Source organism: Pontivivens nitratireducens, assembly GCF_014235845.1.
GTDB classification, from domain to species: domain Bacteria; phylum Pseudomonadota; class Alphaproteobacteria; order Rhodobacterales; family Rhodobacteraceae; genus Pontivivens; species Pontivivens nitratireducens.
In genome coordinates this window covers 112061-168049 of record NZ_JACJUQ010000007.1, presented here as the reverse complement: position 1 = coordinate 168049, position 55989 = coordinate 112061, and the positions used below count along the sequence as shown (strand labels likewise).

Genomic DNA, 55989 nt, shown 5'->3' with positions numbered 1-55989 from the left:
CATTGCGCAGTTCCGCCACCATGGACTGGTAATCGGCCATGCGGTCGCGGTCCATCACGGTGACGATGACCGGGCCTGCAACCTCATCAGCGCGGGTCAGTCGGTTGTCGAGTGCGGCCAGCAGCCGGTCCACCCCGATGGAGACGCCGGTGGCCGGAACCTCTTGCCCGGTGAACCGCTTGACCAGATCGTCATAGCGCCCCCCCCCGGCGACGGAGCCGAACTGACGCGGGCGGCCCTTTTCGTCGAGCACCTCGAAGGTCAGCTCCGCCTCGTAAACCGGGCCGGTATAGTAGCCCAGACCGCGCACGACGGAGGGGTCGATGATGATGCGATTGGATCTGTAGCCTGCATTTTCCATTTGGTCGGCGATTTCCGTAAGCTCATTTACACCATCGCGCCCGACTGCCGTTGTGCCTACGAGATTATACAACGCCTTAACCGCATAGGAGCTTGGGCTGGGTCCACTTACAAGTGGTTTAGTTTTTGGCAGTCCTGTTAACGGAGAGAACTCCGCTCCGTCGATTTTTGTGAGTTGCTGTCCAATCTGCACATGTTCACCAATTTTAATGAACTCCATGATGACATCAATCTGGCTAGCCCCCAGACTGGCGCCCTTGGTATAATCGCCGGACGCGTCCTTGCGCCCCTCGCCCAGCAGGGCGCGCACGCCGTCCTGACCCAGGCGGTCCAGCTTATCTATGGCGCGCAGGACGATGCCGCGCTCAACCGCCTTGTCCTCCCCCGACAGGCCGGCAACCTCCATCACGCCGTTGAGAACCTTGCGGTTGTTCACCCGGACGATGTAGTCGCCGCGCTGGATTCCGACCCCTTCGAGGACATCGGCCAGCATGGCGCAAATCTCCGCGTCGGCGGCGACGGTCGGGGTGCCGACGGTATCGGCGTCACATTGATAGAACTGGCGGAACCGGCCCGGTCCCGGCTTCTCGTTGCGCCAGACCGGCCCGACGGCGTAGCGCCGGTACGGCGTTGGCAGATCGTTGCGATGCTGGGCATAGACGCGCGCAAGCGGCGCGGTCAGGTCATAGCGCAGGGCCATCCAGCTTTCGTCATCGTCCTGCCAGGCAAAGACCCCCTCGTTCGGACGGTCCACATCGGGTAGGAACTTTCCCAGAGCCTCCACCGTTTCCACCGCCGAGGATTCCAGCGGGTCGAAGCCGTATTGGTGATAGATGCCGGTGATGGTGCGCAGCATCTCCTGCCGGTGAATGACCTCGGGGCCGAAATAATCGCGAAATCCGCGCGGCGGGGCGGCCTTGGGGCGCTGGGGTTTCTTCTGCTTGGTCTTGGCCATCAATCAGTCCTCGAACCCGAAATGGGGATTGCGGCGGGTTTAGCGGATGGTCCCGAGGGGGGCAAGCAAGGTGCTCCCCCAAAGGGGCTCACATAACAATCAAGCCAGCCGGGGATACAGGCCCGCGTGAAACACCAGGGGATGCGGTGTCGGATCGTGTTCCAGGCTGTCGACATGGCCCACGACGATGGCATGATCGCCGCCCGGATGCACCGCGTGTCGGGTGCAGCGGAACAACGCGGCGCAGCCCGCAAACTCTGGCACCCCCTCGGGGCCATCCGACCATTCATGCGCCGCGAAAGGCCTGTCGCCCGATCCGGCAAATGCTGCGGCGAGGTCGATCTGCTCCGCGTTCAGGATGTGAATGGTGAACCGCTCGGCCTGAACGAACGCCTCGAACCGGGCGGAGCGTAGGGCAGGGGCCCACATCACCAGCGGAGGATCCAGCGACAGGGATGAGAAGCTGTTGGCGGTGATGCCCAACGGCCCCTCGGCGCTCGACGTTGTTACCACGGTCACGCCGGTCGCGAACGCGCCGCAGGCGTCGCGCAATTCTCGGGCTGTGAAATGGCTCATCTGGAACTCCTCGCTTGAACGGGACTTATCCTGTTTCCCGCGCGATGCAATGCACGCTATCCATGCAGCATGGCTGAAACCGATCTATACGCACCGATCAAGGCCTTGCTGCACGCGCAGGGCTATACCGTAAAGGGGGAGATCGGACCCTGTGATATCGTGGCCGTGCGCGGCGACGAACCGCCCGTCATCGTCGAGATGAAGGCGGGCCTGACCATGGCATTGTTGCTGCAAGGGGTCGATCGCATGGCGATGAGCGAAGTGGTTTATCTGGCGGTTCCGCGCCTGCCGGGGCGCGGGCGCAAGGAGGGCATGCGGATCCGGGGGCTGCTGCGCCGGTTGGGTCTGGGCCTGATCGTGGTGAAGGACGGCGTGGCGGAGGTGCGGCTGGACCCCGGCCCCTACAGCCCGCGTCCGAATGCCCGGCGACAGGGGCGATTGCTGCGCGAGTTCCAGTTGCGACAGGGCGATCCGGAGGTCGGCGGCCGCCCCGGTGGCGGCGTGATGACCGCCTATCGTCAGGGCTGCCTGCGCCTTGCCCTCTATCTGTCGGAGCATGGAACCAGCAAGGCCGCCGTCGCGGGCAGGGCGGTCGATGTGGGCAAGGCCGCGACGATGATGCGCGCAAACCACTATGGCTGGTTCGAAAGGGTCGGGCGGGGCCTGTATGACGTAACCGATGCCGGACGTGCGGCCGCGGCCTCCGGCGGGGATATTTCTGGAAAGTGAATTCGCACCGGCATGGACGCCCGCAGCCCGGCGCGGTAAACGGCTGTAAAGGAGCCTGCGCACATGTCCCTCAACTCTTTCGGTCATATGTTTCGTGTCACCACCTGGGGTGAAAGCCACGGCCCCGCGCTGGGTGCCACGGTGGACGGCTGCCCCCCAGGTGTTCCGGTCGATGCGGGGATGCTCCAGCACTGGCTGGACAAGCGCAAACCCGGCAAGACCAAGTTCGAAACCCAACGGCGTGAGGCTGACGAGGTTCGCATCCTGTCCGGCGTGTTCGAGGGGCAGACGACAGGCACGCCGATCCAGTTGATGATCGAGAATACGGACCAACGCTCCAAGGATTACGGAACCATCGCCGAGACGTTTCGCCCAGGTCATGCAGACATTACCTATTGGCAGAAATACGGTATCCGCGATTATCGCGGCGGCGGGCGCAGTTCCGCGCGCGAAACCGCCGCACGGGTCGCGGCGGGCGGCATCGCGCGGGAGGTTCTGAAAACCCTCGCCCCCGGTCTGCGCATCATCGGTGGGCTGGTGCAAATGGGACCGCACGTGGCCCATGCGCGCGATTGGGATGAGGTTGAGAACAACCCGTTCTGGACCCCCGACGCCGCCGCCGCCGCGCATTACGCCGAATATCTGGATGGGATACGCAAGGCGCATTCCTCCGTCGGGGCGGTGATCGAGGTCGTGGCGCAGGACGTGCCCGCAGGCATCGGTGCGCCTGTCTATGGCAAGCTGGACACCGATCTGGCCGCCGCGATGATGAGCATCAATGCCGTGAAGGGCGTCGAGATCGGTGAGGGCATGGCCGCCGCCGCCCTGACCGGAGAGGCAAATGCGGACGAGATCGACATGGGGCCGGACGGGCCTGTCTATTCCTCGAACCATGCGGGGGGCATCCTGGGCGGTATCTCGACCGGGCAGGATGTCGTGGTACGCTTCGCGGTCAAGCCGACGAGCTCGATCCTGACGCCGCGCCGTTCGATCACCAAGTCAGGTGAGAGCGTCGAGGTCGTGACCAAGGGGCGTCACGATCCCTGTGTCGGCATTCGTGCCGTCCCGGTGGGGGAGGCGATGATGGCCTGCGTCTTGCTGGATCATATCCTGTTGCATCGTGGGCAGGTCGGCGCCAATCGGGGCGCCATCGGAGGTGTCGTGTGAAGAAATATCTGTTGATTGCCCTGCTGGCCGGTTGCGTGGCGGAACCTGAGGTTGTCGCCGTGGCCCCTGTCGAGCCGGAGCCGGTGGTCGAGCCGCGCCGCCAGTTCACCGACGACAACATTCCCTACGACCTGACGGCCGGTGCCGACCTGACCGCGATTCCCGATGACTGGGTCGAGATATTCTGTACCCTGCCGTGGGAGAGCCGCGCCGAACCGTTCACCGGTGTCGAGCAGTGGAACCCGTGTCTGCGTCCCGACATGTTCGGGGACGGTGCTCGTACGCAGGTTGCTGCCGAAAATACCGAAACGCAAAAACCGCCCGAGGCGCTGGACCTCGCCGATCCGATGGCGAACGCGTTGACGCGCCCGGCACCGTCCGCTCAGCCCGCGCCGGATCAGGTTATGCCGGATCAGGTTATCGCGGAGCCGATGCCGAGCGCGTTTGACATTGCCCCGGATCCGACCTTGTTCCTCAATCCCGACGGATCATTCTCACGCCGGTCTCAATAACCCAGCTTGCGATCCACGACGTGCTGCAAGGGCTGACCGCGCTGGGCACGGGCAATGTTTTGTGCTGCGGTTCGCGCGGCGCTGTCGGGGCGGGTTTCGGATGCGATATGCGGGGTGACCGTCACCTTCGGGTGGGTCCAGAATGGATGATCGCGCGGCAGCGGCTCGGTCCTAAATACGTCCAGCGTCGCGTGGGCGATCTGACCTGAATCGAGCGCGGCGATCAGGGCCTCGTCGTCGATCAGGGGGCCGCGACCCGGATTGATCAGCATCGCACCGCGTGGCAGTCGGGAGAGGCGATCCGCATTCAGCAGGTTTTCCGTGGCCGGCGTCGATGGCAGCAGCGTCACGACGATCTGGGCCGTGGAAAGAATGTCGTCCAATCCGTCATCACCGTGATGGCAGGTCAGGCCGTCGATCTGCCTGGCGGATCGGCTCCAACCATGCATATCGAAGTTCAGAGCGGACAGAGCCTGCGCACATGCGGTTCCCAGCGCCCCGAGGCCCAGCATCGCGACCGGCCGCTGTTGGGCCAGCGGCGGCAGATGTTTGACCCATTCGCCGTCGGTTCGCTGGATATCCGCGTCCATGCCCAGATGATAACGCAGGACATGACCGACCACCCACTCGACCATTCCTTGCGTCAAACCGGGATCGACCATACGGGCGAGCGGCACCGTCAGGGTTGGATTTCCCACGATCTGTTCAACCCCGGCCCACAGGCTTTGCACCCCTTTCAGCCGCGTGAAGGGCGTGAAATCGTGCAGCCCGCCATTGGGCGCATAAATGATCCAGTCAACCGTTTCCGGCGCCAGATCCGTGCCGAGCGCGACCTCGATGCCCTCCTGCGCGAAGGTTGTCCTCAGCGGTTCCGCATAGGCGGTCCAGGCTTCCGGTGTGGCGGAAAACAGCACGTTGATCATGCATCGGCTCCTCGCGGTCGGTGGATATGCGCACTTTGTATCAAGCCAAACGCACCCAGCAACACCAGCATCGCCGAACCGCCATAGCTGACCAGCGGCAGCGGCACCCCGACCACCGGCAACAGCCCCATGACCATCGCCATGTTCACCGCGAAGAAGAAGAAGAACGTCGCCGTCAGCCCCCCTGTCATCAGCGCCCCGAACCTGTCGCGGTTCGAGAAGGCGGACAGCAGGCAGAACATGATGATCGCGGTGTACAGACCCAGCAGGGTCAACCCGCCGAGGAAGCCGAACTGTTCAGCCAGCGAGGTGAAGATGAAATCGGTGTGCTTTTCAGGCAGGAAATCCAGGCGGCTCTGCGTGCCTTGCATGAAACCCCGCCCCGACAGGCCGCCCGCGCCCAGCGCGATCTTGGCCTGCGTGATGTGATATCCGGCCCCCAGCGGGTCCATCGATGGGTCGAGGAAGATGTCGATGCGGCGGTACTGATAATCGTTGAGCAATTGCCACGACTGCCCGCGCGATTCGAACACGGCCCAGACCGTGCCGCTGACCACCGCGATGGCGGTTCCGAAATACCACCAGCTGACGCCCGCCAGGAACATCACCACGCCCGCCCCCGCGATCATCAGAATGGCGGTGCCCAGATCCGGTTGCCTGAGCACCAGAAACACCGGGATCGCTGTCATGAGAAGGGGAAGCGCCACCCAGAAGGGGTTCGAAACCTTGTCGCGCGGCAACCATGCGTAGTACTGCGCGATCACCATGACCAGCGCGACCTTCATCACTTCGGAGGGTTGCAGGCGCAGGGGGCCGATGTCGATCCACCTTTGCGCACCCATGCCGACCTCGCCCATGAATTCCACCGCGACCAGCAAGGCGAGCCCGCCGATATAGGTCAGCACCGATATACGCCGCCAGAAGTCGATGTGGATCATCGCCACGATCAGCATCACGACGACACCCAGCCCGAACCGCATCATCTGCGGGCGCGCCCAGGTATCCATGTTCCCGCCGGCGACGGAATAGAGCATCAGGAATCCGGCCCCGCAGACGCAGAAGATCAGGATCACCAGCGGCCAGTGAACGTGCAGCAGCTTCGCCGGGCCGGTCGGCGTCGGGCGTGCGTTCATCTGCTCCCAATAGATCATGCCCTGCTCCGCTGGACGCTGGCGCTGTCCTGACCCAGACGGCGACGTTCGCGTATGGTTTGGTGTAGGGCTGAGGGCCAGGCCTCGATCGGTGGTTCGGGACCGTAGAGCGCGCGGATCAGCACATCCTGCGCGATGGGCGCGGCCGCGGTTGAGCCGCCGCCGCCATGCTCGACAATCGTGGCGATGGCGTAGCGCGGTGCGTCGAACGGCGCGAAGGCCACGAACAGCGCATGGTCGCGCCGGTTCCACGGCAGATCCTCATTGCGGAAAACACCGGTGCGCCGTTCCGCCTCCGTTATGCGGCGAACCTGTGAGGTGCCTGTCTTGCCCGCCATGGCCATTCCGGGTGCTGCGATGCGGGCACGGTAGGCCGTGCCGCGACGGTCGTTCGACACCGCGAACATGCCGCCGCGCACCGCGTCCAGCGCGTTCGGGTTCAGCCCGATCGGTTCGCCCGGATCCATCGCACTGGGCAGACCATCGACCGAGCGTATCAGCTTGGGCGTCACGGCATTTCCCGATGCGATCCGGGCGGTCATCACGCACAGCTCCAACGGGGAGGCCAGCATGAAACCCTGTCCGATACCCGAATTGACCGTGTCGCCGATCAGCCAGCTTTCACCATGTACGCGCATTTTCCAGTCGCGATCGGGCATGTTTCCCGCGCGCACGGCGGGCAGCGGCAGATCATGGCGGACGCCGATGCCCAGACGGTTCGCCATTGCGCTGATCTTGTCGATGCCGACACGCTGCGCGACGTCGTAATAATACACGTCGCACGAATTCTTGAGGCTGTCGCGCATGTCCATCCAGCCATGGCCCCCCCGGCGCCAGCAATAGGCCCGGCGGTTGCCGATCTCGATGGAGCCGCCGCAAAACACGGTGTCCCCCGGCCCGATGACGCCATCCTCCAGCGCGGCGAGGGCGACGACCATCTTGAAGGTGGAGCCGGGCGGGTACAATCCGGACACCGCCTTATTGTAAAGCGGTCGGTATTCGTTCTGGTTCAGCGCGTTCCATTCGCCGGTCGAGATGCCGAACACGAAACTGTTGGGATCGAAGGACGGCGCGGAGGCCATCGACACGATTTCCCCTGTACTGATGTCCATCACGACGGTGGCGGCGCTCTCCCCCTCCATCCGTCGCAGGGTGTAGTCCTGTAGCCCGCTGTCGATGGTCAGTTGCAGATCCTGGCCGGAGCGTCCTTCGACCCGGTCCAGTTCGCGGATGACGCGTCCGCTGGCGTTCACCTCGATGCGGGAATTTCCCGCCGCGCCGCGCAGTTCTGCCTCGGCCCGTTTTTCCACCCCGTTCTTGCCGATCTGGAAGTCGGGGATCTGCAACAGCGGGTCGGGGTCTTCGATCCGGCTGAGGTCGTAGTCTGAAACCGGCCCGACATAGCCGACGATATGGGCGAAGATGTCATCTGCGGGATAGTGCCGCGACAGCCCCACCTCCGTCAGGACGCCGGGCAGGGCGGGGGCGTTCGCGGCGACACGGGCGAAACTTTCCCAGTCCAGATGTTCCGCGACGGTGACGGGCACGAAGGCGGGACGGGCGTGGATATCGCGCAGGACACGCTCGCGCCGGTCGGGGCTGATCTCGATCAGGCGGGACAGACGGCGCAGCACCTCCTCGGGGTCGCGCGCGCCCTCACGCACGATGACGATGCGATAGTTCTGCCGGTTCACCGCGATCGGATTGCCCGCACGGTCATAGATCAGCCCGCGTGCCGGGGGCAGAAGCCGGATGTTGATACGGTTTTCCTCGGCCAGCAGACGGTAACGTTCCGCCTCCTCCACCTGCAGATGGCGCATCCGCCAGCCCAGCGTTCCGACCAGCGCAAGCTGAACGCCCATCAACACGAGACCACGACGCGTGATCGTGGGGCCTCCCTTGTCGCCGCGTGCCATGTCAGCCCTCCCCCAGATAGGTCGAATACGTCAATTTGCCGTTGCCGCGATGGCGCAGCCCCAGCAGCCCCCCGCAGATCAGGGCGACGAGAGGATAGCTGAGCATCGTACCGGCCGCGTATCGGCCAAGTTGCCCGACGGTCGGCGGTGAGCCGAGGCTGATCCAGATCAGCACGGCCTGCATCGCCACGCCCATGCTAATCAAAGCCGCCACCATCGCCCATTCCACAACGAACGGTACTTCGCGCAGATGCCTGGATTGGCCCCGCAACACTTCCGTCGCCAGGACGAGGGTCAGTGCCCCGATCCCGACGGGGCGCATCAGCAGCATGTCCGCCGCCAGTCCCAACGCGAAAACCACGATCAAGGGCGCGCTGCCCGGTCTGCGCAGAACCCAATAGCAGCACAATGCGAACAGCAGGTCAGGCATCGGCCATTGCGGCGCGCCCGGTTGCAAGGGGATTGCGGACAGCAGGATGCACCCGAAACCGGCAAGGATCAGCATGGCGATGCGGACCGCCCAACGGATCATTCCGGCTCCTCCGCAAAGAAGAATGGCTCATCCGCGATCAGGCCACCGGGGCGGTGGATCGTGGGTTGTGGCCGGTGGTTGAGGATGCGCACGAAGCGCAGACGATCGTAATCCGCCGCCAGACGCAGTCGCAACTGGCCGTTTGCCGCAACGATGACCTGACCTGCCAGAACGTCCGCCGGCAGCACGCCCCCGTCGCCCGAAGTGACGACCCGGTCGCCTGGGCGAACGCGGGCGGTATCCTCGACGAAATCGATCAGGGGGGCGTCGGTGTTGTCGCCCGTCAGGATCGCCCGCTGGCCCGATCCCTGAATGACCACCGGCACGCGGCTGTTGATATCGGTCAGGAAGATCACTCTGCTGGTTTCCTCACCCACGCCGGAAATGCGCCCGACCAACCCCAATCCGTCCAGTGCGGCGGACCCGTCGGTCACGCCGTTGCCCGCCCCGACATTGAGCAGCCCGGACCGACTGAAAGGTCCGGCGCTGTCGGCCATGATCTCCCCCGTGATGAACGTGGCGCGGGGTGAGAGCTGGACGTTGTTCAAGGCGCGAAGCCGTGCGTTGCGTTGTTCGAGTTGCAGGGCCGCCTCCCTCCAGCCGCTCATCGTCTGCAACTCACGCCGCAGTTCCTCGTTCTGCTCATAGACGCGGACATAGGACTGGAAATCCTGAAGCATGTTGGTGAACCGCGCAGCGGGTCGCGTCGTCCATTCCATGCTGGGCAATGCCGCGTCAGCCAGGGTCATGCGCAACCGTTCGACCCGCGGGCTGTCGATCCGCCACAGCACGAACAGGGTAAGACAGACGAGGACGATCACGCCCAGCAAAATCTGCCGGGTCGTGCGCCAAAGGCTCGTTTGTTTCTGTCCGCTCACATAGGCCAATCGCGGCCTCCCCCTGACGGGCACTCGAAAACGCTGTGGCGTGGTGTTCGCCAATCGCGTGGACTCTTACTCTCGTCGACCAGTTCTGGCTCTGGTCGATCAGTTATGGTTTCCGTAGTCGATAACGTGTTGCAGGCGACGCTCGAATTCCAAGCTCTTGCCGGTGCCCAGCGCCACGCAGTTCAGTGCATCGTCGGCCACGGTGATTGCGAGGCCCGTCTGCTCACGCAAGGCCAGGTCGAGATCGCCCAGCAGCGCGCCGCCGCCGGTCAGCATGACGCCGCGATCCACGATATCGGCGGCCAGATCGGGTGGCGTGGCCTCCAGCGCGGTCATCACGGCCTCGCATATCTGCTGCACGGGTTCGGCCAGCGCCTCGGCCACCTGGGCCTGAGTAACTTCGGTTTCCTTGGGCACACCGGTCAGCAGGTCACGGCCACGAATTTCCATGGCCTGTCCCCGGCCATCCTCTGGCATACGGGCCGATCCGATCGAGGTCTTGATCCGCTCGGCGGTCGCCTCACCCACCAGCAGGTTATGCTGGCGGCGCAGGTAGGAGATGATCGCCTCATCCATCCGATCTCCGCCGACGCGCACCGAACGTGCATAGACGATATCGCCCAGCGACAGCACCGCAACCTCGGTCGTGCCACCGCCGATATCCACGACCATCGACCCGGTCGGTTCGGTGATCGGCAATCCGGCACCGATGGCGGCGGCGATAGGTTCCGCGATCAGTCCGGCCTTGCGTGCGCCGGCGGCCAGAACGCTTTCGCGGATGGCCTTCTTTTCCACGGGAGTGGCGCCGTGGGGCACGCAGACGATGATCTTCGGCTTGCCGCGCTTGTTCACCTTGCGGATGAAATGCTTGATCATCGCCTCGGCGACGTCGAAATCGGCGATGACCCCGTCGCGCATGGGGCGGATCGCCTCGATCGAACCCGGGGTTCGGCCCAGCATCAGCTTGGCGTCCTCACCCACTTCGAGAACCTGCTTTCGTCCGTCGCGTACATGATATGCCACAACCGAAGGCTCGTTCAGAACGATGCCCTTGCCCTTCACGTAGATCAACGTGTTGGCGGTTCCCAGATCGATCGCCATGTCCGAAGAAAACATGCCGGAAATAATATTGAACATCGACGCACTGCCCCTGACCCGATGCGCGCGCTATTTTCATGCAGCGTCTGTGCGCATCCATATGTGTGTCTTATACGTTCCACAGCCGCTCAGCGTAAAGGGCGTGTAGGGCGCGAATGAGTTCCAATGCAGGCGCAGATCCCCTGCTGTCCGCGCGCTCGGCAAAGAACCGCCGGTTTGCGTGGGCAATATTGTGCAGCGACCGCCTGCTGCCGGACGCCGCGAATCACCCCACGCGATAAATTGTGTCTACGACAATTGCGCTGTCGCGGGGCAGAAGGTTCCACGGCACTCTGATCCGCAGGGAGGCAAACATGAACCAATCGGAAAAACGCGCGCATTTCGCCAGACTTCACCAGCCGGGCGACCCGCTGGTGCTGTTCAATATCTGGGATCCCGGCAGTGCCCGCGCGGTTGCCAAGGGCGGAGCCGAAGCACTTGCCACTGGCTCCGCTTCCGTTGCGGGGGCCTTGGGATATGAGGACGGGCAGGATTTGCCCCTGGACCTGGCGCTGGAAAATGCGCGTCGGATAGCGGCATCGGTCGATGTGCCGCTTACGCTGGATTTCGAGGGCGGCTACGCGGTGGAGCCTTCGGACCTAGCGGCCAATGCGGCAAGGGTGGTGGATACCGGTGCTGTCGGCGTGAACTTCGAGGATAAGGTCATCGGTGGCGACGATCTGTACGATACGGCCCAGCAATGCCGCAGGATTGCAGCGGTTCGATCCGGTGCGGCGGGTGCGTTGTGGATCAACGCGCGCACGGACATTTTTCTGAAGTCGAAACCGGACACGCACAACCCCGCGATGGTGGAGGGTGCATTGGCGCGCGCAGACGCCTATGCACGGGCCGGAGGCGACAGCCTGTTCGTTCCGGGTGTACGAGACCTCGATCTGATCCGCAGCATTTGTGACCGCGCGCCGATGCCGGTGAATATCCTGCTCTATCCCAACAGCATGACGCGCGCCGATCTGGCGCAATGCGGCGTCGCCCGCATCAGCCATGGCCCGTTCCCATGGGTCGCGGCAATGGCCGCCCTGACCGTGAGTTCGAGAGAGGCGCTGGCCTAGCGGGCAACGCCCCCCCGCACAAAAAAGCCGCCCGTAAGACCGGGCAGCTTTCATTGAATTGCGATATTATCGCGCCGGTGCGTTAGCTTGCCAGTTCCTCGGGTGCTGATTTCTCACGCCGGACCATCAGTTTGTTGAGCGCATTGATATACGCCTTGGCCGAGGCGACGACCGTGTCGGTGTCGCTGGATTGGCCTGCGACGATCTTGCCGTCTTCCTCCAGCCGGACGCTGACGGTCGCCTGCGCGTCGGTCCCTTCCGTCACGGCATGCACCTGATAGAGGGCCAGGCGCGCGGTATGCGGCACCATTTCCTTGAGCGCATTGAACGTCGCATCGACAGGGCCGTCGCCGGTGGTCTCGGCGCGCTGGGCCTCCCCCTCGATCAGCAGGACCATGGTGCAGGTCTGAGGTCCGGTGGTGCCGCAGCGCACCTCCATCTCCGCCAGACGGATCGCGTCATGGCCCGCGCTGGTGGTCTGGTCGGACATCAGCGCGACCAGATCCTCGTCATAGACTTCCTTCTTGCGATCGGCCAGATCCTTGAACCGGACGAACACGTCCTTGAGCTGGTTGTCGCCCAGCTCATAGCCGAGGTTTTCCAGCTTCGAGCGCAGCGCGGCACGGCCCGAATGCTTGCCCATCACCAGCGACGTTTCAGCGAGGCCGACATCCTCGGGGCGCATGATCTCGAACGTCTCTGCGTTTTTCAGCATTCCGTCCTGATGGATGCCGGATTCGTGGGCGAAGGCGTTCTTGCCCACGATGGCCTTGTTGTACTGCACCGCAAAGCCCGAGACGGAGGCGACCATGCGGCTGGCATGCATGATGCGCGACGTGTCGATCCGCGTCTGGTATGGCATGATGTCGTTGCGCACCTTGAGGGCCATCACGACTTCCTCCAGTGCGGTGTTGCCCGCCCGCTCTCCCAGGCCGTTGATGGTGCATTCGATCTGGCGCGCGCCTGCCTCGACCGCGGCCAGCGAATTCGCCGTCGCCATGCCCAGATCGTTGTGGCAGTGCGTGGCGAAGATCACCTCATCCGCGCCGGGAACCTCGGCGATCAGCATGCGGATCAGTTCGGCGCTTTCGCGCGGGGCGGTATAGCCGACCGTATCGGGCACGTTGATCGTGGTCGCCCCGGCCTTGATCGCGATTTCCACCGTCCGCTTGAGGAAGTCGTGCTCCGTCCGTGTTGCATCCATCGAGGACCATTGAACGTTATCGGTCAGATTGCGCGCATGGGTGACCATGTTGTGAATGTGATCGGCCATGTCGTCCATGCTCATCCCGGTAATGCCGCGATGGCTGGGGGACGTGCCTATGAACGTATGGATGCGGGGGCGCTGCGAATGCTTGATTGCCTCCCATGCGCGGTCGATATCGCTGATCGCGGCACGGGCGAGGCCACAGATTTGCGCCTGTTTCGCTGCTTTCGCGATGTCCGAAACGGCGGCGAAATCTCCGGGGGAGGCGATGGGAAAGCCTGCCTCGATGATGTCCACGCCCATCTCATCGAGCAGGGTCGCGATCTCCACCTTCTCGTCATGGGTCATGGAGGCACCGGGCGATTGCTCGCCATCGCGCAATGTCGTGTCGAAAATCAGGACCTGGTCCTGTTTCTGGTCGGTCATGTCGGGTATCCTTATGAGCTTGATATGGTCGATCCGGCGCTCTCGTCACGATCCCCTGAGCGCGCGCGCCAGGGTCCCGGCACGCTCAGAGGCTGCTAAGGACTAGGAGGTCGCGAATGATCGTAGGTGTGCTCATGTGGGCGATTATACCGCAAACGCGGCAGGGGTGAAGCCCAATTTTCAGACAGCGTGCAGGAATATATTTGTCACAGATGTGGTTTTTGAGTTGCGCCGCATTGAAAGCGATCGTGTGCCGCGCAGTTCCCGGATGTCCGGAATGGTCCGGCCATGTGTGAGGTAACTTTCGTGAATTCAAGTATCAAAGCCACCCTGCTCGGCTGTGTTGTCGCAGTGCTTGCGGGATGTTCGTCATCGCCCGACGAAACCACGTTCGGCGGCCGGTTGGAGGCACAGGGCGGTGCCGTCGCGGAAATCGGGGAGAAGTGGTCCGAAGGCGCGGAGCTGATCGCCGATGGGGCGGCGTTGGTCGAGGAAGGCGAGGATGACCTGTCCCGCGGCCGCCGTCTGGTTCGCTCCGGCGAAGGTGATATCGACAAGGGGCGCGACATGATGCGTCGGGGGGAGCGGTTGCAGGCCGAAGCTGAGGCCGCCTACCGCGAAGCGCAGGCGGCGGGTACTGTTCCCGGCCCCGTGTCCAATTAACATGTCCAACTGACATACGCGTCCAACTTTACCTGCCGCCGCGTCCGCTGATCCAAGGGCGCGGCGGTTGGGGCAGGAGGGCCATGGTGGGCTAAGACGCGGTGATCCGGGGCGCGGGTTTCCAGACACGTTCGCACAGCGCGATCCAGTTCCCGGCACACAGCTTTTCCATCAGCGCGTCATCATAGCCATGGGTGACCATCGCCTCACGCAGTGCATCCAGACCAGCGACCGATCCGATTTCCTCCGGCACCACGGCACCGTCGAAATCGGAGCCGAAGCCCACATGATCCTCACCCGCCAGTTCGATCATGTGATCCAGATGCCGCACCATCCATTCCAGTGCGCCCTGCGGCAGCATCTGTCCGTCCGGGCGCAGAAAGGCACTGGCGAAGTTCAGCCCGACCATGCCGTTCGTCCGACCGATCATGCGCAACTGATCGTCGGTCAGATTTCGGGCGTGCGGGCAGATCGCATGGGCGTTTGAATGCGTCGCGACCAAGGGCACCCCCGTCGTCGCGACATCATGAAAGCCTGCAACGTTCAGGTGGCTGAGATCCACGATGATCCCCATTTGCGCGCACCGCTCGACCAGACGGAATCCGGCGTCGGTCAGACCCGGCCCGGTATCCCCGTCGGACGGATAGCGGAACGGAACGCCGTGACCGAAGATCGTCGGCCTGCTCCAGACCGGTCCCAGTGAACGCAGGCCCAGATCATACAGGGTATCGAGGTACTGCAATTCGGGGTCGATCGCCTCCGCCCCCTCCAGATGCATGATCGCGGCTTGCTGCCCTTGGTCGATGGTATCGCGCAGGGTCGTCGCGTCGGTGCAGATGGTCAGGTCGCCGCGGTCGTGCAGCTCCTTCAGGATCGCGGCCTGCTCCACCACGACGGCGCGCGCGGCCTCCTGCGCGACCCTCGGCGGCAAGGGCAGATCGTATTGCGCGTTACGCATGACGCTCCAATCCATCGGGCCCTCGTCCGGAACGAACATGGCGTAGAACCCACCGGCGAAACCGCCCGACTTCGCCTTTGGCAGGTCCACGTGCCCCGGCATCCCACCCCGATATCGGGCAGCCGCACCGGGCCCGCCGCGATGCAATTTGAGAAGGCAGTCATTGTGCCCGTCGAAAATCGGCTGCGTCATACCCGTCCCTCCACATGATGTCAGACTGCGGCAGTGTGACCCGGGAAAACCGGAACGAAAAGCCCGGATGACGTGTTCGCGGGGCTTGCGCGACCGGGATGAAAGATGAGAACATTACGTGAACAAACCGAGTCGAGTAGGGGGGTAACATGCGTCGAACTGCACATAGTCGAGCCGCGCATAAGCGCAGCGATCGGGCGGAGCTGGCACGAATCTATGCCGATGCCATTCTGCATGATCCGTTGGGGGATCCACGGGTTGTCGAGCTTTCGCCGCACCCGGCGCGGCACCTGCATGACGGTTGTCCCGACAGGCCGTCTATCAAGCCGCCCGTCAGTCTGCCCATCAGATTGCGGTGGATTGTACTGGTGACACTTATTCTTGTTGGCGCGGTGATCGTTTGGGCGTAACGCGGTGCCATGCGAAGCATGAGTTTGGAACAGGCAAGGGCTTTGCCCTTGTGGCGCAGGCCCACGGCGCTGTTGATCGTGATGGCGGCGGCGATGCCGCTCGCCTTTTCGACGTGGAGCGCGCTTCTCAACAACTTCGTGATCGAGGCGGCGCAGTTCGACGGCTCCGATATCGGCTGGTTGCAGACCGTGCGGGAAATTCCGGGCTTTCTGGCCGTCGGTGTGATCGCCATCATCATCTTCGTGCGCGAACAGGTGTTGGGGCTGGTCAGTCTGATGATGCTGGGTGTCGCGGTGGCGGTGACCGCCTATTTCCCGACATTCGAGGGGCTGTTGGCCACGACCCTGATCAGCTCGATGGGGTTCCATTATTTCGAGACGGTGAACCAGTCGTTGCAATTGCAATGGATCGACAAGAAGCGCGCCCCGCAAATGCTTGGCTGGATTGTGGCGGTCGGGTCGGGCGCATCGCTGCTGGCTTACGGCCTGCTGGTGCTGGGCTGGAAGAATTTCGGCTGGACCTACGAGGCGGTTTATCTGGCCGGGGGTGGCGCGACGGTCCTGTTGGCGGTGCTGTGTTTCGTGCTGTACCCCCAGTTTGACAGCCCCAACCCGCAGACCAAGCGCATGGTCCTGCGGCGGCGGTACTGGCTGTATTACGCGCTGCAATTCATGGCGGGTGCGCGGCGGCAGATCTTCGTGGTGTTCGCGGCCTTCATGATGGTTGAGCGTTTCGGCTTCGAGGTGCATCAGGTCACCGGGCTGTTTCTGGCCAACTATCTGGCGAACATGGTCTTTGCGCCGATGATGGGCGGTTTCGTCCAGCGGTATGGCGAACGTCGGGCGCTGACATTCGAATATATCGGGCTGATCGGCATCTTCCTCGCCTATGGCGCGTTGTATTTCGCAAACTGGGGCGATCTGGTATGGGGCGTGACGATTGCGGCCGGGCTCTACATTCTGGATCACCTGTTCTTCGCACTGGCCTTCGCGCTCAAGACCTACTTTCAGAAGATCGCCGACCCTCAGGACATCGCGCCCACGGCGGCGGTGGCGTTCACGATCAATCACATTGCCGCGGTGGGGTTGCCTGCCGCGCTGGGCTATCTGTGGCTGACATCTCCTGCGGGGGTTTTCGTTCTGGCGGCGGGATTCGCCTGCGTTTCCTTGGTCTTGGCACTATTGATCCCGCGCCATCCCGCCAAGGGGCATGAGACGATCTTTGCCCCCCGGCTGGCCGTCGCACCGGCGGAGTAGACAGGGCCGCGTAGCGGAGCGTTCCCCTTGCGAAGCACCCGAAACCTCCTATCTCTGCCCTTGAAGCCAAGGAGGGTTCCATGCTGTTCAGCCGCAAGAAATCAACGATGATCGACGCCGCCGATGCGTTGCCGGGGCGCGAGACCGCTTTGCCGACGGCGGAGCAGCACTTCGTCAACACGCGCCCGCTGAAGGGACCGTTCCCCGAGGGGCTGGAGACCGCGATGTTCGGCATGGGCTGTTTCTGGGGTGTGGAACGGATGTTCTGGAAGCTGGATGGCGTCTGGATGACGGCGGTGGGCTATGCCGCCGGCCATACGCCCAATCCCACCTATCAGGAGGTCTGCTCGGGCCGGACCGGTCATAACGAGGTGGTTCTGGTTCACTACGATCCGGCGGTGATCTCATATGAAGACCTGCTCAAGGTCTTTTGGGAGGGGCACGATCCAACCCAGGGGATGCAGCAGGGCAACGATGTGGGCACGCAGTACCGCTCCGGCATCTACACCTATAGCGAGGCGCAGCGCGATGCGGCTCAGCGGACCAAGGCGGATTTTGCCCGGCGACTCAAGAAGGCAGGCTATGGCGCTGTCACGTCCGAAATCATCGACGCGCCGGAGTTCTATTACGCCGAGGATTATCACCAGCAATATCTGGCGAAGAATCCGGCAGGCTATTGCGGTATCGGCGGAACGGGCGTGACCTGCCCCATCGGAACGGCCGCCTGACAGGGATTGCGGGCACCTTGGGCTTGATTCAGGTCTGCGCGCGCCTCATACCGCGCTGAACCTGAGCGAGGATGCTGACATGACGACCTGGACCGCTTTGACGACGCTGGCTGGCGAAAAGCCCGGATTGGCCCTGGCCGAGGCGCTCGAACATCTCGACCCCTCACCAACCGGCGTAGGCGTGTTCGAGGTCGAAGACGGATCCGGCCTGTGGGAGGTTGGCGGCTATTTCACCGAAAAACCGGATGAGATCGCGCTGGCTCTGCTGGCGGCGGTTCACGGATCGGCGGAATTCGCGGTGTCAAAACTGGACGACAGGGACTGGGTGGCGCAGGTCCGGCGCGAGTTGTCCCCCGTTCCGGCGGGTCGGTTCCTCGTGCATGGCTCGCATGATCGCGGTGCTGCGGGCATCCATCAGATCCCGCTTGAAATCGACGCGGCAATGGCATTCGGCACCGGGCATCACGATACGACGCTGGGATGCCTGCTGTCGTTCGATGCCTTGATCAGGCTGGGCCTGCGGGCCGAGAACGTCGCTGATATCGGGGCTGGCACGGGCGTGTTGGCGATGGCCGCGGCGAAGGCGTTCCCCTGCCGTGCCATCGCATCGGACATTGATCCGGTCGCGACCCAAACCGCCGTGGCCAACATGCGCTGGAACGGACTGGGCGATCGGGTGGCGTGCGTGACCGCCCCCGGCTTTCGTCAGGCTCGCCTGCATGAGCGTGCGCCCTACGATCTGGTCTTTGCCAACATTCTGGCGGGTCCGCTGCGCAAACTCGCGCCGCAGATGGCCGCGCATACGCAGGCCGGGTCGATTATCATCCTGTCAGGGATCCTGAACCGTCAGGCAACCGGGGTCGAGCGGACCTATCAGGGCTGGGGCTTCACCCGACTGGATCGCCGGTCCATCGGGGAGTGGACGACGCTGACCCTGCGCCGCAGCTGACAAAAAAAGGCCGCCCCGAAGCATCGGGACGGCCATTGCGGAAAAATTCGGCTCTCTTAAAGAGCGCGATGGCACAGATTGCGCGCGATGTACTGGATGTCCGCGCGGACCAGTCCAAGGTCGGCCAGTTCACGATTGCTCAGACTGTTCAGCACCCTTTGCGTGGCGCGCGCCCGCGGCAGAGCGCGCAGGTCAAGCAGGATATGCTCGATCTTGGTCACGAAACGATAGACGAGGTCCGAGCCGAGCGGCGCGGGGGTAGAATATGCTGTCAGTGCCATCGTGGTATTTCCTTGGATGGGGTGGTGTTGCTCCTGCTTCCGAGCCCGCATTTGGCAACACAAATCCGCTGCGACAATAGAAAAAATGCGCGGCAGATATGTTATTTTTACATGACTTCAGGCGGGGCGTTGCATAGCGGCCCGGCCATGTCGTTTTGCGAATTCCGAATGTCGCGAAACGACCCCGCGCGGTTTTTCCGCTGGCCGATGTTCCCGGTTCGTGCTATCGCGATGGAGAAGCCAGGCAAGGGGAATTTTGCGGATGCGTGTTCTAGGGATAGATCCCGGCCTTCGGCGCATGGGGTGGGGAATCATCGATGTGTCGGGTTCGCGCATTTCGCATGTCGCAAACGGCACATGTACCGGCGACGGCACCGATCTGGCGAATCGGCTCTGCGCCCTGTTCGCGCAATTGCAGATCGTTCTAAGGGAGCATGCACCGGCTTGTGCGGCGGTCGAACATACCTTCGTGAACAAGGATGCGGCAGGTACGCTGAAGCTGGGACAGGCGCGGGCGGTGGCGCTGCTGGTTCCGGCTCAGGCAGGGTTGCCCGTGGCGGAATACGCACCCAATCAGGTCAAGAAAGTCGTTGTCGGGGTCGGTCACGCGGCGAAGGCGCAGGTCGATCACATGGTCCGGTTGCAGATGCCTGGGATTCAAATCGCTGGGCCGGATGCCGCGGACGCGCTGGCCATTGCCCTGTGCCATGCGCATCATGCCCGCTTTGCAGGGCGACTGGACGCGGCCATCGCCCGCGCGGGAGGGTGAGATGATCGGAAAGATATCCGGGCGGCTTGATTACCGCATGGGCGACCACGTGCTGATCGAGGCGGCCGGCGTGGGCTATATCGTGCATTGCTCGGAACGCACGCTTGCCACTCTCCCGGCGGAGGGGGGGCATGTCGCGCTCTATACCGAGATGGTGGTGCGCGAGGATCTGATGCAGCTCTACGGCTTCCTGACATTGGCGGAGAAGGAATGGCACAGGTTGCTGACCTCGGTTCAGGGGGTCGGCGCGAAGGCGGCACTGGCCATTCTGGGCACTCTGGGGCCGGAGGGGACGAGCCGCGCGATCGCGCTGGGCGATGTAGCTGCGGTCAAGACCGCGCAGGGCATCGGCCCCAAGATTGCGGCACGTGTCGTCAACGAATTGCAGGACAAGGCACCCGCGATCATGGCCCTGGGGGCCAGCGGTGCGCGTCGTGCGATGGCTCATGCCCCCGCGGCAAGCGCCGTTCCGACCGAACCACAAATCATCGACGACCGGCCGCCGGAACCTGCTGGTGATGGCATGGCACAGGCGGATGCGCTGTCGGCACTGGTCAATCTGGGATATGGTCACGGAGAGGCGGCAAGCGCGGTGGCGCAGGCCGCAGGTGAGGGTGGCGATGCCGGCACCCTGATCAAGGCGGCGCTGAAACTGCTGGCACCCAAGGGATAGACCCGCCCTTGTCCCTGTCGCCGCCTGCTGCGACAACGGGGCGACCGCAGGAACAGGCAGACATGACCGATCCGATTTCAATGGAACCCGCCGCGCAGCCAGAGGACGCCGACCGCGCCCTGCGTCCGCAAACGCTCGACGATTTCACCGGGCAGGCGGAGGCACGGGCGAATCTGCGTGTCTTTATCGAAAGCGCGCGTCGCCGGGGTGAGGCGATGGACCACACGCTGTTCTATGGCCCCCCCGGTCTGGGCAAGACGACGCTGGCGCAGATCGTCAGCCGCGAACTTGGCGTGAACTTCCGCATGACGTCGGGGCCGGTTCTGGCCAAGGCCGGTGATCTGGCGGCGATCCTGACCAATCTCGACGCGAATGACGTTCTGTTCATCGACGAAATCCATCGGCTGAATCCGGTGGTGGAGGAAATCCTCTATCCCGCGATGGAGGATTTCGAACTGGACCTCGTGATCGGTGAGGGGCCGGCGGCGCGCACGGTCCGGATCGACCTGCAACCCTTCACGCTGGTCGGGGCGACGACGCGGCTGGGTCTGCTGACGACCCCTCTGCGCGATCGCTTCGGCATTCCCACGCGGCTGGAATTCTATACCGTGGACGAACTGGTCCGGATTGTTGAGCGGGGGGCGCGGCTGTCGGGTGCGCCCGCCACACCCGACGGCGCGCGGGAGATTGCCAGCCGGGCGCGCGGCACCCCCCGCATCGCGGGCCGCCTGCTGCGCCGGGTCGTCGATTTCGCCATCGTCGAGGGGGACGGCACCGTTACGCAGGAGCTGGCGGACCGGGCGCTGACCCGGCTGGGTGTCGATGATCTGGGTCTGGACAGCGCGGACCGACGTTATCTGCACCTGTTGGCCGACAATTACGGCGGCGGACCTGTCGGCGTGGAAACCATCGCCGCCGCGCTGAGCGAGGCCCGCGACGCCATCGAGGAAGTGATCGAGCCGTTCCTGTTGCAGCAGGGCCTGATCGCCCGGACCCCCCGTGGCCGGATGCTGGCGCACAAGGCGTGGACGCATCTGGGTCTGGCGCCCCCGCGTCGGGCCGACCAGTCGGACCTGTTCGATCCGAAATCCGAGCCGGAGTGAGTCCATGTCCGATCCGTTCGATCTGAGCAAACTGTTCACCCGTTCCGACGGCACCTATGTGTTCGCGCGCTGGAACCGCCCGGTCGCCCCGGTGGTTTTCGGCGTCGAGGATGAAACCATCGCGGTGGTAAAGAGCGCCTTGCAAGCCGTCACCTCGTTGACGGGAACGCCCCTGGCGGAAACCGACCCTGAGCTTGGCTCGAACATGATGTGGTTCTTTCTGCGCGACTGGGCGGAGCTGAGCGATACGCCCGACCTGCACCGGCTGATTCCAGAACTGCCGACGCTCGTGTCCCGTTTGCAGGGCGCGGATGCGAACCAGTACCGGATCTTTCGCTTCGATGCCGAGGGCGGCATTCGTGCCTGCTTCGTGTTCGTCAGGATGGATGAGCACATGCGCGACATTCCGGCGGAAACGCTGGCGCTGGGGCAGGCGGTGCAGTCCATATTGCTGTGGTCCGATCTTGCCTTCACCGATGTGTCGCCGCTGGCGATCGTGCGTGAGGGCGGTCCTGCCGTGATCCGGCCCGAGATCGCGGATGTCGTTCGCGTCGCCTATTCCGCCGCGCTGCCCGCCGCTGCGAGCGATGCCAGCCATGCCTTGCGGATGCAGGCCCGACTGACCGCACGCTGAGCGGTCGTTGTGGCCTCGTCACAGGAATGATAGGCCATCCGGGCAGCATGCCGGAGGCGGGATCATGGTCCACAATACGCAAATTCGCGTCTATTATGAGGACACCGACATGGGCGGTGTAGTGTATTATGCGAACTATCTGAAATTTCTCGAACGCGGACGCTCGGATGCCGTGCGGGAGGCTGGCATCAGCCAACTGGAGATGCGCGACGCTGGTCTGGTTTTCGTGGTGCGCCGGGTGGAGGCGGATTACTTGCGGCCCGCCCGCTTCGAGGATCTGCTGCGGGTTCAGACGACGCTGGAGGATATGCGCGGCGCACGTTTCACCATGCCGCAGAGTGTCTGGCGCGGGGATGAAAAACTGCTCGATGCGCGGATCGACTGCGCGGTGATGGACATGTCAGGACGCGCGGCGCGGCTTCCGGCGGAAATCCGCCGCAAACTCGCCGTGTTCATGGGCTAGCCTGTGCGCAGGGGTGAATTTTACGTGTTCAGCACTGGCGAGACTTGCATATCAGCCAGGTAAACTGGAATAGATTGACAAAACACGACCCGGAGGCCGGGCGTAACGAACGGGCGGCAGGCATATGGAAACGGACGTATTGGGCGCGGCAAGCGAAATCGATTTCTCGTTGCTGGCCTTGTTTTTGAGAGCGACCCTCACGGTCAAGCTGGTGATGTTGCTGCTTGTCTGCGCCTCGATCTGGTCATGGGCGATCATCTTCGACCGGCTGACATCCTTTCGCAAGGTGCGCAGCGCGGATGCCGAGTTCGAGCGGGTATTCTGGTCAGGCCGCATGCTCGACGAGATTCACGCCGATATAGGCCCGGAACCCGACGCACCCTGCGCGACGATCTTTGCCGCCGGGATGGAGGAATGGGGCAAGGCGCAACCCAATCACGGCTTCATTGCCGGGGCGCAGCAACGTATCGACCGGGCCATGAACGTGGTCATCGCGCGGGAGAGCGAGAGGCTGAACCGCGGTCTGGGCTATCTGGCGACCATCGGCGCCGTTTCGCCCTTTATCGGCCTGTTCGGCACCGTCTGGGGCATCAAACATGCGTTCGAGGAGATCGCCGTTCAGCAATCCACTGATCTGGCCGTCGTGGCCCCCGGCATTGCCGAGGCCTTGCTGGCGACCGCGCTGGGTCTGCTCGCGGCGATCCCTGCGGTTATCTTCTACAACAAGTTGAGCGGTGACAGTGACCGCATCGGCGGCACGCATGAGAATTTCGCCGATGAATTCGCGATGATCCTGTCGCGTCAGCTCGAACGTCGGGCGGACTGAGGGATGGGGGCAGGCACCATACAACGCTCTGGCGGCGGGGGACGGCGACGCAGGCGCGGCCGCTCGGCCGCGATGAGCGAGATCAACGTGACGCCGTTCGTGGACGTGATGCTGGTGCTGCTGATCATCTTCATGGTCGCGGCGCCGCTGCTGTCCTCGGGCGTGCCGGTCGAGCTTCCCGATACGGCCGCCGGTGCGCTGCCGCAGGAGGATGAGCGCCCTCTGACGCTGAGCCTGACCGCCGCCGGGGAAATCGTCCTGCAAGACACCCCCATCGCGCGGGAGGAACTGATCCCGCGCATGCGCGCCATCGCGGTTGAGCGGACCTCGAACGCGGTTTTCCTGCGCGCCGACGGGGCAATTCCCTATGCGCAGGTGGCGCAGGTCATGGGCGCGTTGAACAATGCGGGTTTCAACCAGATCAACCTCGTGACCAGCAATGGTGGCCCTGAATTCGACGGTGCGGCGCCGACCGCTCCGTCCGAGTGAGGATGCCATGCGCAACGCCCTGAAGATATCCGCCGGGCTTCACGCCCTGCTGATCGTGGCGTCGCTGGTAAGCATCCCGTGGTTTGACCGGGACGAGGAGGAAACCATCCGTGTGGCGCAGGTTTCGATCCTAACGGAATCGCAGTTTGACGCCGCTGTTTCACAGGCGCCGCAAACCGTGCCGATGACAACACTTGATGCACTGGCCGCCCCGGGGGAGGAGAACCTGGATGCGGCGCGACCGGATGCGGAGATGGACGTCACGATAAACGAGCTGGACGGACCCGACGCCCCGACTGAGGCGGACGCGCAGGCCGATCTGTCGGCGGTCCTGACCACAAACCGGGTCACGGTCGATGATGAGGTCACGACCCTGGCGCCAGAGCTGCCCGGCGCGTTCGATACGGCGCTGAACAGCCCCGTGGCCCGGCCTGAGCCGCGTCCGGAATCCCTCGACCGTCCTGCGGGCATGTCTCCACCGCGCCCGCAGGCCCCGAGTCTGCGCATTGACACGGCGCCCGCCGCCGCCCCGCCTGAGGATGTCAGGACCGCCGATGAGACGCAGGAGGAAATCCGGCTGAGCACCGAGGGAACGACAGACCTCCCCCCGCAGGAGGCCACAGCGCCTGAGGAGGCCGCGACGGAGATCATCCCCGAGATTGCCGAGGATTTGCCGGAGCCGGAGCCGACCCCCCTCGACACGGATCCGCTCGATGCCGACCCGCTCGACGCGTTGGCGGCGGAGCCTGCGCCGCAGGACGATGGCGCACCGCTCGCCTCGGTCCGGCCGCAGGCACGCCCTGAAATCCGCGAACCGGTCACGCAACCCGTGCGAACGGTCGAGACGACGGAGCAGCCCGCCGAACCCGTTGAACCCGCCGCGAGCACTCCGGATCAGCCGCCCGCGGTCGACGCACCCGAACGGCAGGCCACGTCCATCCCGCAGGGGCCGCCCCTGACATCGGGTGAAATCGGCAACCTGACCAGCGCGATCTCCAGCAAGTGGAATGTCGGTCGGGTCGCCGGACTGGAGGGTGGCGATCAGTTGGTCGTCACTGTTGGAATCACGCTGGATCGCAGTGGACGTGTGGTGGGCGATGTCCGCCCGATCAGACCATCTTCGCCCGATGGCGCTTATGCCCTTGCATTCAGCGTGGCGCGCAGTGCCATCATGCAGGCGAGCAATGCCGGGGCGATCATCCTTCCGGTGGACAAGTACGGGCAATGGCAGGAAATCGAGATCACCTTCGATCCCAGCAAGACAGTCGTTGGATTCGGATCGTGAGCACGGTTCTTTCTTAAAGCAGTATGAAAAGGTAGACTTGGCGTATGTTGACAAGATTTTTTCTCATTCTGGCGATGGTGTTCGGCGCGACGCAGGCCGTGGCGCAGCAATCCTCGGGCCCGCTGCGGGTTACGATCGATCAGGGCGTAATCGAACCGATGCCCATAGCGGTGCCGAATTTCGTGGCGCGTGACGCGGCCTCAGCCGAACTGGCATCTCAGATTACCAGCGTGATTCTGGCCGATCTCGGTAATACGGGGCTGTTCCGGCAGATCCCCGCCACGGCCTTCATCACGCCTGCGGTGGGGGTCGATGCCCAGCCGGTCTTTGCGGATTGGCAGATCATCAACGCGCAGGCCTTGATTGCCGGCAACGTGTCCACCGGCTCGGACGGGCGTGTGACGGTCGATATGCGGTTGTGGGACGTTTTCGGATCGTCCGAGATCGGGCAGGGCGTCAGCCTGTCGACAACATCGCAGAACTGGCGACAGGTCGCGCATCGCGTGGCCGACGTGATCTATTCCCGGCTGACGGGTGAGGCGCCATATTTCGACAGCGAAGTCGTTTTCGTGTCCGAATCGGGCCCCAAGAGCAGCCGCGTCAAGCGCATCGCGGTGATGGATCAGGACGGCGCGAACGTACGTTATATCACGGGGGGGCAGGATCTGGTCTTCGCGCCCCGGTTTGCGCCGGACGGGCGTTCGGTGCTGTATACGAGCTACGCTTCAGGCTCACCTCAGGTCTATCTGCATGATCTGGCCACGGATCAGCGGCGTACATTGGGTGTCTCGCAGGGCATGACCTTCGCGCCGAGATTCTCGCCCGATGGCAGACGTGTGATCTATAGCCAGACCGATGGCGCAAACACGGATATCTATACGCTGGACCTGTCCACGCAGACCCGCACCCGCCTGACGCGCAGCCCGGCGATCGACACCGCGCCCAGCTATTCCCCGGATGGTCAGCGTATCGTGTTTGAGAGCGATCAGGGCGGATCGCAGCAGCTCTACGTCATGTCCGCGTCCGGCGGTCCGGCGCAGCGCATTAGCTTCGGAACGGGCCTTTACGGCACCCCGGTGTGGAGCCCGCGCGGCGACAAGATCGCCTTTACCAAGCAGGTTAGCGGCCGGTTCCATGTCGGCGTGATGAACGTCGATGGCACGGGCGAGCAATTGTTGACGGCATCCTTCCTCGACGAGGGGCCTACATGGTCGCCCAACGGTCGTGTATTGATGTTCTTCAGAGAAACGCCGGGGCCGTTGGGGGCGGCATCCCTCGTATCGGTCGACGTGACCGGTCGCAATCTGCGTTACGTACAAACCCCGGGCGGAGCGTCGGACCCGAACTGGTCCAGGCTGCGCTCAAATTGAGCAGAGACCCATCACCCGGGTCGTCGTTACAGACAAGAGTAGAGGACAGTTAGAAATGAAAACCATGAAACTAGTTGCAGCAGCGGCCCTGGCCCTGTCGCTGGCGGCGTGCACCACGGCAGATGACGACGCCGCCGGATCGGGAATGCTCGGCGGTATGGGCGCGGGTGGCGGTGCCCCCAGCAATGCGGTCGATCAAAGCTCGCTGGCATATTTCACCACGGCGGTGGGGGACCGTGTGTTCTTCGACACCGCATCCAGCTCACTGAGCACTGCGGCGCAAAGCACGCTGAACCTGCAGGCGGATTGGCTCAAGCGGTTTCCGGATCGCAACCTGACACTGCAAGGCCACGCGGATGAGCGCGGCACGCGGGAGTACAACCTGGCCCTGGGCGCGCGCCGTGCACAGGCGGCATACGACTACCTCGTCGCTCAGGGAATTTCCCCCTCGCGGATGAGCACGGTCAGCTACGGCAAGGAACGCCCGGTCGAGCTGTGCTCGGATGAGCGGTGCTGGGCACAGAACCGGCGCACCGTAACGGTTATCGCCGGCGCGGTCGGCAGCTGATATCGACGTGAGGGCGCGGCCGATGCGGTCGCGCCTTTCAGGCAGTGTAAGGGGCGAATTATGTGGTTGCGTGGAATTCTGATCGTCGGACTTGCGATGTCACCGTTGGCGGTGGGCGCACAGACTGGAGCCGATCCGCTGCAGGAAGTGCTGGACGGAACGCAATCGCCGGAAATGAGTCTGGAGGATGTGCGGCTCAGCCTTCAGCAACTCGATCAGGATTTGCAGCAACTCAGAACGCAACTCGTCAGCACCGGGCAGGTTTCTTCCGGTGTGCCGCTAGATGCGGAAACCCTGGCGCGGCTCGACGCGATCGAAGCGCGAATCCGCACGCTGACGGGTAGGGTGGAGGAAATCCAGTTCGAGGTTCGCAGCGTGGCCGAGGATGGCGGACGGCGCATCGCGGACATGGATTTCCGGCTGACCGAACTGGAGGGCGGCGACACCGCATTCGTCGCACCCGCATCCGATCTGGGCGGTGCCACATCCCCTACCCCGGACGGGGCATCATCCGCTGCCCCGCAGGTCGCGCTGACCGAACAATCGGCGTTCGACGCCGCGAAGAGGATGTACGATGCCGGTGATTATTCCGCAGCGGTGGCGGAGTTTGAACGCTTCATCGAGACGTTCCCCGGCGGCCCGTTGACCACCAGGGCCCGGTATTTCGCCGCCCTCAGCTATGATGGGCTGAACCAGCCTCGCGCGGCGGCGATCAACTATCTCAACGCATTTTCCGCCGCACCTGAGGGGGACGATGCGCCCGAGGCCCTGCGCCGCCTGGCGGGGGCATTGGGCCAGATCGGGCAACAGACCGAAGCCTGTCTGACCTATGACGAGGCGCTCGACCGCTTCACCGATCAGGGCGACGAGTATGTGTCGAGCATAATCGAGGCGAAGCAAGGGCTCGGCTGCTTATAGACGATGCTGGACCACGATGTCCTCTCGCAACGGTTGCACGGTCCGCTGGGCGTCGCCGTATCGGGCGGCGGCGATTCAGTGGCGCTTCTGATCGCGCTGCGCGATTGGGCAAACTCCCGCGAGGTCGCGCTGAAGGTCGCGACCGTGGATCACGCCCTGCGAAGCGAAAGCGCCGAGGAGGCGCGCTGGGTCGGGCGGCTGTGTCGCGACCTCGATCTGCCGCATGTCGTTCTGAACTGGCACCGCGCGCCTGACGCCACGGGCAATCTGGCGGAACAAGCACGACACGCGCGGCGTACACTTCTGGCCGACTGGATCGTGGCCGAGGGCGGTCGCACCGTCGTTCTAGGGCACACACGCGATGATCTGGCAGAGACATTCCTGATGCGGCTGGCCCGCGGGTCCGGCCTTGCAGGGTTGAGCGCGATGCAGGCCGTTTCGGATGGCAACGGCGTGAGGTGGTTGCGGCCCATGCTGAACACCGGACGCAGCGATTTGCGTGGCTTTCTGACCGAGAGGAACCAGACCTGGCACGACGATCCTTCGAACGAGGATGACCTGTACCAGCGGGCCCGAACGCGAAAGGCCCTTGCCGTTCTGCGGGGCATCGACATCGACGCGGGCCGCATTGCGCAAACAGCGCACCGCTTGCGCGACAGCAGAATCGTGGTGGACCGGCACGTTGCGGATTTGGCCCGAAACTGCCTGAGCCAGACGCGTTTCGGAGAGATCATCCTGTCGAAAATCGTATTCGATCAGGCTCCCGCGATCCTGCAGCAGCAGTTGCTGCGCGACATTCTGCGCTATTTCTCAGGTTCGATTCATGCGCCGCGTTTCGAGGCGATCGTGCGATTGCACGGCCGAATTCTGGCGGGTGAGGCGTCCACGCTCAGCGGAGTGCAGATCAGCGGCGCGGACCGCATCTGCCGGTTTTCACGCGAACCCGCCTTCGTGCCGCCAATGGTCGCGATGAATGAACGCCGCGTCATCTGGGACCATCGCTGGACCGTTTCCGTTCTGAAACCGGGATACCAGCTCGGCCCGCTGGGCGTGGAGGGGGTGCGCCAGTGCGGAGCCCGCCCAAGGGGTGTGCGCGCGACGACGGCCCATGCCTTGCCCGCCATATGGGACGGGGATGAGGTGGTCGCGACGCCCGTGCTCAAACCGCGCAGCGACATCTCATTCCGGGTGAGACATTTTGCGGGGCCTGACCCGCATTGAATGCCTGCCGTCGGAGGTCTATGTTGTGAGCCATAACACAATAGCGCGGCATGAGGGTCGCGCAGGTGTGCGGGAGTATTCTGTTGGGCAACGGTAAAAATCTTGCGTTCTGGGCGGTTCTTTTCGTCCTCGTGATCGCACTGTTCAATCTGTTCGAAGGGTCGTCCACGTCGACGCGGGCTGGGCTTCAGCCCTATTCGACCTTCCTGGAGTCGGTGGAGGCCGGTCGCGTGAACAGCGTCACCATCGACGGTGAGCGTGTGACCTACACCATGGGTGAGAGCGGCGCGGAATTCCGCACCATTCGCCCCGTGGACGACAGCGAGTTGTTCACCGAGTTGCGCGAAAACGACGTCACCGTCGAGGCGGAGGCGCAGCAGCAAACCGGACTCCTGGCCATGATCGGACCGTTTCTGCCGATCCTGCTGCTGATCGGTGTCTGGATATTCTTCATGAACCGGATGCAGGGCGGCGGTCGCGGCGGTGCGATGGGCTTTGGCAAGTCCAAGGCGAAGCTGCTGACCGAAAAATCGGGCCGCGTGACCTTCGACGATGTCGCGGGCATTGATGAGGCGAAGGATGAGCTGGAGGAGATCGTGGAATTTCTGCGCGACCCGCAGAAGTTCTCTCGTTTGGGCGGTAAAATCCCCAAGGGCGCATTGCTCGTCGGCCCGCCGGGAACAGGTAAGACCCTGCTGGCCCGCGCCATCGCGGGTGAGGCCGGGGTGCCGTTTTTCACGATTTCCGGCTCCGATTTCGTGGAAATGTTCGTCGGCGTCGGCGCCAGCCGTGTCCGCGACATGTTCGAGCAGGCCAAGAAAAACGCCCCCTGCATCGTGTTCATCGATGAGATCGACGCCGTAGGCCGGTCGCGTGGCGCGGGCTATGGTGGCGGCAACGATGAGCGGGAGCAGACGCTCAACCAGCTGCTGGTCGAGATGGACGGGTTCGAGGCAAACGAAGGCGTGATCCTGATCGCGGCGACCAACCGCCCCGACGTGCTCGACCCCGCCCTGTTGCGCCCCGGTCGTTTCGACCGTCAGGTTCAGGTTCCCAACCCCGATATCAAGGGGCGTCAACGCATCCTCGAAGTGCATTCGCGCAAGGTTCCGCTGGGTCCCGATGTCGATCTGCGGGTCATCGCGCGGGGAACGCCCGGATTTTCCGGTGCGGACCTTGCGAACCTCGTCAACGAAAGCGCGCTGACAGCCGCGCGCACCGGCAAGCGGTTCGTGACGATGGACGATTTCGAGAATGCGAAAGACAAGGTCATGATGGGGGCGGAGCGTCGCTCGATGGTCATGTCCGACGATGAGAAGAAGTTGACGGCCTATCATGAGGCCGGCCACGCAATCGTCGGCCTGAACTCGCCGCAGCACGATCCCATTCACAAGGCGACGATCATTCCGCGGGGCCGCGCACTGGGTCTGGTGCTCAGCTTGCCCGAGCGGGACCAGCTTTCCGTCAGCTTCACCAAATACACGTCGATGATCGCCATGGCGATGGGCGGACGCGTGGCGGAGGAGTTGATCTTCGGCAAGGAAAACATCACCTCCGGTGCGTCCTCCGACATCAAACAGGCGACCCGCATCGCCCGTGCGATGGTGACGCAGTTCGGTTTCGCCGAGGAGCTGGGCTATGTCGATTATGCCAATGAACAGCAATCCTATCTGGGAAATTACGGTGGCGGCGCCAGCCATTCGGGCGATACGCAAAAGCTGATCGATGACAAGGTCAAGGAAATCGTCGATCAGGGCTATGAGACGGCACGCCGTATCCTGACCGAGCGTGCGACCGATCTGGAGCGGCTTGCCCAGGGTCTGCTGGAATACGAAACCCTGACCGGAAACGAGATCACCAAGGTCATCAACGGCGAACCGCTCAACCGTGGCGGTGACGACGATGAGGCAGATCAGGGCGGAACGCCCTCCGTGACCGCAATTCCGAAGGTTCACAAGCCGCGCTCCGACGGGGCCGGCGATGCGGAGCCGCAGCCCTCCTGAACGGGCTGGGCCAGGATGATATAAACGCCGGGAGCCTTGAGAGCTTCCGGCGTTTTCGTTTCCGGCCTGAACCCGAGTGCGTCGCCACGTCGTCCTCAGTTGCGAAGGGGTCGCAAACCTGCGCCCCACTGCGGCGTCGGTCGGTTTGAGTGATGCGATACCGTTTCGTGTATTCTGGCCGATAGGACCCCCGACATGGCGCACAAGACCGATATCGAGATCGCCCGTGAGGCCAGCAAATTGCCGATACAGCAGATCGGGCAGAAGCTGGGCATCGCGTGGGAGCACCTTTTGCCCTTCGCTCACGACAAGGCAAAGATATCCGAAGCGTTCATTGCATCGCTGGCCGACCGTCCCGATGGCAAGCTGATCCTCGTGACCGCCATCAATCCGACCCCGGCGGGCGAGGGCAAGACGACGACGACCGTCGGGCTGGGTGACGGACTGAACGCCATCGGCAAGAAGGCCGCGATCTGCATCCGCGAGGCTTCGCTCGGCCCGTGTTTCGGCATGAAGGGCGGGGCGGCTGGCGGCGGCTACGCGCAGGTGATCCCGATGGAGGAGATGAACCTGCATTTCACAGGTGATTTCCATGCCGTCACCTCGGCGCACAATCTGCTGAGCGCGATGATCGACAACCATATCTACTGGGGCAACGCGCTGGAAATTGACCAGCGCCGTGTCGTCTGGCGCAGGGTAATGGACATGAACGACCGCGCCCTGCGCGACGTGGTGACATCGCTGGGCGGCGTGACGAACGGTTTCCCCAGCCAGTCCGGGTTCGACATCACTGTCGCCTCCGAGGTGATGGCCATTTTGTGCCTGTCCACCGACCTGGCCGACCTCAAGGCGCGCCTGGGCGATATCATCGTGGCCTACAGGCGCGACAAGACTCCGGTTTATTGCCGCGACATCAAGGCGGACGGCGCAATGACCGTACTGCTGCAACAGGCGATGCAGCCCAATCTGGTGCAAACGTTGGAGAACAATCCCGCCTTCGTCCATGGCGGCCCCTTCGCCAATATCGCGCATGGTTGCAATTCCATTGTGGCCACGAAAACGGCACTGAAGCTGGCCGATTATGTGGTGACAGAGGCAGGCTTCGGCGCCGATCTGGGGGCCGAGAAGTTCATGAACATCAAGTGTCGCAAGGCGAACCTCGCCCCGGCGGTGGTCGTCGCGACCATTCGCGCGATGAAGATGAACGGCGGCGTGGCCAAGGCCGATCTGGGGCAGGAGGATGTTGCCGCCGTCCAAGCGGGCTGTGCGAATCTGGGGCGGCATATCGAAAACGTCAAAAGCTTCGGCGTACCTGTCATCGTCGCGATCAACCATTTCGCGACCGACACCCAAGCGGAGGCGAACGCGGTGAAGGACTACGTCACCACTCAGGGGACCGAGGCGATCATGTGCAGGCATTGGGCGCAAGGCTCCGCCGGGATAACCGACCTCGCCACCCGGGTCGCCGCGATTGCCGATGCGGACATGGCGAACTTCGCGCCGCTCTATCCCGACGACATGCCATTGTTCGAGAAGATACAGACCATCGCCCGGCGCATTTACCGCGCGGATGACGTGCAGGCCGACAAGAAAATCCGCGACCAGCTGCGCGCGTGGGAGGATGCCGGCTACGGCCATCTGCCGGTGTGCATGGCCAAGACTCCCTACAGTTTCTCGACCGATCCGAACCTGCGCGGTGCACCAACGGGCCATTCCGTGCCAGTGCGCGAGGTTCGCCTGAGCGCGGGCGCGGGCTTCATCGTCGCCATCTGTGGTGAGATCATGACCATGCCGGGTTTGCCTCGCATGCCGAGCGCCGAGACGATCACGCTCAACGAGGCAGGGCAGATCGACGGGCTGTTCTGATCTGGTGTTGACGCGCCGCGGACGGGGGGGCAGGACGTTCCCGTAAAGGAGAACGGTCGATGACCCTGCCCGCAGATTGTAATTCCATGGCCGAGCTTCGCGCCGAAATAGACAGGCTCGACGCCCAGCTGGTCCAGATGCTGGTCCGGCGCGCGGCGTTCATCGACCGCGCGGCGGAGCTGAAACCGGCGGAAAACCTGCCCGCCCGGATCGACACGCGCGTGGCTGAGGTGATCGACAATGTACGCGGTATGGCCGCCGATCACGGGCTGGACCCTGCCTTGGCCGAGGATGTGTGGCGCACGCTCATCGAATGGTCCATCGCCCGCGAAGAGCGCCTACTTTCCCGCTGAACTGGAGAAGCCCATGACTGCCGACATCATTGATGGAAAAGCGTTCGCCGCCACTGTCCGCGCCCGGGTGGCGGAGCATGTCAGCCGCCTGGCCAAGCAAAGCATCACCCCCGGTCTGGCGGTCGTTCTGGTGGGGGAGGACCCGGCAAGTCAGGTCTATGTTCGCAACAAGGGCAAGCAGACCGTCGAGGTCGGCATGGCCTCGTTCGAGCACAAGCTGGATGTGAATACCTCCGAGGCCGATTTGCTGGCGCTGATCGCGCGGTTGAACGCGGATCCCGCAGTGCACGGCATCCTGTGCCAACTGCCCGTGCCCGACCATATCGACGCGGACAAGGTTCTGGCCGCCATTGATCCGGCCAAGGACGTTGACGGCTTTCACATTTCCAATGTCGGCCTGCTGGCGACCGGGCAAAAGGCGATGGTGCCCTGCACGCCGCTGGGCTGCCTGATGATGCTGCGGGAACGGCACGGATCATTGTCCGGGATGAACGCGGTCGTGGTTGGCCGTTCGAACATCGTGGGCAAACCGATGGCGCAGTTGTTGCTGCGCGACAGCGCCACGGTCACGATCGCCCATAGCCGCACGAGGGATATCGAGGCGCTGTGCCGAACGGCGGATATCCTGATCGCCGCTGTCGGCCGACCGCAGATGATCACCGGCGACTGGATCAAACCGGGCGCGACCGTCATCGACGTGGGCATAAACCGCGTTCCCAATGGTGAGAAGACCCGCCTGGTCGGGGATGTGGACTTTGCCAGCGCGGTGGAGGTCGCAGGTGCGATTACCCCGGTTCCCGGCGGTGTCGGCCCCATGACCATCGCGTGCCTGCTGGCAAATACGGTCACGGCCTGTTGTCGGGCAAATGGCCTGCCGGAACCCGAGGGGCTGACGATCTAGGCGCAGAGCGAGGCCGGAATCGAATGCTGCGGCGCGCGTGTCAGACGAACCGTCGCACCGGCCGGGAACAGGCGCCGCAGTTCCGGGGAGCTGACGTGCAGCCCGCCGGTATAGGTGCCGAAGGCCGGCATGATCAGCCGCGTCCGATCCATCACGAAACAGGCCGAGCTTAGCCGCCGCCCCCGCAGGGTCAGGCTGGCCTTGGGATGATAGTGGCCGGAAACCTCGAACTCCTGCCGGGACGTGTCCGCGATATGTCGGAAGTGTACGGTGCCGATCCGAACATCCGTCAGATGCTCCCCGGCCAGATCGGTCATGCCCGGATCGTGATTGCCCTCGATCCAGATCCACCGCCTGCCGGCCATCATCGTGGCAAGGTCCGCGCGATGCGCCGCGTCCAGCGCCTGCGCGGCGGCAAGGTCATCGAAGCTGTCGCCCAGACAGATCACCGTCGCAGGGGACAAGCTGTCGATCTCCTGACGCAAACGGTCCAGCGTGGCCTGCGTTTCATAGGGTGGCAGCAACACACCGCCACGCCGCGCGATCCGCTCCGACTTGCCCAGATGCAGATCCGATACGCACAGCATTGATTCGGATGCGCACCACAGCGCACCGCTGGGGCGCGGGCTCAAAGTCAGGTCGCCCAGGGTGAATGCGCAATCGGTCATGGCGCATACAAACCATGAACACCGACGAAAGGTAAAGCGCCCAAACGCAGTCTACAGCCGCCGCAGACCGATCAGCGCACCGTCGCCTTGCGCCGCGATCCGGTCACAGGCCAGATCGAAGGGTTCGCGCACCGTGGCCATGGCGAAGGCATTGGCGTGCAGCAATGTATCGGGGTCGACCAGAACGCCGACATGCCCCTTCCAGAAGGCCAGATCGCCGCGCCGACGATCCCCGGCGACGTCTTGCCCCAGCGCGGATTGCATATCGCTGTCACGCGGACATTCCAGACCGGCCATATACATTGCGATTTGCATCAGCCCGGAACAGTCGATGCCGGATGCAGTCCTGCCGCCCCACAGATAGGGGACGCCGGCAAACCGTTCCGCGATGGCGACCCAATCGCCGCCGGGCAGGGCATCGGACAGGTGCCTGCCCGGCACCCAGCCGCCGGTGTCAAGCTCCAGCCATTTGCCCTCCTGACCCACGACCGTCACCGCCGACGCCATGGGAAGCATGTCGAAGGGCCGGGTCTTTACCTCCGGCTCGGGGTAGCAATGCGTCATCAAGGCTGTGACATGGTGGGTTGTTGCCTCCACCGGTTCCAGCATGAAGTTCGGCACCCATCCGACATAGCCGTCCCGGTGGGCCTGTCCCCACGCCAGCCCGGTATCGTCGTCGATATCGTAGACGGTGAAGACTTCACCCCGCAGCAATTGCGAGCTCAGCCCGGCCTCAGGTTCTGCCCGCGCGGTCATCGGGGCGGAGGACGTGGCGACCATGCGGTCCTGCCCCGCGACATATCTCGACGCCTCGATCGTTCCCTTCAGATGCTCGGCGGCCAGATCGCTGCGGGCGGGTGTGGTGCGGGGATCGAATGTCATGAATATCGCCTTTCGATTACGCTCAAGAGGGCGCGAATAGCTTGGTGTGCGCCCCCCTTGGGCCTCGCAGGTTTGGCGGAAGGCGTCCAGCCGTACAGGTCGAAATGCGCGAAGCTGCCGGTGTTTTCGACGAACCGGCGCAGGAACAGCGCTGCGGTGATGGCGCCCGCCATGCCGCCTGCCGGGGCGTTGTCCAGATCGGCGATGCCCGGCTCGATCATGCTCTCATACGGCTCCCAGAAGGGCATTCGCCACAATGGATCGTGAACCGCATCGGCGGCCGCGCCGATCATGCTCGCCAGTCCATTATCATCGGTGAAGTAGGGCGGCAGGTCCGGGCCGAGCGCGACGCGCGCCGCACCGGTCAGGGTGGCCATGCAGAGCATCAGGTCGGGGCTTTCCTCATCGCCCAACGCCAGCGCATCGGCCAGAACCAGGCGGCCCTCCGCGTCAGTATTGTTGATCTCGACCGACAGCCCCTTGCGGCTGCGCAGGATGTCCCCGGGGCGAAAGGCGTTGCCGGAAACGGAATTCTCGACCGCCGGAATCAGAAGCCGCAAGCGCACCGGCAGGTCGAGCGCCATGATCATGTGAGCCAGACCGATGGCATTGGCGCTGCCGCCCATATCCTTTTTCATGATGCCCATCGAGGCACCGGGCTTCAGGTTCAGACCGCCCGTATCGAAACAGACGCCCTTGCCGACCAGAGTGACCTTGGGTGCGTCGGGGTCGCCCCAGCTCAGGTCGAGCAGACGGGGGGGCGAGGTCGAGGCCCGCCCGACCGCATGGATCATCGGCAGGTTCGCCCCCAGCAAATCGTCGCCCAGTGTCACGTCCAGCGTGGCGTCATGCATCTGCGCCAGCGCGCGAACCTCCCCCTCCAGCTCGGCGGGGCCCATATCGCTGGTGGGTGTGTCGATCAGGCGCTGGGTCAGCGCCGCGCCCGTGGCGATGATCTGCAACCGATCCGCGTCGCAGCCTTCGGGACAGATCAGTTTCGCTGCTTCGGGTTTGGCGACAATGTAGCGATCGAAGGAATATTCCGACAGCAGCCAGCCCAGGGCCTGCTCATCCATGTCGAATCCCTCGGGCGCGCTGGCGATGCGATAGGTGCCGGCCGGCAGCAGCGGCGCATAGCGGGCCAGATGCATCCGCCCGCGCGCCCGCAGCCGCCCCGTGCCCCATCCGATCAGAACCGCCGAAAGCTGGCCGTCCTCTGCCGGAAGCAGGCAGAAATTGCCGAGCGCACCTGAAAACCCTGCCGATTCCGCCCATTTGCGGTGCGTGGCGGATACGGGCCAGTCATCGCCCGGTGACACCACATGCAGGTCGATCGCTGCGTCGGTTTCAGTCGAAAATGTCAGGTTCATGTCCATGTCCGCTCCGCAAATCAGGTTCGCGAAGACTAGGCATCACGCGCCGGAGTGTCACGCCCCGGCGCAGGATCAGGATGGACCCCGTAATTGCGATGGGTTCAGACCCCGTCGCCGCCCAGACGCACCAGCGTGAACAGCGAATCCTCACCCAGTCGGATAAGGCGGGCGCAGATCGCGCTGATCGCTATCGTGTCGCCCAACCTCAGCACATCGGCCAGATCGGTTGCCACGACGCTCATCCGGGGCAATCCGATCCTGTTTGTAAGCTCCACCAGAACGTGCGCGATCTGGGATGCGGTTTCGTAATCCTGGTCACGTTCGGCGCGCTCAAGTTTTGACAGGCGTTCGGTGATTTGATAGATCGCATCCTCGACCATCTCCTGACACCGCAGAGTTCCCAGACTTTGCTGCAATCCTACGACTGCGGACGTATCGACCAGCGCAGATTCCTGCGCGGTAATACGGATCACCCGATCCGACATCACAATAGCTCCCACTTCTCCCATTATGCCAAACACGCTTTGCACACCCAATGCGTTGCGTGTCTGACCCACCGGTGAGTAAACGTTGTCCTGCGTTGAATCGTTGCCTTCGCGCCTGTATTGCTGAACTTAAGGTTAAAATCGGGGAACCATATGCAACATATCAAAGTCCTGCCAAACTATCTGGCGAAGCGGCTCGAACGGTGGCGCAAGACCACGTTTGAGGATAACCGCGAGTGGTATTCACACTTGGCCGAACATGGCCAGCATCCGCGCGCGATGTTCATTTCGTGCTGTGACAGCCGCGTTGATCCCGTCGGTATGTTCGAGGGCGAGCCGGGGGATTTCTTCCTCGTGCGCAACGTTGCCAACCTCGTGCCGCCATACTCCCCCGACCGGGAGCTGCACGGCACGTCGGCCGCGATTGAATACGCGGTGACGGTGCTGGGGGTCAGCCATATCGTCATCCTGGGGCATTCCGGCTGCGGCGGGGTCGCGGCGTGCTACGAGAAATGCGAAGGCGCCGGGAGCAAGCTGGATGAGGATACCAGCTTTATCAGCCGTTGGATGGACATCCTTACGCCCGGATACGAGCGGATCAAGGACATCCCCGGGGATCGTGCGGAGCGCCTGCAATCGCTGGAACATGAAAGCATCAAGGTCAGCCTTGAAAATCTTCTGACCTTTCCGTTCGTGCGCGACGCGGTGGATAACGGGCGATTGGCGATGCATGGCGCGTGGACAGATATCGGATCGGGCGAGTTGCACGCCTATGACGGCAGTCTGGATCAGTTCCGCCCGATCTAGTGCTACACTCTAGCGGTAAACCTCTCCGTCGTGGCGCAGGACCTGCGCCCCGGCGTCCCCCCATACGATCACGTCGCGATAACCGTCCGAAGTCGTAGATGCGATTTCCAGCGATCCCTGGGCGATCACGTCCGCGAGGATATGTGCGTCTCCGTTCCGAATCCCGATGATCCAGGTGCGGCAGCCATCGGCACTGCAATAGTCGGCACCTTCGCCCTGGACCACGATCTCGGGCACGTCGTCGCCGTTAAGGTCGGTCAGTCCGGCAACCAGTTCACCCAAACCGGGATCAATCGTGTTCGCCAGCATGTCCAGCGCCAGCACAGCCTCACCATTCGGGCCGGAGGAGCCGGGAACGATGCCGACGAAGCCGGATTCGTCCGCCTCCCACGCGACAGCCTCCGGCAGGTCGAACGCCTCGCCATAGATCAGGCCCTCCAACTCCTCCCGGTAGCTGGCGCCGTCGTATTTGTGCACGATTGCGGGTTGATCCTGAACGCGCGCGATCAGGTCGGGCCAGCTCATGGAATAGGATCCGGCAACTTCGACGTGGCCGAGCGCGGCCAGGATGATCTGCCAGTGTTCGTCCTGCGTGCTGTTGATCGCCCAACTCAGACAGTCCACCTCGCAGAACAGGCCGGGCTTGGCGAACACCATGACCGAGGCGTTGCCGTCTGCGGCCAGATCGCACCTTTGGAATGCGAAGGCAGCGTCCACATCCGTGTTCTCCGTCTGCATCACGGCGCGCTCGGCGGTGAACAGCGTGTCGAAGGCCTCCCGCTCCACCGGGGTGAGGTCGTCGAATGTCAGGGTTGGAACGATGGCCTCACCTGCTGTGCAGGCCATGGCGGTGCCCGCTCCGGCAAACGCGGCCAGAACCAGAACCGTTGTGAAAAGATGTTGCATGTAAGGCCCCCAGCCTGCCGCGGAGGCACCCATCCCCCGCCCGACAGGATGGAGGATGGCAGAACCGGATCGTTCCGGCAAATGCCGAATGTTAGCCCTTTTTCAGGATGCGGCGTCCCAGCAGTTCCGCGATCTGAACCGCATTCAGGGCCGCGCCCTTGCGCAGGTTGTCGGACACACACCAGAAGTTCAGGCCGTTGTCGATCGTGCTGTCCTGACGGATGCGGCTGATATAGGTCGCGAACTCACCCACGCATTCGACCGGGGTGACATAGCCGCCATCCTCCCGCTTATCGACCACCATGATGCCGGGGGCCTCACGCAGGATGTCGCGGGCCTCGTCCTCGTCCAGGAAATCCTCGGTCTCGATGTTGATCGCTTCCGAATGGCCGACGAAGACCGGCACGCGCACGCAGGTCGCCGTGACCTTGATGGACGTGTCGATGATCTTCTTGGTTTCGGCGACCATCTTCCATTCTTCCTTGGTCGAGCCGTCCTCCATGAAGACGTCGATATGCGGAATCACGTTGAAGGCGATCTGCTTGGGATAGACGGACGGTGCGCGTTCCTGACCCGGCACGTACATGCCCTTGGTCTGCATCCACAATTCGTCCATCGCCTCCTTGCCCGAGCCGGAAACCGACTGGTAGGTGGACACGACGACGCGCTTGATCTTCGCCCGGTCGTGTAGCGGCTTCAGCGCGACGACCATCTGCGCGGTCGAGCAGTTGGGGTTCGCGATGATGTTCTTCTTCGCATAGCCCTCGATCGCGTCGGGGTTCACCTCGGGCACGATCAGCGGCACATCGGCATCATAGCGGTAGAGCGAGGAGTTATCGATCACCACACAGCCGGCCTTGGCCGCGACGGGCGCGTATTTCTTGGTCGCGTCCGATCCGATCGCGAACAGCGCCATGTCCCAACCGGTGAAGTCGAAAGTGTCGAGATCCTGGGTTTTCAAAGTTCGATCCCCGAACGCGCATTCCGTGCCCAGGCTCTTGCGGCTGGCCAGAACGGCAATTTCATCAACGGGGAATTCACGCTCGGACAAGATGTTGAGCATTTCGCGGCCCACGTTTCCCGTGGCTCCGACGACGACGATCCTGTAACCCATCTCCCTCTGTCTCCTGATAAGGGTTTTCAAACAGGCGCGTCTTAGACCATCGGCGCGCAAAAGGGAAACGGCGAAGGCTGTATGCCTACAACATGCGTGTCATCTGGGTCGCATGTCGGAACCCGAAGATCAGGCGAAGCAGGCCGATATCGTGCGCATCCGTAACGGTGTAGCCGTGGCGCGCATACAGCGCCTGCGCGCGCCGGTTTTCGTCGATCACGTCCAGCCGGATGCCCTGCTTTCCCAGCGCGGCAGCCTTGGCATCCAGCGCGTGCAGCAGCGCCGTGCCGATGCCGGAGCCACGATAGCGTTCCGCCACCGCGATGCCATCCACCAACAGCTTGTCCGAGCGTTCCTGCGTCTGCAACAAGTTCAGGATCAGGCCACGCCAGAACCCGCCGAAAGGGCCGTAATGCCCGTGCAGGCGGGAGCCAAACCGTTCGGTCAAGCCGCCCTGTTCGGTCCTGAAACCCGCGACGCCGACCACGCGACCGGTCTGCGTGTCGATTGCGACCACGGCGAAATTTGCGTTCAGGGTATCGTGCACGAAATCGCGGATGCGCGCGCCGCGTCCCAGAAAACGCGCCAGCTTCGGCCCGAACGCATCCAGATACAGGGCGGTCACGTCTGCGCGATGCTGCGGTGCGAAGCCGTCGAACACCTCTATTTCGCGGTCCCCCGCGTCGCGGCTTTGTGAAGGGACGGCGGGTCGAGGCGTGTGTAGCATGGCTTCATTCGGAAAGGAGACGCTCATGTTTCGTCGTCGCATCAGTCTGACCCGCATATTCGAGGTTTTCATCCTTCGCGCCCTTCGCGCCGCGCGGACATCCTGCAACATGGCGCGGTGTCCGGGCCAGTGCTGAAGTGGAGTGCGGAGATCATCGGAGTGCACCTCGTGGAGGCTGAGGCCGGCTGAACTTCTGATTGTCATGATGAACTGGTCGGGCAGAGAGGATTCGAACCTCCGACCCCCTGCTCCCGAAGCAGGTGCGCTACCAGGCTGCGCCACTGCCCGACCGTGGGCGAGGATTTGCCCTATTCCTTGTCCGAGCGCAAGGGGCCTTCGCGCAGGCCGAACAGACGCATGATGTCGCCGGTCCGCATTCCCAGCGCCGTATCGCCGCGCGGTGTGCGCCCGGCAGTGACGGGGCGCTCCGTCGTGGTGCCGCCGCCTTCCTCACGCATGACGATATACAGACCACTCGCGATGATGACGGCGGTTCCGATGGCCGTGGCCAGGGCCGGCATCTCATCGAAGAAGATCAGACCGAACAGCACGGCCCAGATGATCTGCGAATATTGCATCGGGGCGACCACCGACACGGCAGCCCGCTGATAGGCCAGCAACAACCCCAGCATCCCGCAGAACCCCAGGACAGCCAGAAATGCCGCCAGCCCCAGATCGCCGATCGGCATGGGGATATAGACGAAGGGCATCAGTGTTCCCATCACCACGAGGTTAGCCATCATCGGATACAGGATCATCACGGCGGAGCGTTCCTGCCCGCCGATCTTTCGCAGAATGATGGAGACGAATGACCCGCAGATCGCGGAGGTCAGCGCCGCAAGGTGGCCGATGCTCAACTCGGTCGTTGCCGGTTGCAGGACAATCAGCACGCCGACCAGTCCGGTAAAGACCGCGATCCAGCGGCGCAAGCCGACCTTTTCACCCAGAAAGGGCACGGACAGCGCGGTTATCAACAACGGCTGTGCGAACAGGATCGCATAGACTTCGGTCAAGGGCAGATGGGTGAAGGCATAGAAGGCGGAAAAGCCGGTGACGACCCCCAGCCCCGCCCGCGTCGCGACCCATCCGGGGTGGCGCGGGCGCAACGTGCCGGGTTTCGCATCGCGCACCAGCATCAGCATGACCAGCGGCATCCCGAACAGAACGGAGAAAAAGGCGATCTGGAAGGTGGAATACGTCGCCCCCAACGCCTTGATGACCGCATCGTGACTGGCGAAAAAGCCGAAGCCCACCAAGGCGGTCACGGCACCGCTTTTCCGGATCTGCATTTCTGGCGCCTCCCTCGTGTGGCTCAGCGTCTATCGAAAGGACAGTATCGGTGTCGATGCAAGGATCATCGCCTCATACCGGGCATGTTCTGCTGGCAGGACATGGGGGCACGAGGGCGCGGGGCAGGGGGTTGCGGACCTGTCCACCAGCGGTTCGAAAACCCCCGCCGTTTCCCCGTGCAACATGTCGCGCGTTCAGCGACAGAAACATCCGGTGCATCGCCCGCTCGGATCACACGAGCGGCGCGATTTGCCGATCCGGTGTGGGGGTGTTTCGGCCGGAAGCCCTGTCATCGACACGGCTTCCGGTCAGATTTAATGCATGCTCACCGCATGTCGGATCAGTTCAGCGAGGCATCCAGTTCGGAGAGAATCGCATCGCCCATTTCCGCGGTGCTCAGCGGGGTGCCGCCCTCTTCGCCCATCAGGTCGGGGGTTCGTGCACCGCCCTGCAATGTCCGCTCCACCGCTTGCTCCAGCCGATCGGCTTCCTCGCCCTGATCGAACGAGTAGCGTAGCGCCATGGCAAAGCTGAGGATGCACGCGATCGGGTTCGCCTTGCCCTGACCCGCAATGTCGGGGGCGGAGCCGTGCACAGGCTCGTACAGCGCCTTGGGCATGCCGTTTTCCATCGGTGCGCCCAGCGACGCGGATGGCAGCATCCCCAGCGAGCCGGTCAGCATCGCCGCCGTGTCGGACAGGATGTCACCGAACAGGTTGTCGGTGACGATCACGTCGAACTGCTTGGGCCAGCGGCACAACTGCATCGCGCCCGCATCGGCGTACATGTGCGTCAGCTCGATATCGGGATATTCGGCGTCGCGCAGTTTTTGCACTTCCTCGCGCCACAGGACGCCGCTTTCCATCACGTTGGCCTTTTCCATCGAGCAGACGCGGCTGTCACGGCGGCGGGCCAGCTCGAACGCGGAGCGGGCCACACGGATGATCTCGGAGGTGGTGTAGCGTTGCGTGTTGATGCCGACACGCTCGTTCCCCTCCTCGAAGATCCCGCGCGGCTCCCCGAAATAGACACCGGAGGTCAGTTCGCGCACGATCATGATGTCCAGACCGGCCACGATATCACGCTTGAGCGAGGAGAAATCCGCCAGCGCGTCGAAACATTGCGCCGGGCGCAGGTTCGAGAACAGGTCCATTTCCTTGCGCAGACGCAGCAGACCCCGTTCCGGCTTGATGGAGAAATCCAGATCGTCGTATTTCGGACCGCCGACCGCGCCCAACAGAACCGCATCCACCGATTGCGCCTTGGCCATCGTGTCGTCGGTCAGGGGGGTGCCGTGTGCATCATAGGCCGCGCCGCCCACCAGATCCTCGAACACGTCGAAGGCCATCGCGCGGTTCGCGGCGTACCAGTCGATGATCCGCCGGACCTGCTCCATGACTTCCGGGCCGATGCCGTCACCGGCCAGAATGAGAAGGGAGGGATTTTTCATGGCGGTCTCCTTGCTGAAAGCCTTCTGCGTGTTGGGCTGAGAGGGGCGGAAAGTCAAGCGAGAGCGGTGTGGAAGTAAGCCTGCCTCTGCCCTCAGGGCAGGTCCACATCGACCCAGACCAGCCGGTGGTCCGAGGCCATCGCCTCCTCATGCAATGGCGCGTCCGGTGGGGGCCAGAAGACGCCCGCGCCGCTGACGCGCAACCGCGCGTCGGGCAGGACGTAATCCACCCGCAGGTTTCCCGGCCCCGGATTGTCGCGCCAGTCCGCCGTGTCCTGATCCGCTGGCCCCAGATGCGCATCGTTCGCACCGCCGACCCCCGCAATCACCGCCCCGCGGCTGGTCGGTGCCGGGTCTTGCAGACGCGGATGTCCCAGCAGGGTGCGCAGGGGACCGCGCCGTGCCTCCCCGTCGAACGGATCGGCGTTCAGATCGGCCAGCACGGCAACCGGACCCGGTGCCAGCGGGGCGGTCACGCCCGCATCGTCGCGCATCGCCTCCCCGTCCAGATAGCGGTTGAACCAGGCGATCTCATCCGCGTTGCGCCGTCCGTTGCGATCCTGCGCCCCGTCGAAAACCGGGGGGGTCGGGTGCGCGGCCAGAACATGCAGCGTCCCCCCTTGCGGCAAGGCGATCCCGATATCCCAATGGCTTTTGGAGGAGAGGCGCTGGATCGCGCGCACCTGCGCAGGTTCGCCCGTCGGGATCATGCTGCCCGGAACGTCGTCCCACAGGCTCAGCCGAAAGGTCCGCACCGGCCCAATGGGATATCTGCTCAGCAAGGCCATGCCGCGATGACCGGGCCATTTGCCCCAGCCCTGCGCGTCCTCAGGGTCATTCACCCAGCCATCGCCGTCCAGATCCAGCCCCGTCATCACACCAGCGTTCACGGGCCCGGCATAGCTGTGCGGATAAATCAGTCCCTGTTCCGCGAGAATCTGCTGCAAACCGGCCAGCGCACGCAACTGCGGATCACGGTCCATCTCCGTCAGCAGGACGATATCGGGCGCGACCTGCCGCAGGACCGCCGCGATCTGAAGGATCGGTTGGTCGCGGCGTTCCACATCCCGGACCAGATGCCCGGCATAATCGCGGGACAGGGCCACATTGTAGGTCGCCAGGCGCAACGTCTCCGCCTGTGCTGCGGCCGTCAGCGACAGGAACAGCGCGAGGGCGACCCGCAAGATCAATCGGTGCGCGCCCGGTCGATCAGCCATGCGATTTTCAGCATCGCACTGCCGCGATTGAACAGGGCCACGGGAAAGAACGCCCAGAAGACGCAGCACCAGACCAGAGACTGATAATTGCCCAACGCGGCGGGATCGAACCATCCGCCGCTGCGCGACGCGATGGACAGGACAGCATAGGGCAGGGCCAGTGCGACGATGATGCTCAACAGGCCGGACCGCCGCAGACGCCACGCGATATCCTGACCGACCGACGGATCGAATGTCGGCAGGTTGATCCACAGGTTGAAGCTGTCACGTTCCGCCGGCCAGCGAAACACCCAGACATAGATCGCGAAAAAGAGGATGGAGATCAGCGCGATGGTGAAGCTCAGCGCCGCTGCACGTTCGACCAGCGGGTTCATTCCCGCGCCGATCAGCGTATCGGCCAGAACCACCGGGCTGAACGGTACGCTGAAGATCTCCACCAGCCGGTCGGACAGCGCCAGATAGTCGTCGGAAAACGAGTCCGCCCCGGAATCGGCCCGGCACAGGAACACCAATGCCACGATCAACACGGCGAAGGTCAGGAACCGGAACCTGTTATAGGGCGGCGCGAACCTGAAATCTATCAATCCCGGATGCGAGGACGCGTATTCGAACATCGTGAACAGGGCGAACAGCGCGCCGATGATCAGCGAAATCTCCTGCCCGGTCCGGGAGGTTTCGGGCAGGAGGAACGCCGGAAGCGCGATGAACACCAAAACAAGGAACGCCCGGGACAGGCTTGAGACCAATCTGGTCAGTACGGTCCCAACACCAGCCCTCGCATGTGCCATCCGGCGTCCCCTCTTGTCATACTAGATCCACGGAGCCGCGGTCTTGTACTGTGCCTCAAAGGCGTCGATCGACGCCGCCTTCTGCATGGTCAGCCCGATATCGTCGAGCCCGTTGAGCAGACAATGCTTGCGGAACGGCTCCACGTCAAAGGAGATCGTGCCTCCATCGGGACCGCTGATCGTCTGGTTTTCCAGATCGACCGTGATCACGGCGTTCGCACCGCGCGCTGCATCGTCCATCAACTTATCAACTTCAGATTGTGGCAGAACGATTGGCAGAATGCCATTCTTGAAGCAGTTGTTGAAAAAGATGTCCGCGAAGGATGTGGAGATTACGCAACGGATCCCGAAATCGGCCAGCGCCCAGGGCGCGTGCTCCCGGCTGGACCCGCAGCCGAAATTATCGCCGGCGATGAGGATTTTTGCGTCGCGATAGGCCGGCTGGTTCAGCACGAAGTCGGGAATTTCCTGACCCTGGGCGTCATAGCGCATCTCGTCGAACAGGTTCTTGCCCAGCCCGGTCCGCTTGATCGTCTTCAGGAACTGCTTGGGGATGATCATGTCGGTGTCGATATTGACCAGCGGCATGGGCGCGGCGACGCCTTCGAGTGTGGTGAACTTTTCCATTTTCTTCTCCTCAACCCAATTCGCGCACGTCGGTCAGACGACCGGTGATCGCAGCAGCCGCCGCCATCGCGGGCGAGGCGAGGTGGGTGCGTCCACCGCGGCCCTGACGCCCCTCGAAGTTGCGGTTCGACGTGGACACGCAACGCTCCTCCGGGCTCAACTGATCGGGGTTCATGGCAAGGCACATGGAACAGCCCGCCATGCGCCATTCGAAGCCTGCATCCTTGAGGATATCGGCAATGCCTTCTTCCTCCGCCTGGGCGCGGACCAGGCCCGAGCCGGGAACGATCATGGCGCGCAGACCGTCCTTGACCTTCTTGCCCTTCATGATCGCCGCGACCTCACGCAGATCCTCGATCCGGCCATTGGTGCATGATCCGATAAAGACGGTGTCGATGGCCACATCGCTGAGCTTCTGGCCCGGTGTCAGACCCATATAGGCGAGCGAGCGGCGCACGGCCTCGACCTTGCCGCCGGTATAGTCGTCGGGCGATGGCACGGTGGCGGTGATCGGCAGAACGTCCTCGGGCGAGGTGCCCCACGTGACCAGCGGTGCGATGTCCTCACCCTTGATGGTCAGAACCTTGTCGAAATGCGCACCCTCATCGGTCTTGAGGGTTTTCCAGTAGGTCAGCGCGGCCTCCCACGCGGCGCCTTTCGGGGCGTGGGGGCGGCCCATGCAATAGGCGAATGTCTTCTCATCCGGTGCGATCAGACCGGCGCGCGCGCCGCCCTCGATGGCCATGTTGCAGACGGTCATGCGACCCTCCATCGACAGATCCTCGATGGCGGAGCCGCAATATTCGATGACGTAGCCGGTGCCGCCTGCGGTGCCGGTCGCGCCGATGACAGCCATTGTGATGTCCTTGGCCGTGACGCCGGGGCGCAGGTGGCCCGTGATCTCGACCTTCATGTTCTTGGACTTCTTCTGGATCAGCGTCTGGGTCGCCAGCACATGCTCCACCTCCGAGGTGCCGATGCCGTGCGCCAGCGAACCGAACGCACCGTGCGTGGCGGTGTGGCTGTCACCGCACACGACGGTCATGCCGGGCAGGGTCCAGCCTTGCTCGGGCCCGACGATGTGCACGATGCCCTGACGCACATCCGAGACAGGATAGTAGTGGATGCCGAAATCCTTGGCGTTCTTGTCCAGCGCATCGACCTGAATCTTCGATTCCGGGTTTTCGATGCCGTTGGCGCGGTCCAGCGTCGTGGGAACGTTGTGATCTGGCACGGCGATGGTCTTGTCCGGCGCGCGCACGGTGCGATTGTTCAACCGCAGGCCTTCGAAGGCCTGGGGGCTGGTCACCTCATGCACGAGGTGGCGGTCGATATACAGCAGGCAGGTGCCATCGTCAGCTTCGTGGACGACATGCGCGTCCCAGATCTTGTCATACAGGGTCTTGGCCATGGGGGGTCCCTCAAGGATCGGTAAATGGGTGTAGGTAAAGCGCGGTCAGCAGGTTTCGCGCACGAAACCGCAAGCGCGTCACAGTTGGGATTCCAGCGTTTTCGCAAGACCGAAGAACCGCCACGGCAGGCGGGCATGATCGTCAAGGATCGGGATATGAGCGGTCAGCTGCGACATGCGCGGAACCTACGCCCGCAAGGGCCCCTGCGCAAGATGCCGCCTGCGCAGAGCGCTGTCCGCTACCGCCCGGCCGAGGCCTCGCGGATATCGTCGCGCACGCATTGGGAGATCAGGTCGTGATTGCCGAGCGAATTTTCACCTATCGTGCCCATCCAGCGCCGCAACTGGCCCACCGCGCGGGCGGAGGTCATGAACCTGTCCTGCGCGATCAGACGCTCCAGCGGGCTGTCGGCGGCCTTGATATTGTCGGCACCGCCAACCTGCGTGATCACCTGCATGGCGCAAAGACCGCCTTCGCCGGGGCAAATCTGCTCGCAATAGGCCTCGACCGTTGCCAGATTCGCATCACCGACAAGCTGCCCGCCCATCACGGCAGCCGCGCGCGGCAGGTTGCCGGATGCCACAAGCTCCGCCGGGAAGCCGCGTTGCGCGATGGAGTATTCGCGCATTTGCTCACTGGGCCGCAGATGCGGGGCCAGTACTGGTGCGACGAGGGATATCATCATCATCCCGCCCGACCGGCCGGTCGCAGGCGTCGTGTCCAGCCATTTCCAATGATCGCCCATGGGTGGGGACGCAAAGTAGGCGCGCATCCACAGAACGAAATCGAGCTGTTCCAGCAGGGGGTCGTCAGGGGCCAGGGCAAAGATGTCGTTCCAGCGGCCCCGGTCGAAGATCTCCCACGCCAGCTTTTCCGCTGCCTCACGCTCACCCGCGTCGAGCAGGGCGCGCACCACATCCATATCGGCATCCGGCAGACGTGACGCCAGCAGCGCCGCGGCCAAGGTATCGCCCTCATCCGCGCGCACGCGCAGCCATGATTTGCCCGACAATCCCCCGGGGGAGCGTAGCAGGTCGATCCGCTCACGCCGGGACAGGCCCGTCATGAACTCCGATCCGGCACCCGGCGGCAGGGTGGCCTCGATCTGACCCAGCAGAAGCTGCGCATCGGCATCGCCGGAGGACGCCAGTTCAGACAGCATCGGCAGCGCATCGGCGTCGTTATCGTCGAGCCAGAGCGAAATCGCGTCGTCCAGCGGCGCGGCCGTGACGGGGGGGGCGACTGCCACGAATATACTGGTGACTATGGCAAAAAGTCTTGCGAAGGACATGGAAATTCCCCGGTTATGATCGCGACAATTCAGTAATGAACGCGGTGAATCATGCCCCCACGGCACAACCTCAGGTTCTAGACCATGCGATATCGAGTGCAAGTGCACACTGAGGGTGCGCTGCAATGCAACAGAAATTTTCGCGGCACTCCGTCTGGATCAGGGGGGCGCGCAGGGTTGACTGGGCAGAATATCAAACAAATCGTGTCGCCGTCCCATCCCGCGCGGCGTTACTCTATTGGCCCGCCTACCGCTCGATCCGCCGGTTGAGCAGCAGCCCGCCGTCATCGCGCCGCCCGAATTCGCTGACGATGGAATGCTCGCAGACCTTCGCCTGCCCCACCGTGTCGAAGGGAAACAGGCTGACTCCCAGAAACCCCGGAGGTTGCGCCATTACGAACTCCAGCAATTCGGGGTGAAAGCGGATCAGCCCGATGGCGCCATCGCGCACTGTGTCCATCCGCAACTGCGCCAGCATCCGGTCGATGCTGTTGGTTACCCCGCACAGGAAGGGCAGCGCCGTGTGGCGATCCCACAGGACGAAGCACAGCGCGCTGGCGATACGCGGATTGCGCAGCAGATAGGCGTGGCATTCCGGGGCGCTGAGGATCGGGATCGGATCGCCCTCTGCACTGGCGGGGGACTGGGCGGCGGCATTTTGCACGGACATGGGACACCTCCATCGCGGGGGCAGGCCCCGCGACACCAGTCTGCCATGCGGCGAATCACTTGCCAAGCTGCTGATTCGCTAGGTGCGTTGCGGCTAGTGCGCCTGCGCCCAGTTCGCCCCCGTGCCACCATCGACGACCAGCGGCACGTCCAGTGCGACGGCGGGCAGGTGCGCGTGCTCCATCACGTCGCGCACCGTGCCGATCAGATCGTCGGCGGCGTCCCGTGGCACCTCGAACAGCAATTCGTCGTGCACTTGCAGCAGCATCCGGCCGGGCAGTTTCGCCGTCTGCATCGCGGCGGGCACGCGGATCATTGCGCGGCGGATGATGTCGGCGGCGGTGCCCTGAATGGGCGCGTTGATCGCGGCGCGATAGGCAAAGCCCGCACGCGGGCCGGAGGACGCGATCTCCGGCGTGTGGATGCGCCGGCCGAACAGGGTTTCGACGCGCTTGTGTTCCTTGGCGAAGGCCTTGGTGTCATCCATGTATTTCTGGATGCCGGGGAACCGCTCGAAATACCGGTCGATGAAGGCCTTCGCATCCTCACGCGGGATGCGCAGATTGTTGGCGAGGCCAAAGGCGGAGATGCCGTAGATCACACCGAAGTTGATCGCCTTGGCCTGACGCCGCACATCCGGCGTCATCTGGTCCAGCGGCACGCCGAACATCTCGGACGCGGTCATCGCGTGAATGTCCAACCCGTCGCGGAACGCCTGCTTCAGCGAGTCGATTTCGGCGATATGGGCCAAGATGCGCAGCTCGATCTGACTGTAGTCGAGCGAGACGAGGACATTGCCTTCCTCCGCGATGAACGCCTCGCGGATGCGGCGGCCCTCCTCCGTGCGCACGGGGATGTTTTGCAGGTTCGGATCGGTGGAGGCGAGACGCCCGGTATTGGCCCCCGCGATGGAATAGGAGGTGTGCACCCGGCCGGTTTCGGGGTGGATATGTTCCTGCAACGCATCGGTATAGGTCGATTTCAGCTTCGACACCTGCCGCCAGTCCAGCACCCGTGCGGGCAGATCATGACCCAGCGCGGCGAGGGTTTCCAGGATATCGGCCCCGGTGCCATAGGCCCCGGTCTTGCCCTTTTTGCCGCCTTCGATTGCCATTTCGTCAAACAGGATCTCGCCCAGCTGCTTGGGAGAGCCGACATTGAACTTGCGGCCTGCAAGCTCATGAATCTCATGCTCCAGCCCGGCCATTTTCTGTGCAAAGCTGTTGGACATGCGGCTGAGGTGATCGCGGTCCACCTTGATGCCGTGCCGCTCCATCTGCGCCAGCACGGGAACGAGGGGCCGCTCCATCGTCTCGTACACCGTCGTGGTGCGTGAGGGGATCAGGCCGGGTTTCAGCGCGGTCCACAGGCGCAGGGTGATGTCGGCATCCTCGGCCGCATAGGGGGCCGCGTCGTCGATCTTGACCTGATCGAAGGTGATCTGCTTTTTGCCCGCGCCGATCAGCTCCTTGATCGGGATCGGCTTGTGATCCAGATAGCGTTCGCTGAGCGCGTCCATCCCGTGACCGTGCAGACCGGCATGTTGGGCATAGGAAATCAGCATGGTGTCGTCGATCGGGGCGACGGTGACGTCCAGTCGGGCGAAGATCTTGATGTCGTATTTGGCGTTTTGCAGGATCTTGAGGATCGCGGGATCCTCCAAGACGGGTTTGAGCATCTGCAGCGCCCGGTCAAAATCCATCTGGCCCTCGGACCTCTCGGCCCCGCCCAGCAGATCGCCGGTGCCGTTCACATGGGCAAGCGGGATGTAGCACGCCTGACCCGGCTCCACGCTGAGGCAGATGCCGACCAGATCGGCGCGCATCTCATCCAGACCGGTAGTTTCTGTGTCCACCGCGACGTAGCCGCGCTCGTGAATCCGGTCGATCCAGATCTGCAAGGCCTCGGTATCGCGCACGATTTCGTATTTCGAGGGGTCGATGGGCGGCATGTCCGGCTCATCCATCGCGGGGGCGTTCGCGGGCGTGTCGTCGATGGTCGGTGCCTTGGCCCCCAGCTTTTCCGCGACGCGGTTGGTGATCGTGCGGAATTCCATTTCGGCCAGAAACGGCAGCACGGTTTCCGGGTCGAGCGGTTGCACCTCCATCGCGTCGATGCCGACCTCGACCGGAACGTGTTGCTCCAGCGCGACGAGGCGTTTGGAAATGCGAATCTGTTCGGCATTGTCGATCAGGGATTGGCGGCGCTTGGGCTGCTTGATCTCCTCCGCCCGCGCCAGCAGGCTTTCGACATCGCCGTATTCGTTGATGAGCAGGGCCGCGGTCTTGATGCCGATGCCGGGGGCGCCGGGGATGTTGTCGACGCTGTCGCCGGCCAGGGCCTGCACGTCCACCACCCGGTCGGGACCGACGCCGAACTTTGCCTCGACCTCCTCCGGCCCGATGGTGACGTTCTTCATGCCGTCCATCATCTCGACCCCGCCGCCGACCAGTTGCATCAGATCCTTGTCGGAGGAGATGATGGTGACCCGCGCGCCCGCGTCGCGGGCCTGAACGGCGAAGGTGGCGATCAGGTCGTCGGCCTCCCACCCCTCCTGCTCGATGCAGCAGATGCCGAAGGCGCGGGTCGCCTCACGCGTCAGGGGGATTTGCGGGCGCAGATCCTCGGGCATCGGGGGGCGATGGGCCTTGTATTGCGGGTAGATGTCATTGCGAAACGTCTTGGCCGAATGGTCGAAGATCACCGCCAGATGCGTCGGCGCATCGTGGCCCGTGTTGCCCTCCAGCATCTTGAACAGCATGTTGCAAAAGCCCGACACCGCGCCGACCGGCAGACCGTCGGATTTTCGCGTCAGGGGCGGCAGGGCGTGGAACGCACGGAAGATGAACCCCGATCCGTCGATCAGATGCAGGTGGTGTCCCTTGCCGATTGCCATGTCGTGCCCCTTCGATTTGTGGCGCGCAGATTAGGGGATCGCCGCGGGGAAGGCGAGGGGGTGCGAGGGCTTCGAGGAGCCTTCGGCGGGGATATTTGACCAAAGTGAAGCCGGGATGTCCGACGTTCATGACGATCGGGGGATGAAGGCCCGGCGGAAGGTTGCGCCGGGGACCAGAACCGCCTTGGTTGGTTCGGGGTCCGCGACAGGTGCTGCGCGGGCGGCGGGTTTCATGCCCTCGGACCGGCTGCGTTTCGAGCGGTAGGCCAGATCCCGTAAAGAGATGAACTGGCCCTTGTGATTGCCACCAGCCCGCGTGCGAGGGTGTCAGCGGTCGTCAGCGACGCTGCCCTCCAGCACGAATTTCTTGTCGCAATAGCCGCATTCGACGAACCCTTCCTCGGGTGCGATCGTGTACCAGACGCGCGGATGGCCGAGGCCGGCCCCCCCGCCGTCGCAATGGATGCGGGTCTTGGTCACGTACTCGACTTCGGGGGCCTGAATGGTCATATGGTTCTCCGCCGGAACTTGGATAGGACTTGGTGTTGCGGGCCGAACGGCCTACATCGCGTTGGCGCACATGATAGCGATAGCACCCCCGGCGACAAGGCCCGGAGGTCTTCTCTGACAACGAAGCCGCAGGACGCGATGCGAAGGAGCGACGCAATGGAAAATGCAATCGAACTCAGGGCGCTTCGCAAGGTGTATGCCGGTCAGGGTGGTGGTGAGGACAAGGTCGCGCTGGAAGGTCTGGATCTGGACATTCCGCAGGGCTCGATCTTCGGCCTGCTGGGGCCGAACGGCGCGGGCAAATCCACGACCATCAACATTATGGCGGGCCTGACGAACAAGACCTCCGGTTCCGTTCGCATCTGGGGATTCGATCAGGATACGAACCCGCGCATGTCGCGGGCCTCCATCGGGGTGGTGCCGCAGGAACTGAACGTCGATCCGTTCTTCTCCCCCCGTGGCGCGCTGGAGGTGCAGGCCGGGCTGTACGGCGTGCCCAAGTCGCAGCGGCGCACCGATCAGATTCTGGCGAAGGTCGGTCTGCTGGACAAGGCGGAGGCCTATGCCCGCACCCTGTCGGGCGGAATGCGGCGACGGCTTCTGGTTGCCAAGGCTCTGGTGCACGCGCCGCAGGTTTTGGTGCTGGATGAGCCGACGGCCGGCGTCGACATCGAATTGCGTCAGATGCTGTGGGATTACGTCCGAGAGTTGAACGACGCAGGCACCACGATCATCCTGACCACGCATTATCTGGAGGAAGCGCAGCAGATGTGCGACCGGATCGGCATCATCTCTCAGGGCAATCTGGTTGCATGCGACGATACGGTGAACCTGCTGGCCCGGATGGACCGCAAGGCACTGGTGGTCACGACCGACGGCACCGACGTGCCCGCGCTGCCCGAAGGCGTCCGCGGTCAGCGGCGCGAGGATGGCTCACTGGTGCTGAGCTACCGCAAATCCGCGCATTCGGCGATGGACCTGCTGGATCACCTGCGCAATCAGGGCGTGGTAATCCGCGACATGGCGACCGAGGAACCGGATCTGGAGGATGTCTTCCGCGAGATCACCAAGTCAGCGGCCTAGACCTGACGCCAGGTGCCGCTTGCGATCCCGTCAATGGTCCAATCACCGACCGAATGGCGGATCAGGCGCAAGGTGGGAAAGCCAAGCGCGGCGGTCATGCGGCGCACCTGCCGGTTGCGCCCCTCACGTATCGTGATTTGCAGCCAGCAATCGGGAACGCTCTTGCGAAAGCGGACGGGCGGGGTCCGGGGCCAAACCTTCGGCGGCTCGATCAGGGCAACCTCGGCCGGGGCGGTCTTGCCGTCCTTGAGGGTGATGCCGCTGCGCAATGGGGCCAGATCGCGGTCGGTGGGCGCGCCCTCGACCTGAACCCAATACGTCTTGGGCGTCTTGTGACGCGGGTTGGCGATGCGTGCCTGTAGCTGCCCGTCATCCGTCAGAACCAGCAACCCCTCACTGTCACGATCCAGCCGCCCGGCGGCGTAGACATGTTTGATGTCGATGAAATCGGAGAGTGTACGGCGGGCGGAATCCTTCGTGCCCTCATCCGTGAATTGGCTGAGGACGTCGAACGGTTTGTTGAACAGGATCGTGGTCACGTGCGGGACGCTTTCTCAGCGATGCCGGATGTGCCCTCGCGGCGCTCCAGCTCGGCCAGCACGTCCGCCCATGCGACCTCGCGGGCGGTCAGCATGACCATCAGGTGATAGACGACATCCGCCGCCTCGTAGGTCAATTTGGCGGTGTCACCCTTCGCGGCCTCGATGATCGCCTCGATGGCTTCCTCACCGAATTTCTCGGCGCATTTTTCCGGCCCCTTGGACAGCATCCGTGCTGTGTGGGAGCTGTCGGGATCGGCCCCGGCGCGCTGGGCTATCGTTTCCGCGAGTCTGTTCAGGACGTTCATGTCAGCCTCATCGGGATGCCGGCGGCGGCCATGTGGGCCTTGGCCTCGCCTATGGTGAAGGTGCCGAAGTGAAAGATCGAGGCGGCGAGCACGGCGTTCGCGCCGCCTTCGGTGACGCCCTCGACCAAGTGATCCAGCGTACCGACCCCGCCCGAGGCGATCACCGGAACGGGTACGGCGTCGGAAATCGCGCGGGTCAGGGGCAGGTTGTAGCCGGATTTCGTGCCGTCCTTGTCCATCGAGGTCAGCAGGATTTCCCCCGCGCCGCGCCGGGCCATGTCGGTGGCGAATTCCACGGCGTCGATGCCGGTCGGCTTCGTGCCGCCATGGGTGAAGATCTCCCAGCGGCCCGGCGCGACCGTCTTGGCATCCACAGCCACGACGATGCACTGCGCGCCAAATTTTTCGGCCGCCGCGTCGATCACATCGCGGTTGGCGACGGCGGCGGAGTTGAAGCTGACCTTGTCCGCGCCCGCCAGCAGCAGGGCGCGCACGTCGGAGATGGTGCGCACGCCACCG

The 55989-nt window shown here is 63.6% G+C and carries 57 protein-coding genes and 1 tRNA gene (2 of these 58 only partly in view); 26 read left to right on the top strand and 32 right to left on the bottom strand.

Features of this window, described 5'->3' with window-relative positions; all coding sequences use genetic code 11:
- Both hisS and H1S03_RS10285 read right to left on the bottom strand, forming a co-directional pair.
- A protein-coding gene (gene hisS, locus H1S03_RS10290) for a histidine--tRNA ligase (protein ID WP_185804361.1) crosses the window boundary here: on the bottom strand, window positions 1-1315 show its 5' portion. 272 nt of this gene lie to the left of the window's left edge; only the first 1315 of its 1587 coding nucleotides appear in the window; the start codon lies at window positions 1313-1315; its stop codon lies off the left edge, out of view.
- 99 nt (window positions 1316-1414) lie between these two features.
- A complete protein-coding gene (locus H1S03_RS10285) occupies window positions 1415-1891 on the bottom strand; it encodes a flavin reductase family protein (protein WP_185804360.1) in 477 nt (158 codons plus the stop codon).
- Between the two features lie 69 nt (window positions 1892-1960).
- Between H1S03_RS10285 and H1S03_RS10280 the strand changes: the two genes are divergently transcribed.
- The 3 genes from H1S03_RS10280 (at window position 1961) to H1S03_RS10270 (ending at window position 4299) form a co-directional block, all read left to right on the top strand.
- Window positions 1961-2620: a DUF2161 family putative PD-(D/E)XK-type phosphodiesterase gene (locus tag H1S03_RS10280; RefSeq protein WP_185804359.1), complete on the top strand. Its 660-nt coding sequence runs from the start codon at window positions 1961-1963 to the stop codon at window positions 2618-2620.
- A gap of 63 nt (window positions 2621-2683) precedes the next feature.
- A complete protein-coding gene (gene aroC, locus H1S03_RS10275) occupies window positions 2684-3787 on the top strand; it encodes a chorismate synthase (RefSeq protein ID WP_185804358.1) in 1104 nt (367 codons plus the stop codon).
- Window positions 3784-4299 carry a hypothetical protein gene (locus H1S03_RS10270; protein WP_185804357.1) on the top strand — a complete coding sequence of 172 codons (516 nt, stop codon included), beginning with the start codon at window positions 3784-3786 and terminating at the stop codon, window positions 4297-4299. Before aroC ends, H1S03_RS10270 begins: the two co-directional genes overlap by 4 nt.
- Here H1S03_RS10270 and H1S03_RS10265 read toward each other — a convergent pair.
- The 6 genes from H1S03_RS10265 to H1S03_RS10240 form a co-directional block, all read right to left on the bottom strand.
- Window positions 4293-5222 (bottom strand): 2-hydroxyacid dehydrogenase, encoded by a 930-nt coding sequence (locus H1S03_RS10265; protein WP_185804356.1) that lies wholly within the window; start codon window positions 5220-5222, stop codon window positions 4293-4295. The two genes, H1S03_RS10270 and H1S03_RS10265, sit on opposite strands and share 7 nt — an antisense overlap.
- Entirely contained in the window at window positions 5219-6370 is a 1152-nt protein-coding gene (rodA, locus tag H1S03_RS10260; RefSeq protein ID WP_430700899.1) for a rod shape-determining protein RodA, read from the bottom strand. The genes H1S03_RS10265 and rodA overlap by 4 nt, the downstream gene beginning before the upstream one ends.
- Window positions 6370-8289: a penicillin-binding protein 2 gene (mrdA, locus tag H1S03_RS10255; RefSeq protein ID WP_185804354.1), complete on the bottom strand. Its 1920-nt coding sequence runs from the start codon at window positions 8287-8289 to the stop codon at window positions 6370-6372. Before mrdA ends, rodA begins: the two co-directional genes overlap by 1 nt.
- A gap of 1 nt (window position 8290) precedes the next feature.
- Window positions 8291-8821 carry a rod shape-determining protein MreD gene (gene mreD / locus H1S03_RS10250; RefSeq protein WP_185804353.1) on the bottom strand — a complete coding sequence of 177 codons (531 nt, stop codon included), beginning with the start codon at window positions 8819-8821 and terminating at the stop codon, window positions 8291-8293.
- Entirely contained in the window at window positions 8818-9708 is an 891-nt protein-coding gene (mreC, locus tag H1S03_RS10245; RefSeq protein WP_221892668.1) for a rod shape-determining protein MreC, read from the bottom strand. The genes mreD and mreC overlap by 4 nt, the downstream gene beginning before the upstream one ends.
- A gap of 99 nt (window positions 9709-9807) precedes the next feature.
- On the bottom strand, window positions 9808-10845 hold the full coding sequence (locus H1S03_RS10240; RefSeq protein WP_166187814.1) for a rod shape-determining protein: 1038 nt from the start codon (window positions 10843-10845) through the stop codon (window positions 9808-9810).
- Window positions 10846-11159: 314 nt separating this feature from the next.
- Between H1S03_RS10240 and H1S03_RS10235 the strand changes: the two genes are divergently transcribed.
- Window positions 11160-11915 (top strand): isocitrate lyase/PEP mutase family protein, encoded by a 756-nt coding sequence (locus H1S03_RS10235; RefSeq protein ID WP_185804352.1) that lies wholly within the window; start codon window positions 11160-11162, stop codon window positions 11913-11915.
- An 82-nt stretch (window positions 11916-11997) separates the two neighbouring features.
- Here H1S03_RS10235 and H1S03_RS10230 read toward each other — a convergent pair whose 3' ends face one another.
- Entirely contained in the window at window positions 11998-13548 is a 1551-nt protein-coding gene (locus tag H1S03_RS10230) for a 2-isopropylmalate synthase (RefSeq protein WP_185804351.1), read from the bottom strand.
- Window positions 13549-13854: 306 nt separating this feature from the next.
- Here H1S03_RS10230 and H1S03_RS10225 point away from each other — a divergent pair, with 306 nt between their 5' ends.
- Window positions 13855-14211 (top strand): hypothetical protein, encoded by a 357-nt coding sequence (locus H1S03_RS10225; protein ID WP_185804350.1) that lies wholly within the window; start codon window positions 13855-13857, stop codon window positions 14209-14211.
- Window positions 14212-14302: 91 nt separating this feature from the next.
- On the opposite strand, the gene H1S03_RS10220 is transcribed toward H1S03_RS10225, so the two are convergent.
- A complete protein-coding gene (locus tag H1S03_RS10220) occupies window positions 14303-15361 on the bottom strand; it encodes a dipeptidase (protein ID WP_185804349.1) in 1059 nt (352 codons plus the stop codon).
- Between the two features lie 419 nt (window positions 15362-15780).
- Between H1S03_RS10220 and H1S03_RS10215 the strand changes: the two genes are divergently transcribed.
- From H1S03_RS10215 to H1S03_RS10205, 3 genes are all read left to right on the top strand, one after another.
- Entirely contained in the window at window positions 15781-17028 is a 1248-nt protein-coding gene (locus tag H1S03_RS10215) for an MFS transporter (protein ID WP_185804348.1), read from the top strand.
- An 80-nt stretch (window positions 17029-17108) separates the two neighbouring features.
- On the top strand, window positions 17109-17756 hold the full coding sequence (gene msrA / locus H1S03_RS10210; protein WP_185804347.1) for a peptide-methionine (S)-S-oxide reductase MsrA: 648 nt from the start codon (window positions 17109-17111) through the stop codon (window positions 17754-17756).
- 79 nt (window positions 17757-17835) lie between these two features.
- Window positions 17836-18705: a 50S ribosomal protein L11 methyltransferase gene (locus H1S03_RS10205; RefSeq protein ID WP_185804346.1), complete on the top strand. Its 870-nt coding sequence runs from the start codon at window positions 17836-17838 to the stop codon at window positions 18703-18705.
- Window positions 18706-18761: 56 nt separating this feature from the next.
- On the opposite strand, the gene H1S03_RS10200 is transcribed toward H1S03_RS10205, so the two are convergent.
- A complete protein-coding gene (locus H1S03_RS10200; protein ID WP_185804345.1) occupies window positions 18762-18986 on the bottom strand; it encodes a DUF1127 domain-containing protein in 225 nt (74 codons plus the stop codon).
- 262 nt (window positions 18987-19248) lie between these two features.
- Here H1S03_RS10200 and ruvC point away from each other — a divergent pair, with 262 nt between their 5' ends.
- The 16 genes from ruvC to folD all read left to right on the top strand — a co-directional run bounded on the left by ruvC (window position 19249) and on the right by folD (window position 34428).
- Window positions 19249-19755 (top strand): crossover junction endodeoxyribonuclease RuvC, encoded by a 507-nt coding sequence (gene ruvC / locus H1S03_RS10195; protein ID WP_166187796.1) that lies wholly within the window; start codon window positions 19249-19251, stop codon window positions 19753-19755.
- Window position 19756: 1 nt separating this feature from the next.
- A complete protein-coding gene (gene ruvA, locus H1S03_RS10190) occupies window positions 19757-20428 on the top strand; it encodes a Holliday junction branch migration protein RuvA (protein WP_185804344.1) in 672 nt (223 codons plus the stop codon).
- Window positions 20429-20490: 62 nt separating this feature from the next.
- Window positions 20491-21531, top strand: coding sequence for a Holliday junction branch migration DNA helicase RuvB (gene ruvB / locus H1S03_RS10185; RefSeq protein ID WP_166187792.1), 1041 nt, complete (start codon window positions 20491-20493; stop codon window positions 21529-21531).
- A 4-nt stretch (window positions 21532-21535) separates the two neighbouring features.
- Window positions 21536-22165, top strand: a complete 630-nt coding sequence (locus H1S03_RS10180) for a hypothetical protein (protein ID WP_185804343.1) — start codon at window positions 21536-21538, stop codon at window positions 22163-22165.
- A gap of 64 nt (window positions 22166-22229) precedes the next feature.
- Window positions 22230-22628: a tol-pal system-associated acyl-CoA thioesterase gene (ybgC, locus tag H1S03_RS10175; RefSeq protein WP_166187788.1), complete on the top strand. Its 399-nt coding sequence runs from the start codon at window positions 22230-22232 to the stop codon at window positions 22626-22628.
- Window positions 22629-22752: 124 nt separating this feature from the next.
- Window positions 22753-23454 carry a protein TolQ gene (gene tolQ / locus H1S03_RS10170; RefSeq protein WP_166187785.1) on the top strand — a complete coding sequence of 234 codons (702 nt, stop codon included), beginning with the start codon at window positions 22753-22755 and terminating at the stop codon, window positions 23452-23454.
- A 3-nt stretch (window positions 23455-23457) separates the two neighbouring features.
- On the top strand, window positions 23458-23943 hold the full coding sequence (locus H1S03_RS10165) for an ExbD/TolR family protein (protein WP_185804342.1): 486 nt from the start codon (window positions 23458-23460) through the stop codon (window positions 23941-23943).
- Between the two features lie 7 nt (window positions 23944-23950).
- Window positions 23951-25228: a hypothetical protein gene (locus tag H1S03_RS10160; RefSeq protein ID WP_185804341.1), complete on the top strand. Its 1278-nt coding sequence runs from the start codon at window positions 23951-23953 to the stop codon at window positions 25226-25228.
- Between the two features lie 44 nt (window positions 25229-25272).
- A complete protein-coding gene (gene tolB, locus H1S03_RS10155; RefSeq protein WP_185804340.1) occupies window positions 25273-26598 on the top strand; it encodes a Tol-Pal system beta propeller repeat protein TolB in 1326 nt (441 codons plus the stop codon).
- Between the two features lie 55 nt (window positions 26599-26653).
- Window positions 26654-27166: a peptidoglycan-associated lipoprotein Pal gene (gene pal, locus H1S03_RS10150; protein ID WP_166187776.1), complete on the top strand. Its 513-nt coding sequence runs from the start codon at window positions 26654-26656 to the stop codon at window positions 27164-27166.
- 60 nt (window positions 27167-27226) lie between these two features.
- Window positions 27227-28084 (top strand): outer membrane protein assembly factor BamD, encoded by an 858-nt coding sequence (bamD, locus tag H1S03_RS10145; RefSeq protein ID WP_185804339.1) that lies wholly within the window; start codon window positions 27227-27229, stop codon window positions 28082-28084.
- A gap of 3 nt (window positions 28085-28087) precedes the next feature.
- A complete protein-coding gene (gene tilS, locus H1S03_RS10140) occupies window positions 28088-29305 on the top strand; it encodes a tRNA lysidine(34) synthetase TilS (RefSeq protein WP_185804338.1) in 1218 nt (405 codons plus the stop codon).
- 83 nt (window positions 29306-29388) lie between these two features.
- Window positions 29389-31308, top strand: coding sequence for an ATP-dependent zinc metalloprotease FtsH (gene ftsH, locus H1S03_RS10135; RefSeq protein ID WP_166187769.1), 1920 nt, complete (start codon window positions 29389-29391; stop codon window positions 31306-31308).
- Window positions 31309-31503: 195 nt separating this feature from the next.
- The gene (locus tag H1S03_RS10130; RefSeq protein ID WP_185804336.1) at window positions 31504-33174 is read left to right on the top strand and encodes a formate--tetrahydrofolate ligase; all 1671 of its coding nucleotides are present in this window, start codon (window positions 31504-31506) and stop codon (window positions 33172-33174) included.
- Between the two features lie 59 nt (window positions 33175-33233).
- Window positions 33234-33527 (top strand): chorismate mutase, encoded by a 294-nt coding sequence (locus H1S03_RS10125; protein ID WP_166187765.1) that lies wholly within the window; start codon window positions 33234-33236, stop codon window positions 33525-33527.
- 13 nt (window positions 33528-33540) lie between these two features.
- Window positions 33541-34428, top strand: coding sequence for a bifunctional methylenetetrahydrofolate dehydrogenase/methenyltetrahydrofolate cyclohydrolase FolD (gene folD / locus H1S03_RS10120; protein ID WP_185804335.1), 888 nt, complete (start codon window positions 33541-33543; stop codon window positions 34426-34428).
- On the opposite strand, the gene pdeM is transcribed toward folD, so the two are convergent.
- The 4 genes from pdeM to H1S03_RS10100 all read right to left on the bottom strand — a co-directional run bounded on the left by pdeM (window position 34425) and on the right by H1S03_RS10100 (window position 37836).
- Complete coding sequence (gene pdeM, locus H1S03_RS10115) at window positions 34425-35096, bottom strand: ligase-associated DNA damage response endonuclease PdeM (protein WP_185804334.1); 672 nt, start codon at window positions 35094-35096, stop codon at window positions 34425-34427. The genes folD and pdeM overlap by 4 nt on opposite strands.
- Before the next feature lie 51 nt (window positions 35097-35147).
- Window positions 35148-35978, bottom strand: coding sequence for a C40 family peptidase (locus H1S03_RS10110; RefSeq protein WP_185804333.1), 831 nt, complete (start codon window positions 35976-35978; stop codon window positions 35148-35150).
- Window positions 35975-37348: a leucyl aminopeptidase family protein gene (locus H1S03_RS10105; protein ID WP_185804332.1), complete on the bottom strand. Its 1374-nt coding sequence runs from the start codon at window positions 37346-37348 to the stop codon at window positions 35975-35977. The genes H1S03_RS10110 and H1S03_RS10105 overlap by 4 nt, the downstream gene beginning before the upstream one ends.
- A 104-nt stretch (window positions 37349-37452) precedes the next feature.
- On the bottom strand, window positions 37453-37836 hold the full coding sequence (locus H1S03_RS10100; RefSeq protein ID WP_185804331.1) for a hypothetical protein: 384 nt from the start codon (window positions 37834-37836) through the stop codon (window positions 37453-37455).
- 153 nt (window positions 37837-37989) lie between these two features.
- Here H1S03_RS10100 and H1S03_RS10095 point away from each other — a divergent pair, with 153 nt between their 5' ends.
- Window positions 37990-38643 carry a carbonic anhydrase gene (locus H1S03_RS10095; protein WP_185804330.1) on the top strand — a complete coding sequence of 218 codons (654 nt, stop codon included), beginning with the start codon at window positions 37990-37992 and terminating at the stop codon, window positions 38641-38643.
- A gap of 9 nt (window positions 38644-38652) precedes the next feature.
- Here H1S03_RS10095 and H1S03_RS10090 read toward each other — a convergent pair whose 3' ends face one another.
- The 14 genes from H1S03_RS10090 to H1S03_RS10025 form a co-directional block, all read right to left on the bottom strand.
- A complete protein-coding gene (locus H1S03_RS10090) occupies window positions 38653-39549 on the bottom strand; it encodes a hypothetical protein (protein WP_185804329.1) in 897 nt (298 codons plus the stop codon).
- Window positions 39550-39640: 91 nt separating this feature from the next.
- Entirely contained in the window at window positions 39641-40663 is a 1023-nt protein-coding gene (locus H1S03_RS10085) for an aspartate-semialdehyde dehydrogenase (RefSeq protein WP_185804328.1), read from the bottom strand.
- Window positions 40664-40748: 85 nt separating this feature from the next.
- Window positions 40749-41417: a GNAT family N-acetyltransferase gene (locus H1S03_RS10080; RefSeq protein ID WP_221892667.1), complete on the bottom strand. Its 669-nt coding sequence runs from the start codon at window positions 41415-41417 to the stop codon at window positions 40749-40751.
- 184 nt (window positions 41418-41601) lie between these two features.
- A tRNA-Pro gene (locus H1S03_RS10075) sits at window positions 41602-41678 on the bottom strand.
- Between the two features lie 20 nt (window positions 41679-41698).
- Window positions 41699-42679: a DMT family transporter gene (locus H1S03_RS10070; RefSeq protein ID WP_185804326.1), complete on the bottom strand. Its 981-nt coding sequence runs from the start codon at window positions 42677-42679 to the stop codon at window positions 41699-41701.
- Window positions 42680-43020: 341 nt separating this feature from the next.
- Window positions 43021-44130, bottom strand: a complete 1110-nt coding sequence (leuB, locus tag H1S03_RS10065; protein ID WP_185804325.1) for a 3-isopropylmalate dehydrogenase — start codon at window positions 44128-44130, stop codon at window positions 43021-43023.
- A 92-nt stretch (window positions 44131-44222) separates the two neighbouring features.
- Window positions 44223-45347 (bottom strand): endonuclease/exonuclease/phosphatase family protein, encoded by a 1125-nt coding sequence (locus H1S03_RS10060; protein ID WP_185804324.1) that lies wholly within the window; start codon window positions 45345-45347, stop codon window positions 44223-44225.
- Complete coding sequence (locus H1S03_RS10055; RefSeq protein WP_185804323.1) at window positions 45317-46135, bottom strand: hypothetical protein; 819 nt, start codon at window positions 46133-46135, stop codon at window positions 45317-45319. The genes H1S03_RS10060 and H1S03_RS10055 overlap by 31 nt, the downstream gene beginning before the upstream one ends.
- A gap of 21 nt (window positions 46136-46156) precedes the next feature.
- Window positions 46157-46762 (bottom strand): 3-isopropylmalate dehydratase small subunit, encoded by a 606-nt coding sequence (leuD, locus tag H1S03_RS10050; protein ID WP_185804322.1) that lies wholly within the window; start codon window positions 46760-46762, stop codon window positions 46157-46159.
- Window positions 46763-46772: 10 nt separating this feature from the next.
- Complete coding sequence (leuC, locus tag H1S03_RS10045) at window positions 46773-48173, bottom strand: 3-isopropylmalate dehydratase large subunit (protein WP_185804321.1); 1401 nt, start codon at window positions 48171-48173, stop codon at window positions 46773-46775.
- A gap of 239 nt (window positions 48174-48412) precedes the next feature.
- Window positions 48413-49423: a hypothetical protein gene (locus tag H1S03_RS10040; protein WP_221892666.1), complete on the bottom strand. Its 1011-nt coding sequence runs from the start codon at window positions 49421-49423 to the stop codon at window positions 48413-48415.
- 289 nt (window positions 49424-49712) lie between these two features.
- A complete protein-coding gene (locus tag H1S03_RS10035; protein ID WP_185804319.1) occupies window positions 49713-50135 on the bottom strand; it encodes a hypothetical protein in 423 nt (140 codons plus the stop codon).
- 93 nt (window positions 50136-50228) lie between these two features.
- Window positions 50229-53030, bottom strand: coding sequence for a DNA polymerase I (gene polA / locus H1S03_RS10030; RefSeq protein ID WP_185804318.1), 2802 nt, complete (start codon window positions 53028-53030; stop codon window positions 50229-50231).
- Between the two features lie 327 nt (window positions 53031-53357).
- Window positions 53358-53540: a zinc-finger domain-containing protein gene (locus tag H1S03_RS10025; RefSeq protein ID WP_166187722.1), complete on the bottom strand. Its 183-nt coding sequence runs from the start codon at window positions 53538-53540 to the stop codon at window positions 53358-53360.
- A 156-nt stretch (window positions 53541-53696) separates the two neighbouring features.
- Here H1S03_RS10025 and H1S03_RS10020 point away from each other — a divergent pair, with 156 nt between their 5' ends.
- Entirely contained in the window at window positions 53697-54623 is a 927-nt protein-coding gene (locus H1S03_RS10020) for an ABC transporter ATP-binding protein (RefSeq protein ID WP_249777876.1), read from the top strand.
- On the opposite strand, the gene H1S03_RS10015 is transcribed toward H1S03_RS10020, so the two are convergent.
- The 3 genes in view from H1S03_RS10015 to hisF are tightly spaced (each overlapping or abutting the next) and all read right to left on the bottom strand, a layout consistent with a single transcriptional unit that may run on beyond the window.
- Window positions 54620-55162, bottom strand: a complete 543-nt coding sequence (locus H1S03_RS10015) for a pseudouridine synthase (RefSeq protein ID WP_185804316.1) — start codon at window positions 55160-55162, stop codon at window positions 54620-54622. The genes H1S03_RS10020 and H1S03_RS10015 overlap by 4 nt on opposite strands.
- The gene (locus H1S03_RS10010; RefSeq protein WP_185804315.1) at window positions 55159-55470 is read right to left on the bottom strand and encodes a phosphoribosyl-ATP diphosphatase; all 312 of its coding nucleotides are present in this window, start codon (window positions 55468-55470) and stop codon (window positions 55159-55161) included. The genes H1S03_RS10015 and H1S03_RS10010 overlap by 4 nt, the downstream gene beginning before the upstream one ends.
- A protein-coding gene (hisF, locus tag H1S03_RS10005; protein ID WP_166187711.1) for an imidazole glycerol phosphate synthase subunit HisF crosses the window boundary here: on the bottom strand, window positions 55467-55989 show its 3' portion. 239 nt of this gene lie beyond the right edge of the window; 523 of the gene's 762 nt are visible here — the last part of the coding sequence; the start codon falls outside the window, past its right edge — the gene reads right to left on this strand; it ends in the stop codon at window positions 55467-55469. Before hisF ends, H1S03_RS10010 begins: the two co-directional genes overlap by 4 nt.

Excerpts from the sequence above, each read along its gene's own strand:
- H1S03_RS10100 (WP_185804331.1), bottom strand. The coding sequence starts at position 37,836 with ATGTCGGATCGGGTGATCCGTATTACCGCGCAGGAATCTGCGCTGGTC.
- H1S03_RS10095 (WP_185804330.1), top strand. The coding sequence starts at position 37,990 with ATGCAACATATCAAAGTCCTGCCAAACTATCTGGCGAAGCGGCTCGAA.
- H1S03_RS10010 (WP_185804315.1), bottom strand. The coding sequence starts at position 55,470 with ATGAACGTCCTGAACAGACTCGCGGAAACGATAGCCCAGCGCGCCGGG.
- H1S03_RS10265 (WP_185804356.1), bottom strand. The coding sequence starts at position 5,222 with ATGATCAACGTGCTGTTTTCCGCCACACCGGAAGCCTGGACCGCCTAT.
- tolQ (WP_166187785.1), top strand. The coding sequence starts at position 22,753 with ATGGAAACGGACGTATTGGGCGCGGCAAGCGAAATCGATTTCTCGTTG.
- ruvB (WP_166187792.1), top strand. The coding sequence starts at position 20,491 with ATGACCGATCCGATTTCAATGGAACCCGCCGCGCAGCCAGAGGACGCC.
- H1S03_RS10280 (WP_185804359.1), top strand. The coding sequence starts at position 1,961 with ATGGCTGAAACCGATCTATACGCACCGATCAAGGCCTTGCTGCACGCG.
- H1S03_RS10230 (WP_185804351.1), bottom strand. The coding sequence starts at position 13,548 with ATGACCGACCAGAAACAGGACCAGGTCCTGATTTTCGACACGACATTG.
- ruvC (WP_166187796.1), top strand. The coding sequence starts at position 19,249 with ATGCGTGTTCTAGGGATAGATCCCGGCCTTCGGCGCATGGGGTGGGGA.
- H1S03_RS10035 (WP_185804319.1), bottom strand. The coding sequence starts at position 50,135 with ATGTCCGTGCAAAATGCCGCCGCCCAGTCCCCCGCCAGTGCAGAGGGC.
- H1S03_RS10090 (WP_185804329.1), bottom strand. The coding sequence starts at position 39,549 with ATGCAACATCTTTTCACAACGGTTCTGGTTCTGGCCGCGTTTGCCGGA.
- H1S03_RS10025 (WP_166187722.1), bottom strand. The coding sequence starts at position 53,540 with ATGACCATTCAGGCCCCCGAAGTCGAGTACGTGACCAAGACCCGCATC.
- tilS (WP_185804338.1), top strand. The coding sequence starts at position 28,088 with ATGCTGGACCACGATGTCCTCTCGCAACGGTTGCACGGTCCGCTGGGC.
- H1S03_RS10220 (WP_185804349.1), bottom strand. The coding sequence starts at position 15,361 with ATGACGCAGCCGATTTTCGACGGGCACAATGACTGCCTTCTCAAATTG.
- H1S03_RS10240 (WP_166187814.1), bottom strand. The coding sequence starts at position 10,845 with ATGTTCAATATTATTTCCGGCATGTTTTCTTCGGACATGGCGATCGAT.
- H1S03_RS10160 (WP_185804341.1), top strand. The coding sequence starts at position 23,951 with ATGCGCAACGCCCTGAAGATATCCGCCGGGCTTCACGCCCTGCTGATC.
- leuD (WP_185804322.1), bottom strand. The coding sequence starts at position 46,762 with ATGGAAAAGTTCACCACACTCGAAGGCGTCGCCGCGCCCATGCCGCTG.
- bamD (WP_185804339.1), top strand. The coding sequence starts at position 27,227 with ATGTGGTTGCGTGGAATTCTGATCGTCGGACTTGCGATGTCACCGTTG.
- H1S03_RS10110 (WP_185804333.1), bottom strand. The coding sequence starts at position 35,978 with ATGACATTCGATCCCCGCACCACACCCGCCCGCAGCGATCTGGCCGCC.
- H1S03_RS10165 (WP_185804342.1), top strand. The coding sequence starts at position 23,458 with ATGGGGGCAGGCACCATACAACGCTCTGGCGGCGGGGGACGGCGACGC.
- H1S03_RS10080 (WP_221892667.1), bottom strand. The coding sequence starts at position 41,417 with ATGAGCGTCTCCTTTCCGAATGAAGCCATGCTACACACGCCTCGACCC.
- H1S03_RS10200 (WP_185804345.1), bottom strand. The coding sequence starts at position 18,986 with ATGGCACTGACAGCATATTCTACCCCCGCGCCGCTCGGCTCGGACCTC.
- H1S03_RS10105 (WP_185804332.1), bottom strand. The coding sequence starts at position 37,348 with ATGAACCTGACATTTTCGACTGAAACCGACGCAGCGATCGACCTGCAT.
- H1S03_RS10060 (WP_185804324.1), bottom strand. The coding sequence starts at position 45,347 with ATGGCTGATCGACCGGGCGCGCACCGATTGATCTTGCGGGTCGCCCTC.
- H1S03_RS10070 (WP_185804326.1), bottom strand. The coding sequence starts at position 42,679 with ATGCAGATCCGGAAAAGCGGTGCCGTGACCGCCTTGGTGGGCTTCGGC.
- leuC (WP_185804321.1), bottom strand. The coding sequence starts at position 48,173 with ATGGCCAAGACCCTGTATGACAAGATCTGGGACGCGCATGTCGTCCAC.
- leuB (WP_185804325.1), bottom strand. The coding sequence starts at position 44,130 with ATGAAAAATCCCTCCCTTCTCATTCTGGCCGGTGACGGCATCGGCCCG.
- mreD (WP_185804353.1), bottom strand. The coding sequence starts at position 8,821 with ATGATCCGTTGGGCGGTCCGCATCGCCATGCTGATCCTTGCCGGTTTC.
- H1S03_RS10180 (WP_185804343.1), top strand. The coding sequence starts at position 21,536 with ATGTCCGATCCGTTCGATCTGAGCAAACTGTTCACCCGTTCCGACGGC.
- ruvA (WP_185804344.1), top strand. The coding sequence starts at position 19,757 with ATGATCGGAAAGATATCCGGGCGGCTTGATTACCGCATGGGCGACCAC.
- msrA (WP_185804347.1), top strand. The coding sequence starts at position 17,109 with ATGCTGTTCAGCCGCAAGAAATCAACGATGATCGACGCCGCCGATGCG.
- tolB (WP_185804340.1), top strand. The coding sequence starts at position 25,273 with ATGTTGACAAGATTTTTTCTCATTCTGGCGATGGTGTTCGGCGCGACG.
- H1S03_RS10285 (WP_185804360.1), bottom strand. The coding sequence starts at position 1,891 with ATGAGCCATTTCACAGCCCGAGAATTGCGCGACGCCTGCGGCGCGTTC.
- polA (WP_185804318.1), bottom strand. The coding sequence starts at position 53,030 with ATGGCAATCGGCAAGGGACACCACCTGCATCTGATCGACGGATCGGGG.
- H1S03_RS10205 (WP_185804346.1), top strand. The coding sequence starts at position 17,836 with ATGACGACCTGGACCGCTTTGACGACGCTGGCTGGCGAAAAGCCCGGA.
- folD (WP_185804335.1), top strand. The coding sequence starts at position 33,541 with ATGACTGCCGACATCATTGATGGAAAAGCGTTCGCCGCCACTGTCCGC.
- pdeM (WP_185804334.1), bottom strand. The coding sequence starts at position 35,096 with ATGACCGATTGCGCATTCACCCTGGGCGACCTGACTTTGAGCCCGCGC.
- H1S03_RS10085 (WP_185804328.1), bottom strand. The coding sequence starts at position 40,663 with ATGGGTTACAGGATCGTCGTCGTCGGAGCCACGGGAAACGTGGGCCGC.
- H1S03_RS10215 (WP_185804348.1), top strand. The coding sequence starts at position 15,781 with ATGCGAAGCATGAGTTTGGAACAGGCAAGGGCTTTGCCCTTGTGGCGC.
- H1S03_RS10125 (WP_166187765.1), top strand. The coding sequence starts at position 33,234 with ATGACCCTGCCCGCAGATTGTAATTCCATGGCCGAGCTTCGCGCCGAA.
- H1S03_RS10235 (WP_185804352.1), top strand. The coding sequence starts at position 11,160 with ATGAACCAATCGGAAAAACGCGCGCATTTCGCCAGACTTCACCAGCCG.
- H1S03_RS10130 (WP_185804336.1), top strand. The coding sequence starts at position 31,504 with ATGGCGCACAAGACCGATATCGAGATCGCCCGTGAGGCCAGCAAATTG.
- mrdA (WP_185804354.1), bottom strand. The coding sequence starts at position 8,289 with ATGGCACGCGGCGACAAGGGAGGCCCCACGATCACGCGTCGTGGTCTC.
- aroC (WP_185804358.1), top strand. The coding sequence starts at position 2,684 with ATGTCCCTCAACTCTTTCGGTCATATGTTTCGTGTCACCACCTGGGGT.
- H1S03_RS10020 (WP_249777876.1), top strand. The coding sequence starts at position 53,697 with ATGGAAAATGCAATCGAACTCAGGGCGCTTCGCAAGGTGTATGCCGGT.
- ybgC (WP_166187788.1), top strand. The coding sequence starts at position 22,230 with ATGGTCCACAATACGCAAATTCGCGTCTATTATGAGGACACCGACATG.
- pal (WP_166187776.1), top strand. The coding sequence starts at position 26,654 with ATGAAAACCATGAAACTAGTTGCAGCAGCGGCCCTGGCCCTGTCGCTG.
- H1S03_RS10055 (WP_185804323.1), bottom strand. The coding sequence starts at position 46,135 with ATGGCACATGCGAGGGCTGGTGTTGGGACCGTACTGACCAGATTGGTC.